41 protein-coding genes, 1 pseudogene, 1 CRISPR repeat array and 1 riboswitch (1 of these 44 cut by a window edge) are annotated in these 48357 nt (G+C 41.1%); of the genes and pseudogenes, 21 read left to right on the top strand and 21 right to left on the bottom strand.

Translation table 11 applies throughout. From position 1 onward, the window contains the following. The first annotated feature begins 75 nt into the window (after positions 1-75). Together cas1 and cas2 are read left to right on the top strand one after the other, a co-directional pair. A complete protein-coding gene (gene cas1 / locus ACEW80_RS25765) occupies positions 76-867 on the top strand; it encodes a type I-MYXAN CRISPR-associated endonuclease Cas1 (RefSeq protein ID WP_373529323.1) in 792 nt (263 codons plus the stop codon). A gap of 9 nt (positions 868-876) precedes the next feature. Then, the gene (gene cas2, locus ACEW80_RS25760) at positions 877-1170 is read left to right on the top strand and encodes a CRISPR-associated endonuclease Cas2 (protein WP_373529322.1); all 294 of its coding nucleotides are present in this window, start codon (positions 877-879) and stop codon (positions 1168-1170) included. Between the two features lie 263 nt (positions 1171-1433). Continuing rightward, positions 1434-1827: a CRISPR direct-repeat array (repeat unit 36 nt; unit sequence GTGGTTTAACCTTAGATGCCGTAAGGCGTTGAGCAC). Positions 1828-1934: 107 nt separating this feature from the next. On the opposite strand, the gene ACEW80_RS25755 is transcribed toward cas2, so the two are convergent. Further along, positions 1935-3524, bottom strand: a complete 1590-nt coding sequence (locus tag ACEW80_RS25755) for a B12-binding domain-containing radical SAM protein (protein WP_373529321.1) — start codon at positions 3522-3524, stop codon at positions 1935-1937. Positions 3525-3790: 266 nt separating this feature from the next. Between ACEW80_RS25755 and ACEW80_RS25750 the strand changes: the two genes are divergently transcribed. Then, positions 3791-4159 carry a DUF2500 domain-containing protein gene (locus tag ACEW80_RS25750; RefSeq protein WP_373529320.1) on the top strand — a complete coding sequence of 123 codons (369 nt, stop codon included), beginning with the start codon at positions 3791-3793 and terminating at the stop codon, positions 4157-4159. Positions 4160-4199: 40 nt separating this feature from the next. Here the strand turns inward: ACEW80_RS25750 and ACEW80_RS25745 are convergent, their stop codons facing one another. The 3 genes from ACEW80_RS25745 to ACEW80_RS25735 form a co-directional block, all read right to left on the bottom strand. Further along, on the bottom strand, positions 4200-5156 hold the full coding sequence (locus ACEW80_RS25745) for an NAD-dependent epimerase/dehydratase family protein (protein ID WP_373529319.1): 957 nt from the start codon (positions 5154-5156) through the stop codon (positions 4200-4202). A 133-nt stretch (positions 5157-5289) separates the two neighbouring features. Continuing rightward, entirely contained in the window at positions 5290-6351 is a 1062-nt protein-coding gene (gene hemE / locus ACEW80_RS25740) for a uroporphyrinogen decarboxylase (RefSeq protein WP_373529318.1), read from the bottom strand. Positions 6352-6959: 608 nt separating this feature from the next. Next, entirely contained in the window at positions 6960-7649 is a 690-nt protein-coding gene (locus tag ACEW80_RS25735) for a PEP-CTERM sorting domain-containing protein (RefSeq protein ID WP_373529317.1), read from the bottom strand. 453 nt (positions 7650-8102) lie between these two features. On the opposite strand from ACEW80_RS25735, the gene ACEW80_RS25730 reads away from it, so the two are divergent. Further along, entirely contained in the window at positions 8103-8855 is a 753-nt protein-coding gene (locus ACEW80_RS25730) for a hypothetical protein (protein WP_373529316.1), read from the top strand. A 109-nt stretch (positions 8856-8964) separates the two neighbouring features. Here the strand turns inward: ACEW80_RS25730 and ACEW80_RS25725 are convergent, their stop codons facing one another. Genes ACEW80_RS25725 through ACEW80_RS25715 form a run of 3 tightly spaced genes read right to left on the bottom strand, consistent with a single transcriptional unit; the run spans position 8965 to position 12216 of the window. After that, entirely contained in the window at positions 8965-10284 is a 1320-nt protein-coding gene (locus tag ACEW80_RS25725) for an ABC transporter substrate-binding protein (RefSeq protein ID WP_373529315.1), read from the bottom strand. Positions 10285-10335: 51 nt separating this feature from the next. Continuing rightward, on the bottom strand, positions 10336-11508 hold the full coding sequence (locus ACEW80_RS25720; RefSeq protein ID WP_373529314.1) for a glycosyltransferase: 1173 nt from the start codon (positions 11506-11508) through the stop codon (positions 10336-10338). A 57-nt stretch (positions 11509-11565) separates the two neighbouring features. After that, the gene (locus ACEW80_RS25715; RefSeq protein ID WP_373529313.1) at positions 11566-12216 is read right to left on the bottom strand and encodes a glycosyltransferase family 2 protein; all 651 of its coding nucleotides are present in this window, start codon (positions 12214-12216) and stop codon (positions 11566-11568) included. A 318-nt stretch (positions 12217-12534) separates the two neighbouring features. Here ACEW80_RS25715 and ACEW80_RS25710 point away from each other — a divergent pair, with 318 nt between their 5' ends. After that, positions 12535-13278, top strand: coding sequence for a class I SAM-dependent methyltransferase (locus ACEW80_RS25710; RefSeq protein ID WP_373529312.1), 744 nt, complete (start codon positions 12535-12537; stop codon positions 13276-13278). A gap of 7 nt (positions 13279-13285) precedes the next feature. Here the strand turns inward: ACEW80_RS25710 and ACEW80_RS25705 are convergent. The 5 genes and pseudogenes from ACEW80_RS25705 to ACEW80_RS25685 form a co-directional block, all read right to left on the bottom strand. After that, positions 13286-13408, bottom strand: a pseudogene (locus tag ACEW80_RS25705) (LD-carboxypeptidase); the annotation flags it as partial. A gap of 54 nt (positions 13409-13462) precedes the next feature. Beyond that, a complete protein-coding gene (locus tag ACEW80_RS25700; protein WP_373529311.1) occupies positions 13463-14266 on the bottom strand; it encodes an FkbM family methyltransferase in 804 nt (267 codons plus the stop codon). Between the two features lie 157 nt (positions 14267-14423). Next, positions 14424-15329, bottom strand: coding sequence for an LD-carboxypeptidase (locus ACEW80_RS25695; protein WP_373529310.1), 906 nt, complete (start codon positions 15327-15329; stop codon positions 14424-14426). 168 nt (positions 15330-15497) lie between these two features. Continuing rightward, positions 15498-16127, bottom strand: a complete 630-nt coding sequence (locus ACEW80_RS25690; RefSeq protein ID WP_373529309.1) for an FMN-binding negative transcriptional regulator — start codon at positions 16125-16127, stop codon at positions 15498-15500. Positions 16128-16150: 23 nt separating this feature from the next. Further along, entirely contained in the window at positions 16151-18781 is a 2631-nt protein-coding gene (locus tag ACEW80_RS25685; RefSeq protein ID WP_373529308.1) for a DNA polymerase III subunit alpha, read from the bottom strand. Positions 18782-18960: 179 nt separating this feature from the next. Here ACEW80_RS25685 and ACEW80_RS25680 point away from each other — a divergent pair, with 179 nt between their 5' ends. Further along, positions 18961-20253: a dicarboxylate/amino acid:cation symporter gene (locus ACEW80_RS25680; protein WP_373529307.1), complete on the top strand. Its 1293-nt coding sequence runs from the start codon at positions 18961-18963 to the stop codon at positions 20251-20253. 40 nt (positions 20254-20293) lie between these two features. On the opposite strand, the gene ACEW80_RS25675 is transcribed toward ACEW80_RS25680, so the two are convergent. Together ACEW80_RS25675 and ACEW80_RS25670 are read right to left on the bottom strand one after the other, a co-directional pair. Then, entirely contained in the window at positions 20294-20473 is a 180-nt protein-coding gene (locus tag ACEW80_RS25675) for a hypothetical protein (protein ID WP_373529306.1), read from the bottom strand. A gap of 460 nt (positions 20474-20933) precedes the next feature. Beyond that, the gene (locus ACEW80_RS25670) at positions 20934-25151 is read right to left on the bottom strand and encodes a beta strand repeat-containing protein (RefSeq protein ID WP_373529305.1); all 4218 of its coding nucleotides are present in this window, start codon (positions 25149-25151) and stop codon (positions 20934-20936) included. Between the two features lie 458 nt (positions 25152-25609). Here ACEW80_RS25670 and ACEW80_RS25665 point away from each other — a divergent pair, with 458 nt between their 5' ends. After that, complete coding sequence (locus ACEW80_RS25665; RefSeq protein WP_373529304.1) at positions 25610-25846, top strand: hypothetical protein; 237 nt, start codon at positions 25610-25612, stop codon at positions 25844-25846. A 37-nt stretch (positions 25847-25883) separates the two neighbouring features. Here the strand turns inward: ACEW80_RS25665 and ACEW80_RS25660 are convergent, their stop codons facing one another. Beyond that, positions 25884-26972, bottom strand: coding sequence for a TIGR03032 family protein (locus tag ACEW80_RS25660; protein WP_373529303.1), 1089 nt, complete (start codon positions 26970-26972; stop codon positions 25884-25886). 727 nt (positions 26973-27699) lie between these two features. Between ACEW80_RS25660 and ACEW80_RS25655 the strand changes: the two genes are divergently transcribed. After that, entirely contained in the window at positions 27700-29466 is a 1767-nt protein-coding gene (locus ACEW80_RS25655; protein ID WP_373529302.1) for an AIPR family protein, read from the top strand. Positions 29467-29582: 116 nt separating this feature from the next. Beyond that, positions 29583-29679: riboswitch (TPP riboswitch) on the top strand. A 6-nt stretch (positions 29680-29685) separates the two neighbouring features. After that, the gene (thiC, locus tag ACEW80_RS25650; protein WP_373529301.1) at positions 29686-31059 is read left to right on the top strand and encodes a phosphomethylpyrimidine synthase; all 1374 of its coding nucleotides are present in this window, start codon (positions 29686-29688) and stop codon (positions 31057-31059) included. Between the two features lie 152 nt (positions 31060-31211). Here thiC and ACEW80_RS25645 read toward each other — a convergent pair whose 3' ends face one another. Next, positions 31212-33200: a S8 family serine peptidase gene (locus ACEW80_RS25645; protein WP_373529300.1), complete on the bottom strand. Its 1989-nt coding sequence runs from the start codon at positions 33198-33200 to the stop codon at positions 31212-31214. 247 nt (positions 33201-33447) lie between these two features. Between ACEW80_RS25645 and ACEW80_RS25640 the strand changes: the two genes are divergently transcribed. The 9 genes from ACEW80_RS25640 (at position 33448) to ACEW80_RS25600 (ending at position 40140) form a co-directional block, all read left to right on the top strand. Continuing rightward, a complete protein-coding gene (locus ACEW80_RS25640) occupies positions 33448-33717 on the top strand; it encodes a hypothetical protein (RefSeq protein ID WP_373529299.1) in 270 nt (89 codons plus the stop codon). A 211-nt stretch (positions 33718-33928) separates the two neighbouring features. Beyond that, the gene (locus ACEW80_RS25635) at positions 33929-34513 is read left to right on the top strand and encodes a hypothetical protein (RefSeq protein WP_373529298.1); all 585 of its coding nucleotides are present in this window, start codon (positions 33929-33931) and stop codon (positions 34511-34513) included. A 71-nt stretch (positions 34514-34584) separates the two neighbouring features. Further along, a complete protein-coding gene (locus tag ACEW80_RS25630) occupies positions 34585-34989 on the top strand; it encodes a type II toxin-antitoxin system HicB family antitoxin (RefSeq protein WP_373529297.1) in 405 nt (134 codons plus the stop codon). Beyond that, positions 34986-35408, top strand: a complete 423-nt coding sequence (locus ACEW80_RS25625; protein WP_373529296.1) for a type II toxin-antitoxin system VapC family toxin — start codon at positions 34986-34988, stop codon at positions 35406-35408. The genes ACEW80_RS25630 and ACEW80_RS25625 overlap by 4 nt, the downstream gene beginning before the upstream one ends. A 104-nt stretch (positions 35409-35512) precedes the next feature. Beyond that, positions 35513-36349, top strand: a complete 837-nt coding sequence (locus ACEW80_RS25620) for an asparagine synthase-related protein (RefSeq protein WP_373529295.1) — start codon at positions 35513-35515, stop codon at positions 36347-36349. A gap of 18 nt (positions 36350-36367) precedes the next feature. Continuing rightward, positions 36368-36532, top strand: a complete 165-nt coding sequence (locus ACEW80_RS25615) for a hypothetical protein (RefSeq protein ID WP_373529294.1) — start codon at positions 36368-36370, stop codon at positions 36530-36532. A 341-nt stretch (positions 36533-36873) separates the two neighbouring features. Then, complete coding sequence (locus ACEW80_RS25610; protein WP_373529293.1) at positions 36874-37050, top strand: hypothetical protein; 177 nt, start codon at positions 36874-36876, stop codon at positions 37048-37050. Positions 37051-37485: 435 nt separating this feature from the next. Continuing rightward, positions 37486-39579, top strand: coding sequence for a methyltransferase domain-containing protein (locus tag ACEW80_RS25605; protein WP_373529292.1), 2094 nt, complete (start codon positions 37486-37488; stop codon positions 39577-39579). A 117-nt stretch (positions 39580-39696) separates the two neighbouring features. Then, complete coding sequence (locus ACEW80_RS25600; RefSeq protein ID WP_373529291.1) at positions 39697-40140, top strand: acyl-CoA thioesterase; 444 nt, start codon at positions 39697-39699, stop codon at positions 40138-40140. Positions 40141-40336: 196 nt separating this feature from the next. On the opposite strand, the gene ACEW80_RS25595 is transcribed toward ACEW80_RS25600, so the two are convergent. Further along, positions 40337-41104 carry a DsbA family protein gene (locus ACEW80_RS25595; protein ID WP_373529290.1) on the bottom strand — a complete coding sequence of 256 codons (768 nt, stop codon included), beginning with the start codon at positions 41102-41104 and terminating at the stop codon, positions 40337-40339. 260 nt (positions 41105-41364) lie between these two features. Here ACEW80_RS25595 and ACEW80_RS25590 point away from each other — a divergent pair, with 260 nt between their 5' ends. Beyond that, positions 41365-41820, top strand: a complete 456-nt coding sequence (locus tag ACEW80_RS25590; protein WP_373529289.1) for a DUF2141 domain-containing protein — start codon at positions 41365-41367, stop codon at positions 41818-41820. A gap of 2 nt (positions 41821-41822) precedes the next feature. On the opposite strand, the gene ACEW80_RS25585 is transcribed toward ACEW80_RS25590, so the two are convergent. Together ACEW80_RS25585 and ACEW80_RS25580 are read right to left on the bottom strand one after the other, a co-directional pair. Next, positions 41823-42968: a peptidoglycan-binding protein gene (locus ACEW80_RS25585; RefSeq protein WP_373529288.1), complete on the bottom strand. Its 1146-nt coding sequence runs from the start codon at positions 42966-42968 to the stop codon at positions 41823-41825. 90 nt (positions 42969-43058) lie between these two features. Further along, on the bottom strand, positions 43059-44162 hold the full coding sequence (locus tag ACEW80_RS25580) for a DMT family transporter (protein WP_373529287.1): 1104 nt from the start codon (positions 44160-44162) through the stop codon (positions 43059-43061). 287 nt (positions 44163-44449) lie between these two features. Here ACEW80_RS25580 and ACEW80_RS25575 point away from each other — a divergent pair, with 287 nt between their 5' ends. Then, entirely contained in the window at positions 44450-44956 is a 507-nt protein-coding gene (locus tag ACEW80_RS25575) for a DUF1993 family protein (protein ID WP_373529286.1), read from the top strand. A gap of 109 nt (positions 44957-45065) precedes the next feature. On the opposite strand, the gene ACEW80_RS25570 is transcribed toward ACEW80_RS25575, so the two are convergent. Both ACEW80_RS25570 and ACEW80_RS25565 read right to left on the bottom strand, forming a co-directional pair. Further along, the gene (locus tag ACEW80_RS25570; RefSeq protein WP_373529285.1) at positions 45066-45692 is read right to left on the bottom strand and encodes a tetratricopeptide repeat protein; all 627 of its coding nucleotides are present in this window, start codon (positions 45690-45692) and stop codon (positions 45066-45068) included. 566 nt (positions 45693-46258) lie between these two features. Next, on the bottom strand, positions 46259-47923 hold the full coding sequence (locus ACEW80_RS25565; RefSeq protein ID WP_373529284.1) for a Ppx/GppA phosphatase family protein: 1665 nt from the start codon (positions 47921-47923) through the stop codon (positions 46259-46261). A gap of 342 nt (positions 47924-48265) precedes the next feature. Between ACEW80_RS25565 and ACEW80_RS25560 the strand changes: the two genes are divergently transcribed. Beyond that, positions 48266-48357 carry the start of a 4-hydroxybenzoate solanesyltransferase gene (locus ACEW80_RS25560; protein WP_373529326.1) on the top strand. Its footprint extends 790 nt past the window's final position, so the window shows 92 of its 882 coding nt (coding positions 1-92); its start codon is at positions 48266-48268; its stop codon lies beyond the right edge, outside the window.

Genomic DNA, 48357 nt, shown 5'->3' with positions numbered 1-48357 from the left:
CCAATTTGCCCGGCGCTCGCCGACGAAAGTGCAAGGTTTTTGAACCTCTGGATGCTATAGTCTTGCACTTGCTTGGTGAAAAAATGCTCAAAACCCTTACCTAGACTATGTTTCACTTTTGTTCAGCAAGCCCTAACTAATCCTGATTTCTGCCTGGAATTAGCTCGTAAGTTGGTAGTTTGTCGAGGCCAGGGACAGCGTAAGTTTTTAATGCGAGGAACTAGAGGTAAAGCTAAAGCAGAAAAGTTGGAGAAAGCGATTACTAAAATGAAAGCTGTACTTAAACAAGTTCCTAAAGCCAAATCTTTAGAATCACTCTTAGGACTAGAGGGGAATTTAGCAGCGCTGTATTTTAGTGCTTTGCCCTGTTTGATTTCATCAGAAGTTTTAAAAGAACTGCACTTTGGCGGTCGAAATCGCCGCCCACCCAAAGATAGGTTCAATGCACTGCTGAGTTTTGGCTATGCACTTTTACTCAAGGATGTAATGAACAGTATTCTAGTTGTCGGTTTAGAAGCTGCTTTGGGTTTTTATCATCAACCGCGAACGCAAGCTGCACCGTTAGCACTGGATTTGCTTGAAATTTTCCGCGTGCCTTTGGTAGATATGACAGTAATGGCTTCAGTCAATCGGGGTCAGTGGGACGTTAAGGCAGATTTTGAAATTCGTGGGACGCAGGTTTGGCTAAGTGAAGCAGGTCGGCGCAAATTTGTAGAACTGTATGAAAATCGGAAACAAGAGAGTTGGAAACATCCTGTTACGGGTTATTCCCTTACCTATCGCCGTTTATTTGAGCTAGAGGTGCGACTTTTAGAAAAAGAATGGATGGGTGAGGGTGGTTTGTTTGGTCATTTGGTACTGCGGTGAGGTATTACAATGGCAGAACAGAAAAATTGTTACCTCATTTGTTACGACATTCGCAATCCTAAGCGTTGGCGCAAAGCTTATAAGTTGTTGGAGGGATATGGAGAACGGATACAATATTCAATTTTTCGCTGCGTCATGAATCAACGCGATCGCGAAAAATTACGTTGGGAGTTGGAGACGATTTTGGCAAAGGAGGATTGTATTTTATTTGTGCGTTTGAGCGATCGCTGTGTGCAGGATATACCCAAGTACAATCGACCGGGTACGTGGGAAAATACAAACAAGCCTTTTTTGATTCTCTGAAAAATGCAAGCATCTCTCTTTGTTCAGGCAGTGAAGATGGATGTAATTGCTGGAATCCTCATAAATACTACATTTGAGGAATTTTTGAGGCGTTGTAGGTGCTTGCAAAATTTGTAACCTCTCTTCTATCAAGGGTTTTGGATTATCAAGCTAGATTGGAATTGAGTCAAAATTGAACAATTTTAGTTTATTATTGGTTTTTTTGGGAGATGCTTGTAAACTTGGATTAGAGCGCTTGCTTGCTAAGGCTTTCAAGCTTCGCCGTGGTTTAACCTTAGATGCCGTAAGGCGTTGAGCACAAGCTAAATGGTACGAATACCGCGCTGACTCTACAGGTGGTTTAACCTTAGATGCCGTAAGGCGTTGAGCACTTGGATTATAATCCCCCGATTGAATACGGGTAGTGGGTGGTTTAACCTTAGATGCCGTAAGGCGTTGAGCACACTTATGAATATTCTTTAATCTCACCATAATATTGTGGTTTAACCTTAGATGCCGTAAGGCGTTGAGCACTATGACTAATAGACACTAACTAACTGCGTACTTTCTGTGGTTTAACCTTAGATGCCGTAAGGCGTTGAGCACAACGCCCAGTTTCTCTTCCTCCAAATCGAAATTTTCCTGACCAAACCTTAGATGCCGAAAGGCGTTTATCCTATGGAGTCTACTATTAAGCAGATTGAACGTCGAACTAAAATTCCTGGCGCACAGTGGAAAATTGATAATGTTCCTCAAGTCCTAGCTCATTGATTAACCTTTGCTCACTAAATAAAAGCTTTTTCTTGTACTTTTTCCTTAACTAGCACATAGGGTTTTTCTGCACCTTGTGCTAGATATTCTGCTAACTGACTTTCGATTTGATCGCGCACAATTTGGCGATACTCTAGAAAATGCTCGTTGTGAGCACAAGCAGCCAGATAATGCTCAATAACTCCTGGGTTACGCTTGAGAATGCTGAACAAATGATGCCAGAACTTCCAGCGAGTTTCTCGTTTGATTCCTTGTCGCCAAATTACAGTCAGCAGTGCTCTCACAACTATCCACTCTGGCATTTTAGCTGGGGCTTTCCAACTCGGCAAACCCATCATTAAGAAGCAGCGATAAGTACGATCCAAATACTGCACTGGGTCGTATAAAGTACAAAACGCCTCAACATATTCCCGTGCGAGTTCTTCTAGAGGACGGGTGGGGAGGAAGTTCATCAATGTTGTTTGGTTGATGTTGCCATCTTGGTTTTCCCGCAGTCGTCCTTCTTTTTTCAGACGATGCCAAAGCGCTGTATTTGGTAACGCTTGCAACATGGCAAAGGTGGTAGAGGGAATAGCTGCTGCTTCAGCAAAGCGGACAATGCGATCGCCTGCGCCTGCTTTTTCGCCATCAAACCCGATAATAAACCCAGCCATTGGGCGCAATCCCGCTTTGGTGATGGTTTCTACTGCCTCCGTCAGGGAATTGCGAGTATTTTGAAACTTCTTGGTCATTTGCAAACTATCCTCATCCGGCGTTTCGATTCCCAAAAACACCGCCGAGAAACCGCACTCAACCATCAACTCCAACATTTCTGAGTCTTCTGCCAAGTCAATTGAAGCTTCAGTGTCAAATCGGAAAGGATACTTGTGTTCTGCCATCCAGATTTTTAACTCTTTGAGCAACAATTTCACATTCCGTTTGTTGCCAATAAAGTTGTCATCCACCATGAACACACCCCGCCGCCAACCCAATTTATAGAGGTAATCTAACTCTGCTAATAATTGTGCTGGGGCTTTGGTGCGCGGTTTGCGCCCGTAGAGAACAATAATGTCGCAAAATTCGCACTGGAAGGGACAACCGCGCGAAAACTGCACCGACATCATGTCATAAGCATCCAATTCTAATAAATCAAAACGGGGTATTGGTGTGCTGGTTACATCAGGTTTTTCTGTGGCGCGGAAAGTGCCAGATGTGTCTCCCCGTTGAATTGCTTCAATAAACATGGGTAGCGTGATTTCCCCTTCATCTAGAATTAGAAAATCTGCACCAACATTTTCAACTTCGTGAGGTACAGACGTGGGGTAGGGGCCGCCGACTGCGACTAGCTTGCCACGTTTTTTTGCTTCTTGGATTTGGTCGAGTAAATCTTGTTTTTGGACAATCATCGCCGAGAGGATTACTACATCTGCCCATGCCCATTCTGCTTCTGTCGCTGGGCGAATGTTGCGATCGACCAGCTTGAATTCCCATTCTTGGGGCAGAATCGCGGCTACTGTTACTAAACCTAGAGGTGGTAATAAAACTTTGCGATCGACTAACTCCAAGATTTTTTCATAAGACCAAAAGGTTTTGGGAAATATCGGATACACTAATAAGATTCGCATGTAGTATCAATCCTCACACTTTGATTGTTATCCCACTTTAACGAAAATTAAGAGCTATTGACTTTTTATTAAAGTTGTTTTATTTTAACATTTCGGTTGGGGATAAGATAATTTATACATAAAATATCTCCGAAAAAGAATGTAGATACGCGAAATTGTACTTTGTCCCGCAGTGCTAACACGTCTCTACAAGGATTTCAGGTAACGCATAATTAATTTATGGAGATTGGTATGACTCGAATCCTTACACCTGAAAATAAGCAATCATGGAGTTTGTATTTGTTGTTTGTATAATTTTGTTTACTTTTTATATAATTTCGCAAATAATTTCGCAGGAAATTAGGGTAAATAATCTTCCAACTATAGAAAGAGAGGCAAGTGTCGTTTCTAAACGTAGAAATAGCACTACTACTATGACACCCCCTGAATTCATGACTGATGCCAATGGTAATCAGACTATGACATTTCCTCCTCAAACTCAAACGAATTACTACATAGAATTTCAATTTGAGCATGGAAATCTTGTGGAGTTTGCAGTCAGTAAAAAATTCTATGACTCTCTACATGAAGGTGATAGGGGTAAGCTTTCTTCTAAAGAAGATATACGCTTTGTGGATTTTCAAAAATTTCATTAAACTAGATGTTTTTGCCCTAATGTTAACAGTGTCTAATACCCTACTTCACACCTTTAACGCCACTAATTTTTAAAACATCACTCATAGTTGCACAATAATTTGGCAAGCCGAAACTATCGGGATTGATAAATTTTTCGTATGTAAAATGCCGATAGTTCATGCAAAACCTATCCCAAGCAGCCATCTGAATGCGGAACAGAATAATAAACAAATTAGCTAATGCTATAGATATGGGAATGCGAAAGTAAATCTTTTTGCCCAAATAAGCACAAACTTCTTCCACTGCTTGATCAGCAGTTAACTGCGCTTGACCTAAAACAAACCGCCGTGGTTGATCCTTTGTAGGAGGATGATCAATTAAATATCGTACTACAATGGCAATGTCTCGCCCGTGGATAAAGTGAAAACTGCCATCTGCTTCCAAAAAGCGAATTAAATTAATATATTTCGTAACTTCTGGAATGCCAGATGTGAGATGAGAATAGGGTTTGTTGGGATCACCGCCCAATACTAAAGTAGGAAATAGTGTGGTAATTTTGGGTGCGATCGCTAATTCTGATGTCTTATGTAAGCAGTCATATTTAGAACGGATGTAATCTGTCCCAATTTCCCCTGCTTCTTTTAATGGTTGATTGTAACGATCCAAAACGCTAGCTGTCGAAAAATAAATTACCTGCTGGCAACGGTCTGGATCTAGCAGCTTCATCAACTCTATAGTTTTAATGACATTAATATCAAATGTCTGCTCACCACCCCAAGCTGTGGCGGTGAGTACTGCTATATCAATTGTTAGTAATAAATCAGAAAATTGGCTAATGTTTTGCATATCGCCTTGCAAAACATTAATACCTGAACGTGCCTTGGTGTCAACTTGCAGTTTACTTGGGTTTCTAACTAACAGATACAGTTCGTGTTCTGTTTCCTTAATTAAGGCTTCTGTTAAATAATGACCTATACAACCACTTGCACCAGTCACTAAAATCCGTTTCTGGCTCATAGAGAATTTCTAAAAAGTAGGGAGTTAAAAGTTAAGAGTTCAGAATAAAGCTAAAAGTTCCGAATCAAAATTTGGGAATCAAAAATGAGAACCCCGAACTTGGAAAAAGACGCGATTCATCGCGTCTCTACTTTTAACCCTTAACTCCTGCAAGATTCAGTTCCTTTGCGGTTTCAAAGAAGAAAGCGACATTTTCCTCTGGAGTTTCTGGTAAGACACCGTGACCGAGATTGAGAATATGACCCCAATTACCAGCTTTGCGAACGGTATCGAGAATGCGATCGCGGATAAACTGTTTAGAGCCAAATAGCACGCCTGGGTCAAGATTTCCTTGAACTTTGACTTGCTTGCCTAATCTAGCTCGTGCATCTGCCATATCCACTGCCCAGTCTACACTGACTATATCAGCACCAGATTGTGCCATTCTTTCCAACACACCCGCACTACCGCTAACTAGCAAAATCAAAGGTGTATCGGGATGGGTTTGCTTGACTTGCTGGAAAACTTTCTGCTGATAGGGGAGAGCAAAGGTATCATAATCTTGAGGACTCAATTGACCCGCCCAAGAATCGAACATTTGCACAACTTGGGCACCAGAGTCGATTTGATACCGGGCATAGATGGCGATCGCATCTGCTAATTTAGCTAATAATTGATGCAATATCGTCGGGTCGGAAAATGCCATGTTTTTAATGATGGAGTAGGTTTTAGAACCTTTTCCTTCTACCGCATAAGCTGCTAACGTCCACGGCGCACCCACAAAGCCTAAAACTGTCGATTTATCGCCCACTTCAGAGCGTAGCGCTTGCAAAATTGTCTTAATAAATGGTAGGTCTGCTTCTGGCTCTAAAGGACGCAAACGATCAATTTGTTCTTGAGTCCGCAGAGGCGAGTCAATGATTGGCCCTTTACCTTCGGCAATGTCCATGCCAATGCCCAAACCAGGTAATGGGGTGACAATATCAGAAAATAAAATTACTCCGTCTGGCTGGAATGCTCTCCAGGGTTGCAAGGAAACTTCAATTGCTACTTCTGGAATTTCCGAGCGATCGCGAAAGGAAGGATACTTATCTCTTAAGTCTCGATATGCTTTCATATATCGTCCCGCTTGTCGCATCATCCATACAGGGGGACGATCTACCACTTCACCGCGAGCAGCCCGCAACAGATGAGGAGTTGTTGAAGAAATACCCATTTATCACTTCATCCTAAGTCACAATTTTTATGCCACTGTTTAGCTTATCATTCTGGGATTACGCTTTTTCAGCAGATTTGCAGGAAAAGGGGAGTGGTAGGGCAAACGCATCTAAAATTACTCTTGATCGCAACCAAGATTAAGAACCAACGAAAAAGTCAGCATTTCTCGTTTGGTTGAGTTTCCAAGACTCAAAAATTAAAACGTTAGAAAATACTGACATTAAAAGCACGTATTCTTAAATCTTTCGGCGATTTTGTCTATCATCAATAATTTAGGATTGCGATAGTACTATCTTCTCTTTTGATACTTTAGCAACGATTCGTACTCAGGAATTACGCAAAACTACACGCGCTCAGGGGCAATTCATGTAGACGCATACTCCTACGGAGAAGCAAGCTACGCGGAGCGGAGCGTCTCGTAGAGAAGCGGCTTCCCGCAGGGTATTGCCCCTACCTGAAAATAAGGGTTTCGGCTATTGTTTGCGTAAGTCCTGGTACTGCATGAAAAATACCATGATATCGCTGGGCTGTGACAAGTAACAGTGTGTCTCGAAGCCATGCTTCAAGACACATCTTCAAAGGTTTTCAACGCACATCCTGATAAACTTATCCTTTCAGTGTCACTTGATGTTGTAAGCGTTTGAAGAGTGAAGTCATACCACAAGCACCTATTGCTAACACACCTAACATCGCATTAGGTTCGGGAACGCTCTGGTTGGCTAGTCTATAGGCGTGGTTGTCTGTTTCAAAGGCAATACCATCTGAGCGCATCACAACTCGGTCAAATGTTTCTCCTGTTTCAGCTACAAGATTGACAAACAAGTTAGCTTGAGTGCTAGTCCAACTACCATTAGCTATTGCAGTTGGCACATCTGCACCACTAAAAGCCTTTAATAACTGATTACCTTTGTAAATGTCAATATAGTTGTAACTATCCAATGATCCTGCATAAAAACCGAAGTAATTAACAGCTTCTTTGAAGGCAATATTGACAAAACCACTGTTGCCTGCAACGTTAGTATTTGTTGGAGCAATTGTGAGAAACTTGGTAGTATCCCCCAAAGGTGAGGCGTATTGACCAGATACACTACCTTGAACAATGTTGGTAGTAATATTAGAGTAAGTAACAAATCCATTGGGATCATTTGCTGTGCCATCATCAAAGGTGACAGTTTTGGCATCAGAGTAGCTAGAAAACGGGCCACTGTTGACTTGCATAGTCACAGCACTAGCTGGATTTGCATTTATAACCACAACAGTTGTTGCCAGTAAAGCCAAGGAGAATTTTTGCAGCATTCGAGTAATAAACCTTTAAAGAGAGAAAGAGTATTAAGACTGATTTTTTTGAAACCTAGCTATGAAAAACTGGTTCCGTCACTCCAACAACCTAGAAGAAAATCACAAAGATTATTAGGTCTTTGTGTATGACTTTTTTTGGTTACAACAAGCTCGAAGATGTAAGTTAATCTTGATGCTTTGTGATCCTATTTTGGTTTTTATAACTCGCAAAAGATACAGTGTATATACTAAAATATCTTTAAAGATTAAGTGAAGGCTTTTGTGTAATTTTAGCGGATAGGACAAAAGCTAAGATGTCCGCCTTAGGGAGTGCAAGATAGGGACTGAAGAGTGAGAAATAGTGTAAAACAAGAATCAATATTTAATTGAGGATTGGGCATTGGGCATTAGTTATTCTTCCCCGGCTCTCCTATCTCCCTATTCCCTCACTCCCTACTCCCCTAAATTTCTATGCAAACTGACTCCAACAGTCCCGATCATGTCGCATCTACTGACAACGAGCCTAATCCAGGAAAATTTTTGATTCCGCGATCGCAGCGACAGAGGTTCTTTATTCAGTTTACCTTGATGACCGTTATCGGATGGGTTGTGGGTGGCGTTGTCAGTATAGCCTTAGAGAAAATTATTCTCCAAAGCCTACCACCTACTGTTGCTCTCCAGCCACAAACATGGAACATTTTAGTCAGAAGTTTTAGCAATGTTGTATTTGCAGTGATTTTCGCCACAGACCAGAGCCTTATCCTTTACCGATATTTATCGGGTTGGCAGTGGATATGTGCTACCAGTGCCGGATGGGTGATTGCCAACGGCATTTCTACAGCTTGGATTAACTACATTTCATCCATTGCCTCATCGTTAAATGAAACTTTATCTCCTGAACAAACTTTGATTTTTGGATTTCTGTCAGCGATCGCATATATAATTTCTGGTATTTGGCTGGGGCTTTGCCAGTGGCTGGTATTGAGGCGATATACAGCAGACATTTGGTGGTGGAATTTTTTACCTTCAATCTCTTTTTTATTAATTAGTATTTTGGTTTGGTTGCTTTTTCTTGTACAAAATTTAATTCCAGAAGCAAACCGTATTCCTATCTTGTATTGGAGTGGACAATTATTTACAGCACTGATTCTAGGAATTATCCCAGCAATTGGCTTGTGTACCTTGAAAAGAAATTCCTATCGCAAAACTGAAATTTCTGCATGACTATTATCGACGGATTCACTAACAATAATCGTAGCCGGGTACTGCTATAAACATTAAAATCGAGGTTTTTGCCATCGGTAGACAATGCCTACCTGACAAAAATCGATTTTCATTTGTCAGCCCAAATAAGTTCTAAACGCTCTTGTGCTGTTTTGAGGGCTTTTTCAGGAGACTCACCCAGCAATGTAGCCTCGATAGCTCGACCAAGACTGTCAGAAATCCGACTATATCCAGCAATAATCGGTTGAGAATATGCCATAGGCATTTGCTCAAAAAACACTTTTAACACTGGTTTTTCATTGATGAATTGCTGATAAGCTTTGCTTTTAGCCGATGTCAGGGTAACTGGTAAAAAACCTGTCCCTGTACTCCATTCTGTTTGGAATTCTTCACTCAAAACATACTCTAAAAATTTGAGTGCCGCTTGCTCTTTTGCTGGTGTGGTCTTCATTACAAATAAATTTCCAGTACCCGTGACTGTGGCAGGCTTCACACCTGCCGGTATGGGAAATACTTGATGATCAACCTCAGACTTCATGATTAACGTCCAAGGGCCTGTGATCTGCATCGCCACACGACCCGCAATAAAAGCGTCTTCTTCATAACCTCGTTCTGGGGTTGAAAGCAATACTGAACCATCTTTTATCAGGTCTTGCCAGAATTGTAAGGCAGCGATCGCACCTGCATTCATTAAATTTGGGCGATTATTGGTTACAATCTCTCCCCCAGCCCCAAATAGAAAAGGGAACCAACTAAATACAGTCCATCCACCTTTTCCTAAAGGCAGTAATATACCATACTGTTCAGGGCGGCGATCGCCATTGCGGTCTATAGTTAATTTTTTGGCAACTTGTCTCAATTCATCCCAAGTTTTGGGTATTTCTCTGATTCCCGCAGCTTCAAAAAGCTTAGGGCGGTAGAAAATAGCAATATTACTAGTATGCATTGGAACTGACCAAATATGACCACCTAACTGCATTTCTTCCAGGAGATTTGGTCTGATATCTGACTTTAGTGGCGATTTCTCTAACCAATCTTCTAAAGGTATAATTGCTCCTAATTCTATAAATTGACCTGTATATTCAGGGTGAAATGACAGAATATCTGGAGGTACATTAGCAACAACAGATGTTAATAACTTTGGTAATTGGGGTTCAGGCTCGAAAATAGATTCCACCTGAATATCAAGATGAGTTTGATTAAATTTATCTACTAGTTTTTCAAAAATCTCTCGATGTGCAGGCGGATTAATCGCTTGCCATAATGTCAGACGAATTACCCCGTTGTCATTTTGTTTTATTCCCTGACAACCAAATAAAAATATTAGACACAAACTAAAAACAAGTTCTAAAAGTGACAGCCGCCAAGTAAAATTGAAACACTGACGGAAAAGTTTTCTGGTTTCGGATGTTAAAAGGTTAATGTTCATGCCAAGCAGTTAGCCAGAAGGATAGGTTGTGTAGCATAAAATACGAAAAGTTTATACTGATTGAGAAACAACTTGCTGGATCAAAACTTCTAACCTATTCGCACAGCTAGACTCACTAAAGAGTCGTTCAATTTGCTTAGAGCGTTCAATTTTCTCCTGAGGCGTTTTCACGTGAGTAATAATTGCTGCTGCTAAGGCATCCACATCACTTGGTGGTACTAAAGTTCCGCATTCTAGTACTTCAGAAATTTCACGCGGGCCAACTGGACAGTCACTAGCAATGAAGGTTACTCCACTTGCTATAGCTTCTACAATCACCATACCAAATCCTTCAAAATGAGAGGCAAGTATAACTGCTCTAGACAGTGAGAAATAAGCTCTAGGATTAGGAACAGATCCGGCAAAGAGAACAATGTCACCAATAGCTAAGGAATTTGCCAGAGCTTGCATCTCGGTTTCCAAATCACCATCTCCTAGCAGAATCAGTCGGATATTTAAACTATTTTGACTAGCTTTAGCAAATGCCTTAAGTAAAGTTTTGTGGTCTTTTTGATGGTGGAATCTGGCAGCAGATACAAAGGTAATTAACTTCGGGTCATTTAACCATAATTCGGCGATAGGATTGAGAGGTAAATTATTTATATCAGGTATTGCTGGATTGTAAGATATTGTTACTCGATGGTGATTCAAGCCAAGGTTTAACCATCTTTCATAAAGAGTGTTACAAACAAAAACTAGTCCACTAGCTTGTTTCATAGCACGTAGATTGATGCAATTATCAATAGTGATATATAAGTTTTGGATCAGTGCTTTTATTGAGTCTGTTTTGGCTTTAACCTGTAATTCAGAAATGTAATCAGTGTGAATATAGCTAATGTATGGAACGGATAAACTTCCGGGGATGAATTGAGAAATATAAAAGAGTTTGGTGACAAATGCAGTGTGACAAATAATAATATCAGGTTTCTGATTAGCAATGACCTTACTTAATTGCATCGCTACCCAAATCTGTTGTATTGCTCCCCCAATATAAAATAGAGTGCCTGCCACTTTCATTACAATCACTGGTTCAGCAGCTTTAAAAGCCGTTGTCCATAGTAAATCTAAATCTGTAAGTACCACAGTAGAAACTTTATAGCCAGCTTTAACCTGATACGAAATTAGCGAATCTGCCGTTCTTGGCGCTCCACCAATGTTATTCAATACTATATGACAAATATGCATAGTTGCAGATATTATATTCTCTGGAAGCGGATAGAGAGAATGAAATTTTTTAGGTTCTTAGCGTTGTTCTAAAAAACTCTTGGTAACACTAGTTTCTGCTCTTGTATAAACATAGGTTTCCGGCTCGGTTATTTTTTGAGTTCTAAAGATTTTTTCAGCCCGCTCCCAGAGGTCTGTATCCTCTCCATAAGCAAAATGTTTGAATCCCTGCAATTCAAAAAATACCTGTCTCTTACCAAAGAATGTTGGACCTAAAACACATTCTCGTAGATTAATTGTTTGACCAGGTTTAAAATAATCTGCTACCCAAATTTCTTCTTCAGTTGCAAATCCACCTTCAATCAAGTCAATTTCTGGATTAGCTTTAATATATTTAAGACGCGACTCCAAATGATCTGATTTGTATGCATCGTCACTGTCGATAAATGTGATATATTTGCCAAAAGATGCCTGAATACCAGCATTTTTGGCGTAACATTGTTTTTTGTTTTGATGTTTTAAATATCCGATATTTGAAAATTCTTGTAAATAAGGATTAACAATTTCAAAAGTATTGTCTTGGCTGCCATCATCAACTACAATCAGTTCCCAATCCTTAAAAGTTTGATTGATAATACTTTCAATGCACCTATTTAAGTATTTTGCTCTGTTATAGGTAGGTAGGATAATTGATATTTCCGGCATTGGGTCAAACATTACACTGTTCATTATATAAATAATATAAATATAGGTAAGATTATATTGAAGCTGTCATGAGCAAAAGGCAGATTAGAGACAAATAATGATGTAAGATTTCCTTTGGATAAACAAAGATGGGCTAATTTTCGATTTCATATTGCATCAGTTTTTCAAACCAATATTTTGGACAAAAAATAAATATAGATGATTAATTTATCCCGATTCCCGTGATTTTACACCTTGACTAATACAGGTATACATTAATAAATGTAAATATTTTTTAAGTAGTAAGTTTACAAAAAGCTTGGTATCATTTTATAACACAGGCTACTCATCAGAAGATGTAAAATGGTTAAACTTTCACTCCCACCTTTTTTAAGCGATTATTCGCAAGATTCATTTCATTTAAAACAGCATCTACAAGAATTTTTGCATTTAGATTCAGAAACACTAGATGAAAAATTAGCTGCGGGTACACAGCAGTTAGCCGAGTTAGGTAACAAAGATTTTGATTGGGAGACACCAACTGCTTTTTATCGTGACAAGGTGGGAGAAGTTTATTTATTTGAGTTGGGAGCCTGGCATTTAGCAAGCCATGAAAATATTGAAAATACCTTGTTTTTGATTGTAGATCATGCCCAAGGTCGGGTGTTAGATTTTGGTGGTGGTATTGGGACTCATACAATTTGTGCTGCCCTTTGCCCTGAAGTTGAGCAAGTTATTTATTGTGATATTAATCCTGTTAATCGTGATTTTGTTCATCATCGAGTCGAACAGCTAGGGCTAAGTAAAAAAATTATTATTTGTCAGGAGATTCATCCAAAAGAAACTTTTGACACAATTATTTCCTTTGACGTTTTAGAACATTTAGCAGACCCTAGCCAACAGCTACTTCAGTTTTATCAAGCGCTAACACCTGAAGGTAAAACCATCCTAAACTGGCATTTCTTTAAAGGTTTTAATCAAGATTACCCTTTTCACATTGATGATCCTCAAGTAATAGAAACCTTCTTGAAGACAATTCAGAGTAAGTTCTTAGAAATTTTTCACCCTTACTACACTACAGCTCGTTGCTACCGTAAATGGATCTGATTTTAACTTAATGTGGATGTGCGATCGCTAATATTCCCGCATCCCCACCTACTGTTAAGGCTGCATTGGGACTATTATAATCAAAAGGCAGGTTAGAGACAATCGGAATACCTAAATCATCTAAGCGATCGCTTTAATTTCCCAGTGTAAAACTTTTTCAGGATAGCAAATAGTTGAAAAAGCTTCACAGACTGGCATGAGTATCATACCAAGGTTCTTTTATACCGAATATATCTAAGAGCATCTTCCCCACAGATATTTGATAAAAAATCCCATTAATTCCGAATAATTTGTAATTTAAAAAAATGCGTTTGTAGACTTTAATTACTTCACTCTCTGAGAGCCAAATATCTGGTGTTTCTTCTCCAAAGAGTCCACTAGCACCAAATTCAAACTCATGTGCAATATACTCGCCTTCTCGTGCTGGTGAGGGACAAACCTGTTTAAGTACTTTCGCTTGGTTGATAGCTTTAAATTTCTGATAACCAAGTTCTTTTAACAGCGCAATTTCTTCAAGTAACGCACTCCAAGAAGCCTTTGTTGATTCTATGGATATGAACTGTGGTTTGGTGTGAAACTGCCGTAATGCCTTTATGCATAATATATCAGCACCTTCAATATCTACTTTGAGATAGTAGGGAATGCCAAACTTCTCCAAAATGTTTTCAAATCTGCGTCCTTCTACAGTCATCTCAATAGAACGTGTACCAAAGCTGCTTTCGCCCTTACGCGCCCAATCTACTGAAGTCGTACCCCAAAAACTTCTGTCTAAGTTAGCGTAAAAAGTGACTGGCTCATCCTTTGGTGATACAGCAATATTTAGGAGAGTAAGTTGACCATTTTCTATGTATGAATTTAGTCGATTTTTTGTAGATTCGTAAATATCAGGATGAGCCTCAATTCCAACAACTCGAAAGCCTTTTTTTAAGTAAAACTCTGTATCTTGACCTGTATGAACACCAACATCAATTATTAAGTTTCTATTCATAAATCACGTTTTCCTTGAATAATTACTGCAAGCGTTCGATCATGTAATACTTGACACTATAGTTTTTTATATGGAAATGCCTTCAAAAGAAACTTTTGAGCCAATCATTTGTTTTGACATTTTAGAACATTTAACAGTAAGCGGATCTGATTTTAACTTAATGCCGATGCGCGATCGCTAATATCCCCGCATCTCCATCTAAAATTGCTTCTACACCCACTGGTAAGGCTGCATTAGGGCTATCGTGACCAAAAGGCAAATCAGAGACAATGGGAATATTTAAATCACCCAGGCGATCGCGCAATACTTCCTCTACACTAAAACTAGGTACAGTTGGCGGCACTTCACAGCGAGTAAAACTCCCCAACGCAATACCACAAACTTTAGCCAAAGCACCACTTAAACGCCACTGTGTCAGCATCCTGTCGATGCGATAAGGTGCTTCTGTAACATCCTCCAATGCCAGAATTACACCATCAAGATGTGGCTGTAGTGGTGTAGCTAAAAGGTGAGTAGCCACCGTGAGATTACCTGGCAACAAAGTCCCTGTAATCACACCACCGCCCCAACCGCAACCTTTGAGTGAGGCGAGAGGACGACCTTCTAGCCAGTCGAATAATCTGTCAATTGACCAATCTGGCTCATCTGCCAAAGTTGTCATTACCGAACCGTGAACGCTGCAAATTCCTGCTGTGTAAAGACTCCACAACAAGGCTGTGATATCAGAAAAACCAATCAACCACTTGGGAAGTGCTGAATTTTGTTGCCAATTCCAATCTTCTAAAATGCGGGTGCTGCCAAAACCGCCTCTGGCGCAAAGGATACCACGACAATTGGAATCTTGCCACGCTGCTGCTAGTTGCTGACGGCGGATTTCATCGTTTCCAGCAAGATAACCCCATTTGTCATCTATCTGAGGGCTGATTTCTACTCGATAACCACGCGATCGCCAAATTTCTACACTCCGCCCAAATATCTCAAATTCTCGCAAAGCACCACTAGGGGCAATTACTCGTAGTAAGTCGCCAGGTTTCAGGGGCGGTGGTAAGATTTTGGATGGCATGAAAAAAGTTAGGAGTTAAGAATAAAGACTATAACCCATAACTCCGATAAAATTTTGTTGAATTATTTTCCAAGCGATCGCTCTTTAAATACCCTTTTGCTGAAAAACATTGTACGTGTGAGTATTTTTTATAAAAGTCAAAGCTGACGTTTGACGTAACGCCCTTTACTAATACTCATTCGCTTCAAGGTTTTGTTTCATGTGGATACCAATAGCACGAGCAGCCGGATCTGAACTTTGTAACAGTGTATTTGACACATTGTGCTGATCAACTTGGCTTCGATTTTGACTGAGCTTGTACTTACCTTCCAAGCGTGTAACAGTTATTTCAAATCCCACAATGCCATTCATCATACCTTCACGAAATCCGTCAGATAAACCGTGCCAATGCGATTTGTAATCAGCTTCGTAGGTGTCTATCATCTCGTTTATCATTTGGTTCATTGATTCTGGGGAGTCATTGAGCATGATGACTTTGGGAATACCATAAGCGTGAACAGCAATATAGTTCCACGTTGGTACGCTCTCATGCTTTTCATACAAGCTAGGAGAAATGTAAGCGTGTACTCCGGTGAAGATAGCAAGTAACTCAGTGCCAAGGGCTTGCGATTGAGGATTTTGCTTTGCCAAATGACCAATTAATTTAACAGTATCCCCTTGCATTGCAATGACAAGAGGAATGTGTGAAGCACAAGGTACGCCATCTATAATCGACACCAATGTAGCGAAACTATTAGCTCTCATAAAGGCGATCAATTTATCAACATTATCTTCTTGAAAAGCGGTTGGTCTATACATGGTGATTTAATCTCACTATCAACTTATGTCAGTAAATACTCTACTCGCATCAAATCCAACTCCCGTTCAAATATTTCATCAATTGGTAACATTTGGCCATCGACAGTCATAAACTTGTGATCTTTTGTTGCCCGAATCACTGAACCATCTTCTAAACAATACTCAAATACTTCTTGTTGCCCGCGATCGTGCCACTGTGCTACGGGTTGCGTGTAAATATTCCCATTATTATCAACGCTGTATACAGTACATTCAATGCGTTTTTCGACGATTTTACCAATCGGGATGAATCCATATTCCACCGTCAATATTTCCGTGTCATAGCTTAAACAATATTCAGCAAACTTTAGCATTTGCTCAAATAATTCATCCGCAATTTTTTTCTGAACGCCATTTTTTGCTGCGCCATCTACAAATTTTTCTCGCTGCTTTTGCATCTCAGAAACTTTCTTTTTACCCATCGCTCGACGCAGCAAGTCAGCTTGTCCTAAGGTATATCCAGCCATATCCTGAGCAATTTTCATGATTTGCTCTTGATAGACCATAATTCCATAGGTTTCGTCTAATATTGGTTCTAAAATAGTGTGTTGATAATCAATCTTTTCTCGCCCGTGTTTGCGGTTAATAAACTTCGGAATTAGTCCCGCATCTAATGGCCCCGGTCGATAAAGTGCCAAAATTGAAGAAATATCTTCTATATTAGAAGGCTTCAAATCTCGCACTATCTGACGCATCCCAGAAGATTCTAATTGAAATATCCCTTCTAATTCACCTGCTTCTAAAAGTTCGTAGGTTTTTTGGACATCTTTTGGCAGAGAGCTATGTTCACCTTTAGCTAATATCTTCTGGGCTTTTCTTTCCTGGCGGGGAATTTCATCAGGATCAACCCGATATCCTCTCGTTTCTTGAATTAAATCAACAGTCTTTTGAATCAGCGTCAGGTTCCGTAAACCCAGAAAATCCATTTTCAACAAACCCATTGATTCCAGGTCTTCCATGAAATACTGGGTAATCACAGAACCGTCATTATTCTTCTGTAGCGGCACAATTTCATCCAGTGGATCGGCAGAAATCACTACACCTGCTGCATGAACTCCAAAAGTTTTGTTAGTTCCTTCAATTCGCATCGCCATATCAAGCCAATGACGAACATGGGGTTCTTTATCATATTTCTCTTTAAACTCTGGTTCTGGAGTTTCATTAGAAATCATCACCTTGAGTTTCGTTGGTTTTCCCCGCACTACAGGAATTAATTTCGCCATTTTATCGGCTTCCCCATAGGGAATATTCAATACTCTGGCGACATCTTTCAAAACTGCTTTAGAAGTTAGGCGGTTAAAAGTGATAATTTGGGCAACTCTATCTGCACCATATTTATCAGTTACATATTCAATAACTTTATCCCGTTGTTCAATACAGAAATCCGTATCAATATCAGGCATGGATTTGCGTTCGGGGTTCAAAAAACGCTCGAATAGTAGCCCATGATGTACAGGATCAATATTAGTAATCCGCATCGCATAGGCAACTAACGAACCAGCCGCCGAACCCCGACCTGGACCCACAGGAATATTATTATCTCTAGCAAATTTGATGTAGTCCCATACAACTAAAAAGTATTTGGAAAAACCCATCTGCTGAATCATTTTCAATTCGTATTCCAATCTTTCTTTATAGATGGAATCGACCTCATTGCGGGATTTACGATTTAAACGTTCTAAAAGTCCGCTCCATGCAACATCTTCAGCGTAAGTCTCAGCAGTATGACCAGAGGGAATGGGTGGTGTCGGAATCTGAGGCTCACCCATAATATGGTAAGGCTCGACTTTATCGGCAACTTCTTCAGTGGTGGCGATCGCAACTTCAATTACATCATCCGGCAAATGGTCACGAAATAGCTGCCTCATCTCCTCGCCAGATTTGAGATATTCTGTACCGCTATAACGCATCCGCTTGTCTTCAATAATTAGCTTGCCAGTTTGAATACATAACAAAGCATCATGGGCTTCAACGTCAAAACAAGAAATAAAATGAGAATCATTGGTAGCAATAAACTTAATATTTAGTTCCCGCGCAATTTTAATGATTTCAACATTCACAATCCGGTCTTCTTGGGAGCCGTGATCTTGAATTTCTAGATAATAATCATCACCAAATACATCTTTATACCACTGAGCAACTTTCCGGGCTGCATCTGGTCTACCGCTAAGAATCGCTTGGGGAACTTCTCCACCCAAGCAAGCACTAGTAACAATCAAGCCTTCATGATATTGTTTGAGTAAATCTTTATTAATACAAGGACGAGAAAAAATTCCTTTACCTTGAACACCTTGAAGGTGAGAAATTGTAGTTAATTTGACTAAATGTTTGTAACCTTGAGTATTTTTAGCTAAAACGACTTGATGATATTTCGGACGGCGTTCTTGTTTTTCAATGTCGCCGTTAATTACATACATTTCATTGCCGATAATCGGCTTAATATTTTGACTACGGCAGATTTTGATCAATTCAACCGCCCCATACATGACACCATGATCAGTAAGGGCGATCGCTTTCATTCCCAGTGCGATCGCTCGATCCACCAACTCTGGTAGCTGACTTGCTCCATCGAGCAGACTGTAGTCACTGTGAATATGTAAAGGGACAAAGGACATAAGCAATTTAAAATCCAAAATTTAATGCTAATCAGCTGATCTCTAGGGGTCTACCCAATAGCACACCCTTTCGAGCCGGATTTTGCAAAGCAACGGAATCTTAGATTAACTTGTTTGCGAAATTTTCACTTCCGAAAGTGAAGTTTTAATAGTTACAGCCGTTAACCAGTATTTAGCTAATGAGTCAAACAGAGAGTACTACTTCGCCTGAAACCAAAGCTAGCCCTTGGTGGCAGCGTATCCCTCTCACCTTGCAAATTGTCATCGCTCTGATAGCCGCAGTCAGCGTCGGAATTGCCCTTGGTGCGGGGAATCCTAATCCAAGTAATGCCGCCTTAATCAACAATTTAGCAATTCCGGCTGAGTTAGTGCTAAAGGCTCTCCGTGCCTTAGCTACACCCCTGATTTTGGTAGCGGTGCTCCATACTTTGATGACTACCAACATCCCCGGTACAGCCGGACGGCGGCTGGCAGTGCTACTTTTAACCAACACTACCGTAGCTATTTTAATAGGACTTTTTGTAGCAAATGTCCTGCGTCCGGGGACTTGGGGCAATGTAGCTACCTCAATAAATACAGAAATAGCTCCTCAAAGTCTTGACCCTTGGGGAATACTCAAAGATGCTGTACCCGAAGCTATCCTGAAGCCGTTAGTTGATAATAATGTTATCCAACTAATTGTTATTGCCCTAAGTTTTGGCATCGTCCTGCGGGGATTAAAATCGGAACAAATTGCCCAAGGGAAGAATGCGTACCAGCCGATAGAGGATGTGATCGGGATTTTATTTGAGGCGGTAGTCCACGTCCTCAACTGGGTAATTGCCTTAGTACCTTTGGCAGTATTTGGGATTGTAGCGAAAACTGTGGCTATGCAAGGGTTTGCACCATTTAAATCTTTGGGTGCATTCATTGTGGCGGTGCTGTTAGCGCTGGGATTGCAAGCCTGCTACTACCTCACCAGAGTAAAATTCGGTTCTTGGGTACATCCACTAAAGTTCTTAGCTGGTGGTTCTAATGCCTTTTTGACAGCTTTCTCAACTTCTTCCTCAGCGGCTACAATGCCCGTAACCTTTGAAGTTTTACAAACAAAAATCGGTTTAAGGGAATCTTCTGCTGCCTTGGGGGCATTAGTCGGGGCAAATTTCAATAATGATGGCACTGCCCTATATGAAGCAATGTCTGCGTTGTATATTTCCCAACTGATTGGGCAACATCTGAGTCTAGGACAGCAGTTAATTGTCATCCTTACCTCGATTTTTGCATCCGTAGGCGCGGCGAATATTCCCAATGCTGGACTGGTAACAATGACACTGGTGTTTACTTCTGTAGGCTTACCTACCCAGTACATCGCTTTGCTAGTTACTGTAGACTGGTTTCTGGATCGCTGTCGCACCGCGATTAATGTCATGGGAGATATGACTGTCAGTGCTTTACTTGACGGCAAAAAGCCACATTCTTTAGACGAAGCTTAGTTTGCCAGCTTTTAATTGAGTGCGGCAGCTTTCCAAGTATCTAATGCTGTTGAGGTCCCTTGGCATCGCATTCTTTAGCCCAGCAACGTTCTAGAAGTTGGAGACGCCAGATCAATGCAAAGCGACGAGGATTCAATACTAATTTAGTATCACTACTAAATAAAGGTTGATTCAGATATAGCCAAAGGGGAAATTTAGTTTTGGTGTGTTTTGGAGTCATAAGAACAACAAAATATTATAAAAGTTTAGTGGGAAATAGTTGGCATTCTGTCTAGGAACTGCCTGATACTGTTTTTCTAGTTAAAGGTTACACTGCGCTTTTGCAATTGTCTTGGCGGCAATTGCGGAATTTCAGTAAGTGAATTTATGTTGTTTCCGCTTTAATACTGAAATTCCACGCGCCATTTTTCTGATTCCACATCCGGTGAAAAGTCAGATCATTTCACAACATTCCTCGTACAGATACGTTGTTAAGGGCGTACACCTGTTGCAAAGATTTTTGTCAGCGATCGCATTGCCATCCAAATTTTAACTCGGTAGTTTGTTAGGAATTATGATCTTCAAAAGACTTATGATTTATATTACGAACTGTAAATTTAAAATTATTTTGATCAAAGAGCCAGTTCTACAGTAATTATCGGTTTTTTAGGGGAGCAAAATCTTACTCCCCAACTTCGATACTAGACAATGGTGAAATTAGCGGCAGTTAGCGTGGTAGTGTTGATGCCAGTCAGAGTTGCCAAAACTTCATCAGTCGCAGTGACGATGATTTTATGACCAGCGAAACTGAGTTGACTAAAGCTCAAACCACCAGACAAGCCAATCAAATCAGTGCCCTTGCAGAAGTCAGTAATAGTATCAGTACCTTGGGTTGCAGCCAAGATAAATTTATCTTTGCCATTGCCACCTGTGAGGATATCGTTACCAAAACCACCAGACAATCTATCGTTACCATTGCCACCGCAGAGAATGTCTTTGCCATTACCGCCGCAGAGGATGTCATTACCATTACCGCCACCAAGGGTATCATTACCATTGCCGCCAACAAGGGTGTCTTTGCCATTACCGCCATTGAGGTAGTCATTACCGGGAGTGCCGTTGAGGTAATCGTTGCAGTTGCCACCAAAAATGCGTAGGTATAGCCCGTCGTAGACATCGCCTACTTGCACAGTAACTTTAGCAGTATCGGTAAGTTGACCATCGCTGATGGTGTAGTTGAAGCTAGCCGCACCACTAAACCCGGTAGTTGGAGTAAACACAACGAAGTCATCTGCTGAGTTGTTGGCAGTGCCGTTATTGTTAAGTACCGCAGTGCCATTGGTTGTATTATTAACAGCGATGATGCTGAGGTCGATGCGATCAACATCTGTATCATTAGCCAGCAGAGTATTAGCTTGAATACTCACAGCAGTATTTTTGGCAGCGGTAACAGTATCATTGACTGCAACGGGTGTGTCATTAACGGGCTTAACGTTCAAGTTAAAAGTTCCAGAAATGATGCCGCCATTACCGTCATTGACAGTGTATGTAAAGCTATCAGCGCCGTTGTAATTGGCATTGGGGGTGTAAATGAAGTAGTCGTCGCTGGTGTTGCCAACAGTGCCATTGTCGTTAAAGGTGAGTGTACCGTTAGCAGGATTAGCGAAATCACTAATACTTAAGGTATCGCTCTCGGCATCTGTATATCTTCTTAAGATGGTGCTGGCAAGGATGTTAAGGGCAGTATCTTCTTGGGTACTAGCTGTATTCCCAAAACCAAAGATGACGTAGCTCTTGTCAACATCAGACTGAGTGACGCGCTCGTTAAAACGTGTCCCAATAATCAGGTCATCAAATCCGTCACTGTTAATGTCTCCAGCACCACTGACAGAGAAACCTGATCTGTCAAACGTATTAATGCCCTTGATCACAAAGCCGTTGCTGCCATCCAAAGATGAGGGATTGAAGCTAGCTCCAAAGCCGCTACTGCTGCCAAACAGTAAGTAGCTCTCTCCAACAGTGTTGACATCGTATGCCCCGATAATCACGTCATCGAAGCCATCACCGTTGAAGTCTCCGGCACTGCTAACTGAGTAGCCAAAATTGTCATCATCATTAATGCCTTTAATCACGAAGCCGTTATTGCCATTGAGATCGGAGAGATTAAAGCTAGCTGCAAAACCACTGCTGCTGCCAAACACCACGTAGCTTTCCCCAAAATTAAATGAATCGTAGCGGTAGGAAATGCTTGCCCCGATAATTAGGTCATCGAAGCCGTCACCGTTGAAATCCCCGGCACTGCTAAGGTCGATGCCTGAGTTGTCACCTCCATCAATGCCGTTGATGACAAAGCCGTTGCTGCCATTGAGATCGGAGAGATTAAGGCTAGCTGCAAAGCCACTGCTGCCGCCAAACACCACGTAGCTTTCCCCTGCATATTGCTGACCGTTGGGGTCGGCACCCCGTGCCCCGATAATCAGGTCGTCAAAGCCGTCACCGTTGATATCTCCGGCATTGCTTACTGATATGCCTGAAAAGTCACGCGCATCAATGCCGTTGATCACAAAGCCGTTACTGCCGTTGAGTGACGAGAGTTCAAAGCTAGCTCCAAAGCCACTGCTGCTGCCAAACACCACGTAGCTCTCCCCTGCAAAGTTATTGCCGTTGGGGGAGGCAATAGGTGCTCCGATAATCAGGTCGTCAAAGCCGTCACCGTTGATGTCTCCGGCATTGCTGACGGATTTGCCTGAGTTGTCACCCACCTCAACGCCGTTGATCACAAAGCCATTGCTGCCGTTGAGTGACGAGAGATTAAGACTAGCTGCAAAGCCACTGCTGCTACCAAATACCACGTAGCTCTCCCCAGCGTAGCCCTTGCCGTTGGGGGAGGCACGGTATGCCCCAATAATCAAATCGTCGAAGCCATCACCGTTGAAATCTCCGGCATCGCTGACAGGAGCGCCTGAGCGGTCACCCACCTCAATGCCGTTGATCACAAAGCCGTTGCTGCCATTGAGGTCAGAGAGATTGAAAATAGAAACAAGCCTGGGTGCATCATTCACCCCGTTGATAGTCAGGTTAACGTTAGCTGTGCTAGTAAAGCTACCATCGCTGATAGTATAGGTAAAGCTGTCGTTGCCTGTTTCACCTACAGCCAAAGTTTCAAATTGAGCGTTAGGGTCGTAGGTGAAGGTATTATCAGCATTAAAAGTGAATAAAGCACCGGAAGTTAGAGTAATAGGAGTGCCAACAATTACATTATTACCGTTGACATTTGTCAGTGTTAAAGGATTGCTATCCGGGTCGCTGTCGTTGGCTAAGACCGCAATGTTAACGGCGGCGGTATCTTCGTCGGTGGTAGCCGTGTCAGCAACCGCGACTGGAGGTTGATTAGGAGCCGTAGTCGTCGCAAAACCAAAAATGACGTAGCTCTCTCCTGCTTCGTTATTGCCGTTGGGGTCGGCACTCCTTGCCCCGATAATCAGGTCATCGAAGCCGTCGTCGTTGATGTCTCCGGCATTGCTGACGGAAAAGCCTGAGTAGTCACTTTGATCAATGCCGTTGAGCACGAAGCCGTTACTGCCATCGAGTGACGAAAGATTGAGGCTAGCTCCAAAGCCACTGCTGCTGCCAAACACCACGTAGCTCTTCCCAGCACTAAACTTGCCGTTGAGCTTGGCATCATATGCCCCGATAATCAGGTCATCAAAGCCATCGCCGTTGAAGTCTCCGGCACTGTTAAGGTCGAAGCCTGAGTTATAACGTTCATCAATGCCGTTGATCACAAAGCCGTTATTGCCATTGAGTGATGAGAGATTGAGGCTGGCTCCAAAGCTACTACTGCTGCCAAACACCACGTATCTGTCCCCTGCACTGTAATTGCCGTTGGGGAAGAGATAAAATGCACCGATAATCAGGTCATCGAAGCCGTCCCCGTTGATGTCTCCGGCACTGCTGACGGAGTAGCCGGAGCGGTCAAATGCACTAATGCCATTGATCACAAAGCCATTACTGCCATTGAGTAACGAGAGATTCAGGCTGGCTCCAAAGCCACTGCTGCTGCCAAACACTACGTAGCTCTCCCCTGCACTGCGGTTGCTGTTGGGGGAATCAGTACTTGCCCCAATAATCAGGTCATCGAAGCCGTCGCCGTTGAAGTCTCCGGCACTGCTGACGGAGTAGCCTGAGTTGTCAAATTCATCAATGCCGTTGATCACAAAGCCGTTACCGCCATTGAGTAACGAGAGATTCAGGCTGGCTCCAAAGCCACTGCTGCCAAACACTACGTAGCTCTCTCCTGCTTCGTTATTGCCGTTGGGGTTGGCATAACTTGCCCCGATAATCAGGTCATCGAAGCCATCGCCGTTGAAGTCTCCGGCACTGCTAACCGAGGAGCCTAAGCGGTCAAGAGCATCAATGCCATTGAGCACGAAGCCGTTGCCGCCATCGAGTGACGAGAGATTGAGGCTGGCTCTAAAGCCACTGCTGCTGCCAAACACCACGTAGCTCTCTCCTGCTTCGTTATTGCCGTTGGGGTCGGCACTTCTTGCCCCGATAATTAGGTCATCGAAGCCGTCGCCGTTGAAGTCTCCCGCACTGCTAACGTCGGAGCCTGAGTAGTCCCTCTCATCAATGCCGTTGATCACAAAGCCGTTACTGCCATTGAGTGAAGAGAGATTGAGGCTAGCTCCAAAGCCACTGCTACTGCCAAACACCACGTAGCTCTCTCCAGCTTCGCTGTTGCCGTTGGGGTCGGCATCTGGTGCAGCGATAATTAGGTCATCGAAGCCATCGTCGTTAATGTCTCCGGCACTGCTGACGGAATAACCTGAGTAGTCATTGTAATCAATGCCGTTGATCACAAAACCATTATCGCCGTTCAGGTTAGATAAATTAAAAACTGCTGGATTTGGTGCCATTACTGTTGATTCCTATTATCATTTTGTAATCAGCGTCATAAACATTTGGCGCTGTATAAAAGCAAAACTGAAGCCGCTTACTACCAGCCGATCGCTTGGAAACAATAAAGATTAGTTTATACAATATACTCAGATGTATAATCTCAGACTATACATCCTATCTTTGTCTAAAGATAGGCGATTTGATACATTACTAAAGATTACGTACAATTTATCTTTGTCTATCCTCAATCTTGTCTCAAGGATTTACGAGCAAGGATTGATAGTACTTTGAAAATAATTTTATGGGACAAATTATTACTCAGATTAATACTTTCACCAATATACCGTTTTTAGGTAATCTGGCGATCGCCTCCCGGTACAGAAGCGGAAGTATATAATGATGAGAGCGATGTCTACGACGGGTTACGCCTACGCCTTTTTCTCGCCAGACAGCCAAAAGAAACGATGCAACTTAGTTGCAAGTCGATGCAACTAAGGTGCGAGTCAATGCAACTAAGGTGCGAGTCAATGCAACTAAGGTGCGAGTCAATGCAACTAAGGTGCGAGTCAATGCAACTAAGGTGCGAGTCAATGCAACTAAGGTGCGAGTCAATGCAACTAAGGTGCAAGTCGATGCAACTAAGGTGCAAGAGTTATTGTCATTGGCTGTTAGTGTGCCATTAGCAGGGGTTGGTGAAGTCACTGAAGCTTAGTGTATCACTCCAGCATCTTGCTCTTGATTCCTCTGAATTATAGATTTTGCTCCGATCCCACCGTTACTACCCGCCGAATTTCGTCGCTGCGAAACCCGATCGCCATTGGACGACGTACCCCTGCTAAGGCCACCACGTCGTACAATTCTAGTACCACCCCCTCCATTCGCAAGGAATGAACAATATCGCCGCTCCTCAGGTCAATCACCAGTAATCCACAACGAGGTTCGACGTTTTTCTGTTGCAATTTATCGTCTAGGGGCAAGCCGCTGAAGGTCTTGTTATGCCTGGGTTGAGAAATTCCCACTACTGCAAAGTCACCATGAAATGCACAACCGCGCAGATATCCTGGACAGAAGGCGACTGGTTCAAACACTCCCCGCTTTAAGTCGGCAAAGCCAAACTCTCCCGCGCCTGAGTTGAGTAGCCAAAGTTTTTCTTGATGCCAGCGAGGTGAGTGGGGCATAGACAGCCCCCGCAACACAATTTCATTGCTTTCTATGTCAATGACACAGCCCCCATTTGCCCGATGCTCCCGCCAACCTTCTGCCACATCCGACTGGCTGACAGCAGTGACGTATTTGGCTTTTCCTGACTGCATTGCCAACCCATTTAGGTGACATCTATCTTCCGCCGCCAGCTTGCTGATAAAAGTTGGTTGCCACAAGGGAACAAAACTATGGGTTTCGCTGACTGTTCCCAAACAACTAAATAAAGTATTGACAAATAATAATTTTTGTGGTTTTGAATAGTTCCCTTCTGCTTTACTCAACGCGATATCATGAATATCCAAATCTCCTGTCACATAACTCACCTGGGGCAAATAGAGAGCATCATAGCCTTGGTGGTTTTGTCCGGGTTGGATAATGTTTTCAAATCGCCACAGTTGGTACAGGGAACTCATGTAAAGGCTGTTGTCATTAACATATAACCCCATGCACCGCTCAAAGCTGCGTTCAAATACGGACAATTTGCCGTTTGGTTGCAAGCCGATGAAGAACAACTTTCCCGCTTGATAGGTAGTGAAGGATAGACTAAGGTTTTGCTCATACAGCCAGGCGGTGAACTGGCGAGAAGCGTTAAGTTCTAAAGATGGTTTGTCAATAGTGCTGTCATTGGAATTCACTTGGCTTAGACTCCTTAATAACTCTAGTATTGGGTCGGTGAGAATTTTGCCACAGGGTACAAATAACCTTGACTCGATACTCCTACGTTGGGTTGTTGCTAGGCAATCCAGTAGCAACAGTTCCGTTAGTTGCTCTGAGCGATCGCACTCTAGACAGTTTGTAGTCAGTGGTTCTTTATCTCAGAAATCTACCAGAGTATTGTCGGAGTTCCTTTAAAACAATAGATAGTTTTGTAATATAAAAGTATATTGTGTATAATCTAGAACTTAAAAACCTTGGGCATCTGTCTAAAGACAGATAACCTATAGGATTATGAATAGTCCTATAGATAAAATTAAATGGGTGACATTGCAGATCAAGATGTTTATTAGGAGTAGTGAACGCCGTTTACACTTTGTGCAAGCTTTACAGCACTTCCGGCTATTATGCAATACAGTTTTTATCCCTGCCTCTCTCCTATCATCACTTTCAGCTATGAGGATGTACCTCATAGCTGCCGGAAGTGCTGTAACTCTGAGCCGAATGGCACACTTGTCAAGGTATAAGTTATGCTCCATAAGCATTACAGCAATTTATGCCATTAACCAGTAAACAACTCAGGCGATCGTTCCACAACACCTGGTAGTTAAAAGCCTTTGGTTGAAGGGTTTGAAGGGTGCGATCGCTGTTTTTAGCATATATAACTATGTTTTTGTTAAAGTATTAAATAATTTGGAGAAAATAGGTATGATTAACTCTTCTGTGAATTTACCATTGTTCTTAGAATCATATGTTGAATTTATGCAACATATTGAGAGCTTATACACGAAGCTTTCAAATCCTGCAAAAGGGGCTGAGTTTGCAAAATTTTCAAAAGATATTTTAAGTACACAGGAAAAATTTTTAGGATTAAAACCGGAGCTTAACACTAAACAAACCCATGATGAAGGAGTTGACGTTTTTTGGTTTGACTCAGAAACCAACCAACAAAAAGTTTATTGTCAATGCAAATTACATATTCGCGGCAAAGATGATTTAGATAATATAATAGGAAAGTTTTCGAGCTACGAGAAATCTCGCTTTCCAACTAACAAGGATATAAAGCAATTAAATATTTTTGATTCCTCAGAAGTTAATCAAACAGGTAATTCAGAATCTAATTTAAACGTTATTTATAGTATAGCAACCCTTTCAATTACTAAAAACATACTAGATTTGTATAAAAATTCAGGTAGACCATCGGTTAACTTTTATCAAAACTTAGCTAATTCTAATCGAATTGAAATAATTGATGGTCAATTATTATACAAACTTTTTTTAGAAGCATATAGAAAAGAATATGCAATTCCCCAAAGAGTTTTGTTTAAGGTTCATGAAAAATTTGTAAATTATCATAATGTATACATGGGAATTATAAGTGCAGGAGATTTAATAAAAATTTATAGTGAATGTGGTCAGGGAATTTTCTTTGAAAATGTTAGAGATTTTTTAGGTTTGGATGCTCGAAATTCAGCTTTAGATATTAATAATGAAATTTTTAAAACAGCCACTAATGAACCAGATAAAATGCTAGAAAGAAATAATGGAATTACGTTCAAGGCTAGTTCTCTAGAATACAAAGATGACAATTTAATTTTAGAAAATGCCGGAATTATCAATGGTTGCCAGACAACAATGTGCATTGTTGAAGCTCAACCTTCAGGAGATTGTTTTGTTCCTGTTAAAATTGTTATTGCTGATTTAGAGAATTCATCGAAAGTAGCTAAAACAGCTAATACGCAAAATAAGATTGAAAAAATTAACTTAGAATTATCTGAGTATCTTAGACCTCAACTAGTAAAAATGAGTCTTGCTGAAATTGGAGTAAAAATTAATGAACACGAAACTTTAACATCTGTCCCATCAATTGCATCGGCCATCTGCTATAGTCGTGTTTTTTATTCAGATTTGAGATATTTATTTATTGGTTTATTTAGTTATATACCTCGCAACATTTTTATATCAGATTATGCTTCTATCAAGTTTGATGATCTTGGTAATGCTTATCCGTCATTAGATGATAAAAAACATTTAGTAAGTATAATTGGTAACATTTTAACAACGGCTAATAAAGTTTTTGATAAACTTAAAGAGGAGTACCCTTCCGAAGCTAATCTTCAAGACTCTAAAGGTAAAATTGGACAAATATTTAATAGATTTTATGTGGATGAAAAAGGATATAAACCTTATCTAATCGTGTTTGCTATGTGTTGTTTGCTAAATGTTCATGACGAAAAGCAATTTAAGGAGCAAAGTGTTCAGGCATTTGTAGATAAAATTAATAATATTATTGAAAGCAGAGAATCAGATTGTGAAGAAGCATTAAAAAAATCATTTAAAGCCGTAGCTATAAGTGTTATCAGTAGATCTACAGGCAAGGACAGGGACGTTGATCAAGAAATAAGACAAAAGCTATTTACGTATTTAAAAACAACTGAATTTTCTAGTTTTTATTTAACTTATGGAGCTCTATAAAATTTGCTTTATTACAAGTCAATTTAAAGATATTGACACGAGATCACTCTTCATCACCCTCACATCAAGGAATTGTTAACCATCTTGATCGCAAACATAACCAAGGTGGTACACTACATCAATGCTAGGGGTGCCTGCATTACCAGGCTGAGATCACACCCTTAACACCTGAGTCTGGGTAATACCAGCGGAGGGAAGCTGTTTATTGAGGATTTTAATATGCGGACAGAATGGGTTACTAAGCGGCGTGGACAGGGTAATGTATCTCAAATGCACTACGCCCGTCAAGGTGTTATCACCGAAGAAATGCACTATGTCGCCCAGCGAGAAAACCTTCCTGCTGACCTGATTCGTGAGGAAGTAGCGCGGGGACGAATGATTATCCCAGCTAATATTAATCACACTAACCTTGAGCCGATGTGCATTGGCATCGCCTCTAAATGTAAGGTAAATGCTAATATCGGCGCTTCTCCCAACTCTTCTAATCTTCAGGAAGAAGTTGATAAACTACACTTGTCGGTGAAGTACGGTGCTGATACCGTGATGGATTTGTCCACAGGTGGCGGTAATTTGGATGAAATTCGCACCGCCATCATTAAGGCTTCGCCTGTTCCTATTGGTACGGTGCCAGTATACCAAGCTTTAGAAAGTGTTCACGGCACAATCGAGAATCTAACTGCTGATGACTTTCTCCACATCATCGAAAAGCACGCCCAGCAAGGAGTAGACTATCAAACTATCCATGCTGGAATTTTGATTGAGCATTTACCCTTGGTGAGAAACCGGATCACTGGTATTGTCTCTCGCGGTGGTGGCATTTTGGCGCGGTGGATGTTGCATCACCATAAACAAAACCCGCTTTACACTCACTTCCAAGATATCATCGAGATTTTCAAAAAATACGATGTCTCCTTTAGTTTGGGAGATTCCTTGCGTCCTGGATGTACCCATGATGCCTCAGATGAAGCACAATTAGCTGAGTTGAAAACCCTTGGACAGCTAACTCGCAAAGCTTGGGAAGATGATGTACAGGTGATGGTGGAAGGGCCTGGACACGTCCCAATGGATCAAATTGAGTTCAATGTCCGCAAGCAGATGGAAGAATGTTCGGAAGCACCTTTCTATGTGTTAGGGCCATTGGTGACAGATATTGCTCCCGGTTATGACCATATCACTTCAGCGATCGGGGCAGCGATGGCTGGATGGTACGGGACAGCAATGTTGTGCTATGTAACACCAAAAGAACATTTGGGTCTACCAAATGCCGAAGATGTCAGGAATGGGTTGATTGCCTACAAGATAGCAGCTCATGCGGCGGATATTGCTAGACATCGCCCAGGTGCAAGGGATAGAGACGATGAGCTTTCTAAGGCGCGTTACAACTTCGATTGGAACCGTCAGTTTGAATTATCACTCGACCCAGAAAGAGCTAAGGAATACCACGATGAAACTCTGCCAGCAGACATCTATAAAACTGCTGAGTTTTGTTCGATGTGTGGGCCTAAGTTCTGCCCAATGCAAACTAAAGTTGATGCTGATGCGCTGACAGAATTAGAGAAGTTCTTGGCGAAAGAGGCTGTGACTCAAAGCTAAGGCATAGTTTTGTACGGTGTGTTATGCCGTAGGCTAACGCACCATCCCAAATTTTCGGTGCGTTATGCAGAACCCTTGTAGAGACGCGAAATTGTACTTCGTCCCGCGACGCTAACGCGTCTCTACATTCATTATCGAAGATGTCTATTGACTTAAAACCCAATTTCAATGGTCAAGCTGCGAATCTTGCCTGTATCTACATTAGCTTTATCTGCCACTTCCAGAGTCCAGGTTCCTTGGGGACTTTTACCTTTAAAAGCAGCAAGTTTAGGACTGTTCACTTCGTCGTAGGTTGTTTTGATATTATCTGTAGCTCCGCCCTGGCGATCGTGCAGAATTATAGGAAGTACGCCTATTTGTACAGGGGGGAGAAGAGTAACTACAAGATCCCCAATATATGTATGCTCGATGTCTAGATTAATTTTGATGGACTTCACAAGACTGGTATTAGCGATCGCCAACGATAATGTTGATGTCTGCAAGTCGTTAATTGGGATATCTTGCACTGCCTTGAATATGCTAATGAGTGATATTTGGGGTGGCTTGGCCAATTCTACAGCTTTGAGAGCATTCATCCGACCATAACCATAGAAGGGGCTACGACCATTGGCATCATATTTACCTCCAGCTTGATCAATGCGATCGCTGGAGCGTTTAATGATGTCTCGCACTTCATCCCAACGCAGATTCGGGTTGCTGGCAATGATCAAGGCTACTACACCAGCTGCACCTGGACAGGAGCTGGAAGTTCCACCGAATTCGTTGGTGTAGCTGCCTCCAAAGTCACCCAGATTTAGATTACCTGAATTATAACCAACTAAACCAGAGCGATCGGTTGTCCAAATTCCAGGGGTTTGAGAACTGTTGCCATTATTGCTAGGGAAGGCGCACCAGACTGCCTGACCAAAGTCGCTGTAAGCGCTTCTTGTACCAAAGTCGTTACAAGCTGCCACAGCAATTACCTTTTGGTAGCTGGCATAGCCGTCGTTATCTACGCTTTCGTTACCATTTCCAGCCGCGAATAAAATTACACAACCTTTGCCGTTGCGTCCTTTAGTGATTGCAAAGTCTATGGCAAGTCGTGTGGAATCAGGCAGAGGCACTTTCTGGTTATGTACAGGATCGCTTGGCTCAAACCAAGTGCCATCTGCTGGCCCCCAGCTGCAAGAGATGACATCAGCACCATTTTGAGCCGCCCAAATAAAAGCATCTGCTTCATCCTGCGATCCTAGTGCCGAAGCTAAACGAATCGGCATGAGCTTTGCACCCGGTGCAACACCAGAAGCGCCAAAGTTGCCGTTTGCACAAGCTACTCCTGCACAAGCTGTCCCGTGGTTATTATCGTTTCCTGGTCTGGGATCGTTAGTTTTACGTGTGACATCACGCGGGGCAACAATCTTTCCAGATGAACGGAACTCTTCATGATCGAGGTCTACACCGTCGTCAATAATTGCAATAATCGTTCCTGTGCCATTGCTCAATTTCCAAGCTGCCTCAACGTTGGCATGGGCGTTAATTACCTTGCCATTAATTGTTGTTTGCTTGAGATGCCACTGTTGCGGTAAAACTTGACGTTTGCGGATTTCACGCACTAGTTCAGGATGGCACAGTTCAACTGATTGTTCATTCAAAAGTCTCTCGGCGATGTCAAAGACGGCTATACCAGTATTTGCAGGTGCACTGACAAAGAAAGCATTTCGTGCGTACTCAAGTTGGCGTTTAATTGTTAAGCCGTAACGTCCTAAGACCTCCTGGTAGACCGTTAACTCCTCGTCATCATCAAATTTAACAAAGAGGTTTTCAGTGTAGATTACAGGCTGTCTTGACTGGGGATCGACAAGCACACGTCCGGCAAATTGGACTTCCGGCTCTTGGCTGAGAATTTCGCGGGCGCGATCGCGCAAAGCAGCATCCTGAGTTGGAACTTTAACTTGCAAAATTTCTACGCCTGCTTGCCGAAACCGTGTTGCTAAATTGAATTGATTCAGGATGCTGCGAGCTGCGAGTGACACAGGTGCGACTTCAAATGGTCTTTCAGCAATCAAGGCGCTGCGGTTTTCGGTACGGACTACAATGTGCTCATTACTGATAGCAAGTTCATACTGTTGACCATTCTCTCCACCATAGCGAACGTGAACCATAATTTAATCTCCTGGGATATTGAAGTGAAATTATCTTGAAAATTAGGTATTAAACTGACGTTAAACCTTGTCGATTTTCAAACCTTGAGTAGTGTAGGCATTTTGCCCACAATACCAGCCTATGTGTACACACAAGTCAGATGTCTTTTCATCCCTTTCTATTACCTGCTTTAATCTTTCCTTGCAAAAGCTACGGTGTACACACAAATCTTTTAAAGTTACTGTGTAACGTCGGGTAAATTAATTTTTGCAGGTCGATGCAACAAAGGTGCAGGTCGATGCAACAAAGGTGCAGGTCAATGCAACAAAGGTGCAGGTCAATGCAACAAAGATGCAGGTCGATGCAACAAAGATGCAGGTCGATGCAACAAAGATGCAAGTCGATTCAACAAAGATGCAGGTCAAAAGACTTGTGTCTACACTGTCGCTGCTATTAGCATGGAGCAAGATGCTCTCACTACTTTTAAAAACCTATGGTTCTCAAAATAAATGTGGTTTAGTTCATGGATGCCTTTGATTTCATGTGCTATATCTGTGTTACGACACCAAAAAACAAGCTTAAACAGATTTTAATCTTAAAAGGTTTATACAAGTTTTCGATTTATCTTTCCAGAAAAGAGGGGATTGAAAGTCAGGTTGCTTTACAAATATTCACTATCGCGCCTCTAGGAAAGATTTGTATTTCATGCCACTGAAAAACGCTGTAACATCGTTACAACTTGAGAAGGATGATTTATTTTCCGGCTGAGTATTTTCTACAGATGTATTCTCTACACCTGATTGCTGAAGTGAAATTCCAAAAAGACTATTTTTCTGATTACCCTCAAGAAATCCGCATTGGCAGCGATAGCACTGCTGTATGCTACACTCGCAAGCCTGGGTACTATGCAGTACATTACAAGCAACCTAACACCGTGGCATCGGGAGCAATTTTACAACTTAACGACGGTGCGATGTCTACGACGGGCTACGCCTACGCAGTTTTTTCAGGCGAACCCAATCAATTAGAGTCGGATACACTAAGTCCGATTTACACAATAGAACCCAATAATTTGCTAGCAGTACCAACTGGACTGGTTTTCATTCGCTTTGCTGAAGGCGTTGATGTGGAGTCTCAGCGCGAGGCGATCAATCAAGCAGGTTACGAAGTAGAGCAAAGCCTTGACTATGCGCCTCAAGCCGCCTGGTTGCGTGCACAATCAGGTAATATTGTCGATGCGATCGCTGGGATTTCTCAGTTAGAAGCAATACCTAACGTTGAAAATGTCGAACTTCAAATGCTTATGGAAAGAGATTTGAAACTAGGGCGGTAAAAGGGATTGGAGATTGGGCATTGTACTGGATTTACAATAGATATAGCCACAAATAAAAAATTAGGTATTTTATGACTAGTAATTTGCTGAAAAATACAGCCAATTCCGCATCGATATTTAACTATTCAGTATTAGTTGAAGCAAAAGAAGGCGGATATCAAGCAACAGTTTGGGGTTTACCAGACTGTCAGGTATTTAGCGCAACACGAGAAGAAGCGCTGAAGATATTACACGAACTTGTGAATACTCGATTTCAAAATGTGGAAATAGTTAATCAAGAAATAGAAGCATCAAAATCAGACCATCCTTGGATGAAATTTGCAGGAAAGTATAAAGATGACCCACAATTCGATGATATGCTGGCGGATATTGAAGCATATCGACACGAACTAGATGCAGAAATGCAAGAATGTTATTACCAATTGGATGCTTTGGACGCTTTGGATACTTTGGATGCTAAGGGACAAGTCAAGTGAAACTCTGGATACTTGATACAGATACTCTTTCACTTTTTCAAAGAGCGCATCCATTAGTCAGTCAACGTGTCAATACGATACCTACAGAACAATTAGCTACAACAGTTGTTACATTTGAAGAACAGATGTATGGAAGGTTGAATCGCATTAGAAGAGCTAATTCACAAGAATCATTAGTATTTGCTTATATGCAATTACATGAAACCTTGAAGGATTTTAAAACTATCAATGTACTGAATTTTAATAAAGAATCTGCCAATTGCTACGCAGAACTGCGTCAGAAGGTTCGTATTGGTACGCAAGATTTACGAATAGCGTCAATTGCAATTTCTAATAATGGAATTTTGGTAACGCGGAATCAGCGAGATTTTTCTCGCATACCTGGGTTGCAGCTTGAAGATTGGACAGTGGGGAACTAGCGCGTAGTTTACCGCCGTAGGCATCGCACAAAATAATCATTTCAGTGCAAGACTGTTGTCAGATATCGCAATAACACTAAAAGCTGTCATTATGAATGCTCAATATGCTATTCAATATTTTCAAAAATCCTAAATCTAATATCTCATCTATCGAGGTTATCCCTACCTGGTATGTAATTTGGGGAACATTAAATAATCTGACAGAGAATGTATTGTGGCAAGATGACCAATTTGCTATTATTTCTGCACTAGCTACAGAGCAATTTGCACTCAGTCCCACAAAACAATTTGTGGTAGTTGGGGATGTATGGTTAACTAATCGCGTGGAGTTGCTGCAAACATTGGGAGTCGAGCCAAGTGGTTTTTTAGAAAACAATTGCCAATTGATTGCTCAACTTTGGGAAAAATTTGGTTCTGAATGTCTGAAATTTTTGGTGGGGATGTTTGGATTAGTGGTTTGGGATCGTCAACAACAAGTGTTGTGGCTAGGACGCGATCGCATTGGTAGCCGTACTCTTTATTACACTACCACTAGTGCAATTCGGGCGATCGCGCCAAAAATGCGAGCGCTCACACCCTATCGGTCAACAGAACTGGATTTGGTGGCGCTGCGCGATTATCTCTGTTGCGCTTTTGTACCGGGAGAACGCACACTTTGGCAACAGGTAAAAGAAGTGCGTCCGGGGACTGTTGTCGAAATGCCTTCAGAGAAAGTTTATACTTACTGGGAACTGGAAGAGGAGATTACATCAGGAGATCAACTTTTTGATCAGCGAGTAGTTGATTTAAGTATGCAAATTCCTCCAGAGTACAAACTTTCGGGAGTGGAAGAAAAAGCAGTACTCAAACAAGCTGTTGCAGATATTTTACCACAGGCGATTATTCATCGTCCTAAAAGTGGGATGATGGTACCTGTGCAGATGGGATTTCGGAAGTATTAGCAGCGAGAAGCTAGGAAATTGTTGTTAAGTAGGAAAAGTGCGATCGCGCCTTATTTAAATCAGTCATTAATACGTGACTGGCTAGAGTATCAAGGTGACGTTTGGGGTCGTTATGGTGTCAAGCTTTGGTTATTGGTTAGTTTAGAAATTTGGTTGCAGGTGAATAAGCTGTCGAGTTCCTAAATATATAGACAGCATTCCCATAATCACAACAATGACAAAGAGGCTGAATGACCTTAAAGCAAGAATTCCTATGGAAAGGATAATTCCTCCTATGATTTGTAAATTCCTCGCATTCTGTTTGCGACTTACAAGATTGAGTTTATTTGATTTGCTACTTGCATAAAAGAAATTAATAAACGCAAGATTTACTATTAGCGGTATAAAAATCGTTATTGATGTAACAAGATTAATAAATAAAAAGGGAAGTAACCAGCCAAATCGTGAAATTGACTTTGAGCTTTTTCTGAAACGATTATCTAGGAAATAAAGTAGTTGCTTGTGTGTAAAAAACAAGGTGTTATTTGCAGAAATATCAGCGATCGCCTTTGCAAAAAATGGGTGCAAATCTGATTGAACAGCTGCGGCAAGTAAAAGATTTTCGAGTCAAAGATGAGCAAAGACATCAACTGTGGATGACCGCCGTAGGCATCGCACTCACAATATTTTGCGCCAAAATGGTTATTCCTCCATTACGTTAGCCCAGAGATTTACCTTTAATGATATTGACAAACTCTTATCCTTTGTGGGGTGAAACATCCCTGCGCTTTTTAAGGGGGACTAAGGGGGATCTTTAAGGACTATTAACCTCAACCGAACGGTATTGTAGCATAAAAGACTCTCCACTGAACAATGATTGACTCTTAAGCACCTATCATGATAATTTACAACAGACCAATCAGTTTGTAATAGTTTAATGTCCAAAGAGGAAGAAACAAAAAGCAGAATTCTCCAGCAAGCAGCCGAACTATATGCTCACTGTTCTTGCTGCTTGTTTATCCCAACATGATGATGCGTTGGAATCCTCTTATTAGTAGCTTTTGAGACGCGCTTAACCTGATATAGATATATTTATTTCTCCAAAGTCATCTTTATTACCAAAGATTTCAAATCATAGCATAAGAGTAAATGAGCCAATGAAAGATAATTTAGTTGAGCATATATCTGAATCAAAATTTAATAATCTACGTGTAGATTTAGGCTCTGGGACGAATAAACCTGATGGTTTTCTTGGGGTAGACATTTGTCCGGGATTAGGTATAGATATTGTTGCCGACCTTAGTAAAAAATTTCCATTTGAAGATAACAGTGTTGATGAAATTAGAGCACATGATGTAATTGAGCATCTCCAAGATCGACTGCACACGATGAATGAGATATGGAGAATTTGTAAGGTTAATGCAAAAATTGATATTCGCGTACCATCAACAGATGGCAGAGGAGCTTTTCAAGATCCGACTCATATTAGTTTTTGGAATATCAATTCCTTTTTATACTACTGTAATGATTTTCCTGCTTACCTAGAACTTTGTCGAAGGTATGGATTTCAAGGTGAGTTTAAGGTTGTACAACTTGAAAATGAAAAAAGTTCTGGTGGAGTAATTCATGTCAAAGCAGAATTACGTGTAATAAAGCCAATATCTAATCTAAATCAAAAGCCACTTGCTGAAAATGCTGAAGCTGCCCATGAAGATCTGCCAGGAATTCAAAAACAAGTTTCTACTGAAATTAATGTAAATAATCTGAGTAAAGAAACAGAGCTTTTGTCTAAATTATTCCTGTCTTCTTCACAACGTTACTTCCGAAAAATTGGAGAATCAACTAACTACTATGAATATTTGCAAAAGTCAATTGATTACTTACACACATCTATATTCAGCAACAGTGATTCCAAATTGTGGCATGAAGTAGTTAAAAAATTTGCTCAAACTGCTGATTTCATCCCAGCATACTTTAATGAGTGCAATCTGAAAAATATCTATGTTAAACGTGCAGAGATAATAGAATATTTTCTGAAACTCAATGGATATAAAGTTGATTATAAATTTGCAGATCGACCTGTAAACAGAAAGAAAATCAGGCTTGGTATCCTAGCGTCACATTTCACACCCTCAGCGGAAACATTTGCCTCCCTTCCTGTTTATGAATATATCAGTCGAGATTTTCAAGTTATCTTGTACTCTCTGAATCAAACTGGTCATCCACTAGAGCAATATTGTCTACTTTCTGCCAACTTCTTTAAACTCTTACCACAGAAATTATTAGAACAGGTCAATACTATTCGTAATGATGACCTTGATATACTATTTATTGCTACTAATGTAACAGCAGTAACTCGTCAAATCTGCCTTTTAGCAATCCATCGATTAGCCAGAATACAAGTTACTAGCGGTGGGTCAGTTGTCACAACAGGAATGCGAAATATAGATTATTATATTTCTGGTACATTAACTGATCCATCACCAACAGCACAAGACCACTATCAAGAACAGTTAGTCAAACTAGAAGGAACTGCTCACTGTTTTAGTTACGGCACTGAAGAAAGAAAACTAACAACTCCAGTTGAGCGAAATAGTTTAGGAATTCCTGAAGATGCTATTGTTTTTATCTCCGGCGCTAACTGCTTTAAAATAGTTCCAGAACTGATTGAGATATGGGCAAAAATCATTTCTAGAGTAGCAAATTCAGTTTTAGTACTTTTACCATTTGGCCCCAATTGGTCAAATAACTATCCAAAATCAGAATTTATCAATCACTTAAACTCCACATTTTATAGGTATGGATTAGGAACTGAACGCTTAATAGTCTTAGATCCTCAACCCGTCCCAGATCGGGAGGCTATGAAAAAGTACTACAAAATTGCCGAAATATATCTAGATTCTTATCCCTTTGCAGGAACAACTTCTCTGGTAGAACCACTGCAAGTTAATCTACCAGTAATAACTAGAAAGGGAACTAGCTTTCGCTCTGCAATGGGAGCTGCAATGATTCAAGCATTGGATATTCCTGATTTAGTTGCGGATAGTGAAGAGTCTTATATACAATTAGCGATCGCACTTGGTAATGATCATAAATTACGTCAACAAAAAAGTGCCCAAATTAAGGAAAAAATGCAGGATAATCCTAGTTTTCTTGATAGTCGTTCTTACTCAGCTAAAATGGGTAACTTATTTCAACAACTCTTAAGTAAATATCTTACAGATACTCTTAGTCAAAATTTACAACTATGAAATATATTCATTCTGAATTCTGACTCCTGAATTCTGTTTATTAAAATTATCTGATGCGAATAATTTTAGTCTTTTGCGGGAATGAGAAGTGTTAAATATTAATTTATCAAAGAAATCATGCTAGTAAATAACAACTTACACAGACCATTAGAAGTAGTATTGGCAATTCCTGTAAGGACATACGACATTGACTTTGTAGGAATAGTTAGCAATATAGTATATATCAGATGGCTAGAGGATTTACGTTTAAAATTTTTAGATGAACACTTGCAACTCAATCAACAACTTGAGCAAGGATATGCACCTGTTTTAGCTGGAACTGAAATTGAATATAAACGTCCGATAAAGCTTATTGATCAAGTGATTGGACGTTTATGGGTGAGTAATTTAGGACGCTTAAAATGGACTGTGCAAGCTGAAATTTTATCTAACAATGAGTTAGCAGCGGTAGCTACTCAAAAAGGCGTTTTTATCAGTTTGCAAAATAGTCGTCCTATTCCTATTCCCAAGGAATTGCAAAATAAATATCTGGAGTGTCAACAACCAAATCAGAAAACTTAAATGATGTCTGAAAAGTGCAGGTTGGTTTGAGGAACGTAGACCCAAAGGGGCTTCCCGCAGTGGTAATCCAACATTATGCGGGATTTGTTGGGTTTCACTTCCCTACGGGACGCTGTTCGCGTTCGTTCAACCCAACCTACAAAAAATATTCTTAACCGAACCGTATTGCTTTATCAACTATTTTTTACACACTAATTTATTTAGCATCAGCTAATATCTTTTCGATGTCTGATAGCTGAACCACTCCTGAAAAAGCTGGACTATTAATTACAAAGAAAGGTGTACCAGGAACAGCCAATTTTTCAGCTAGCTGCATATCTTTCCTAATTGCGGGAGTAGCAAGAGTAAGATCGCGTTTAAATTTTGCCAAATCTAGATTCAGGTTTTTAGCAGTATCTAAATATAAAGCCTCACCCAATTTTTTTTGATTAGTAAACAAGGCATCAGAATATTCCCAAAATTTGCCCTGCTGATATGCCGACCAAGCTGCTGTCGCAGCTGGCAATGCTTCAGCATGAATTGAACTTATCGGTAAATTCTTGTAAATTAATGTCACCTTATCTGGATCTTTTGCTAACAATTGTTTTAAGGTTTTATACGCTTCAGCACAGTAGGGACATTGAAAATCTGAGAATTCTACCAGCACAATTTTTGATTTAGCTGAACCTGTAGTAGGAGACTCGCCAATCACCGCTTGAGGATTCGTTTTTAAATCCTGTAAAAATGTTTGCCGTGCTTGGTTGACTTTTTGCCCCTGTTTCTGCTGATATGCTTGAACAGATTCAAGAATTGCCTCTGGGTGTTCGCGGATAATTTGTAATACTTGCTGTTCAAGTTGCGGCTCAATGGGGCTAGCAGCTTGTGCAGGTAGTGACCAGGCGATAACCAAACATAGCAGACCTATTGTTGTGAAGGTACGCAGATATTGAAATAATTGACCTAACCAATCAAAGAATGTACTCATAAAAAAACTCTTGAGAAAGCAACATTCTATTAGTATTGCCTGAGAAGTGTAAACTGAATAAAGATTCTGTAGTACTTTGCGAACAGGTGCGAGTTGTAGATAAATCTAGAATTGTTAGAGTAGAGTACTTGGTCATTTGGATGATGGCTATATGGAAGATTTAGCGTAGGCGTAGCCCATCGTAGATATCGCACTAACCACAATTCTGGGATTATCAATAGAAAGCTGCTAATTTATATATATTACTTATTGAAAATTTTATGTTACGAAAATTGAGAATTAATATATTACTGCTAGCAGTCTTGGGAAATCTGGCATGGTCATTTAGTGCCCAGGCAAATTATAACGGCAAACTCACCGTAGAAATTGATGGATTGAAGAATAAAGAGGGGCAAGTTTGTGCGAATATATTTACTAGTAGTAAAGGATTTCCCAGCGATCGCGATCGCGTCTTACAAAAGCAGTGTGTCAAAATTAGTGACACTCCCTTGCTAATTACCTTTAAGAACTTAAAAGCAGGTAGTTACGCCGTTGCTATCATCCACGATCAAAATAATGACGGCACTCTCAATAGTAATAGACTTGGTATACCAAGCGAAGGCTTTGGGTTTTCCAGCAACCCTGAAGTTCGCACAAGTGCACCCAAATTTGGCGAAGCAGCATTTTTGGTGGCTGGACCGAACACCAATATCCAAATCCAGTTGAAATATTTTTAGACTTATTGTGGTGAATCCTTGGGTAAATCTTCTTCTTCCGGTAGATTTTGTTCCGGCAAGCCACGCATTCGATTCATCTGAGTCAAAGCATATCGTGCTGTTGCTTGAACTTCGGCATCTGGGTCATCTAGCGCATGGCGTAACATCTGACTCATTTGACCCATCATGTCATAAACGCGCGTCAGGTCACGGATTGCATTCTGCCGCACCTGTGGACTTTCATCTTGGATTGAGATTGCTAAAGCCCGGTTCATCGGTTTGAGTGTGCGGGTGCCAATTTCTGCCAAAGCTGCCAAAATTAAGCTGCTTTCTTGAGAATCGGCATCAATCATCAAGTCAACCATTGGTTGAATTGCCCGCGAATCTCCCTGCTGACCCAAATCCCAAATAGCCTTGCGCCGCTTCGTTGGTTCAGAACTGCGTAAGTCTTGAATTAATTCGTCAACGATATTGAATTTGGTAAGACGAGAAGTTTTTTCTGGTAGCAGTAATTGTGTGGACTGTGGTGGAGTAGCTGTTTGTGGAATAGTTACAGTCTCTTGTGAGGGTGGTGCAATCGAGTCTTCCTTAGCTCCACTCAAACTTTTAATCTCTGATAATTGGGACTTTTGCAATTGTTTAACCTTACGAAACCACTTCAGCAGGTAAAGAAGTGCGCCAATACATCCTAGAACTCCCATGCCAAATACTAACCACCAGATAAAACCTCTCTCACTTGGTTTGGGTTGTGCACTTGGTTTGAAAGTCCGAGCCGGAGAGGGTACTATTGGAGATATGACAAACTGATTTTTGGCCGCCAAAGCTGCTTGGAGTCTCCCCCTAGTCGCCAGACCAGTAATGCCATCTACTTTTAAACCCTTTACTTTCTGGAATTTAGCTACAGCAATCTCTGTACTGGGGCTGTACTTTCCATTTACTACGCCACTGTAGTATCCCAACTGCTTTAATTGAGTTTGTAGTCTCTGCACATCTGACCCTTGACTACCAAGGCTCAAAACAGCCGGACTAGTAGAAACTCTCGAACTAGCTTGTGCAAGTTCTAAAATTTCCGGTGCTAAGTTAGGTGTAGTTGTACTTGCCCGATTTGGGTAAAAACCCAGGCAAGAAAAACAGGTAAATATCAAGATTGAGGAACGGCGTAGCCTCATATTGCAAGTTTCAGCCTGAACGAGCTTTTGAAGTCTTCGATACCACAATAGCTTCAAGATGCCTAAATGTTAACTGTTATTTTTTATTTTTCATTTTGCCCCATCTCTCCAGTCCCCTTTAACTAGTTGTGGCAAATTTTCTAGTTCAGATTCTCTGACTGCTAGGGTTATGGGGTTCAATTTTTGAGCCGATGCTTCTAAAATTGGTTGCTGTATGTTAGCTATTTCGCCGACGGTAACTGTGTCGTTTTGCCCTGCTAAAATCTCACGTTGGTTGATGAGATAGATGCTGATTAAAGTCAGGAAAACACCTACCCACTGCAACTGACTGAGGACTTCTGAGAGGAAGAGATTGCCGAATAGTAGGGCAAAGACTGGTGTGAGAAAGGTGAGGGAACTAAGACTGGTGAGACTGCCACTAGAGGCAAAGTAGAAGAATAAACCATAGGCGATCGCACTGCCAAATACGGTAGCATAACTCAAAGCCACTAAATCAGATCCTCCCAAATTCTCCCACTGCTGAGATTCTACAACTGATGAAATTCCCCATAGTGGCAATCCACCCAAAATCATGTGCCATCCTGTAGCAGTTACTGGGTCAGCATACCTACACACAAACCGAATCAACACTGTTCCCACTGCCATTGATAGGGCTGCTAACAGCATCAACCACTCGCCGCTAGCAAACAAATCTTGCCAGTTGCCAATTGTGATATTTGCGCCTGAGTCGAGAAAATTTAAAATCCACTCATCAGGTAAGCCAATTAAACTAATGCCTATGACTCCCAAGCCTAGCCCCAACCATCCCCAAAAACCAATGTGTTCTTGGAATAGCCACAACGATAGTAAGGCAACAGCCAAAGGTTGCGAGTCAATCATCACAGACCCTAACCCCGCACTGGTTCTGACTAATCCTTCTGCCAAAAAACCTTGAAACAGCGTCCCATCTATCAGGGCAAATAAAGCAATCCACAGCCATGCAGCCCAGCCCTTGGGCTGGGGTTTACCCATGAATGCTGCTGCAATCAGAATTAACATCCCCGCTGGTATCAGACGCACTCCCGCCATGAATAGCGGTGTGGTATGGGGTATAACTCCTTTCATGGCTACCATTGCCGTCCCCCATAGGAAAAAGGGGGCGATTAACAGCAGGGGAGGGAAGGGAAATTGAGATGCACTGAGTTTCAGTTGCATAGGTTTGCTGATGCCTTTATTTAACAAGCGCAAAAATTGCTTTACCCAATTTTACCGAATTATGTAGTTTTGCGTAGCTTCTGGGAAAGATGGAAGTTACATCGCCGAGCATCAATACTGTAAAGCAGGATTACAATACAATTGGGAAATTTACATAGTCCTTGTCTTGCGTATTGTTAATATCTTTCTCGTATTTAGCCAGGTACTATGTAAAAGTTACCAGAATGCGATCGCTGCTTGTTTTGCATTTACGACCTAAAAATTGAACTTTTTCTGGAGAAATATCAATGACCATTTCAATGTATCAAGCCTCAATACCTGTGTTGATTCGCACACTAAATAACCTTGTAGCTATTCTAGAAAAAGGTGCTAAGTATGCAGAAACAAAAAAAATAGACCCTTCTGTGTTGATTAATAGTCGTCTATCCCCAGATATGTTTCCATTATCAAAACAAGTACAAATTGCCTCTGACATCGCAAACAGGGGTGCTGCACGACTAGCAGAGGTAGAAGCACCTAAGTTTGAGGACAATGAAAATACATTCCCCCAACTTATTGACCGCATTCAAAAAACTATCGCTCATTTAAATACATTTAAACCTGAGCAAATTGATGGTTCAGAGGAGAAAACAGTTACCTTACAGATGCGTGACAACACTCTATCTTTTCAAGGAATGCCATATCTCCTCTATTTTGTTTTACCAAACGTTTATTTCCATGTCACGACAGCATATGACATTCTCAGACACTGCGGTGTAGAAGTTGGCAAACAAGACTTCCTTGGTCAGCCCTAACACTAGCAATATCTGACATCACCATCAATATTTTTCGGGTTTTGGGGGAAAGGGTTTGAATTTACCTTTGCCCCTTGCCCTTTAACCTTTTCCCATCAGCACAGAACCACTACAAACTAGATAATATTTGTTTCGTAGTATTAATTTGTTCTTCAGTAAAAGCCGCTTGTTGAAGATGATTTAAAAATATACTATTTTGATATCGAATATCTAATTTAATTGCTCGGCGATAAACATTTTGAGCAAGGTTACGCGAACCACTATCCCAGTAATTAATGGCAGCAGAAACTAATGGATGAGGATTGTTTGGTTCCAGTTTAACTGCATAATTAGCCGCAGCAATTGCTATATGATAAGTTTTCAGTTGATGCAACGCTAAACTCAAATTATAATAAGCTACTTCGTTATCTGGCTTCAAAATTACTGCCAAAGTGTGAATTAATACTGCATTTATTAACTTGTCATCAACGAGGTAAACAATTCCTAAAGCATTATAAGCTGAGTATTTTAATGGCTCCTGATATATCGCTTGTGATAAATACTTTGTTGCTTCTTCTTCTCGTCCTGCTAAATGTAATGTCCAACCCAAATTAACTTTTCCCATCGTATTTTTTGGTTGAAGTTCCACTGACTTGGACATTGCAGTAATTGCTTCCTGATAGCGTCCTTGTTGACGATACAATAGCCCCAATTGTCGATACTCGCTGGCGCTATTTGCTGCTATTGCCGGAAACATGAAACAATTTGAAGCTACAAATAACGAGGTAAAAATTTTACTTTTAATTCGATACATCATATCATGTCCGCTTGATTGCTTATTAAACGCAAAGAACCCCACCCCGCCAAGGCTATGCTTTGTCTCCCCTCCCCGCTAGCGGGGAGGGGTTGGGGGTGGGGTTCTTTTATTATGGGTAATCTGGCGGACATGATATCACTTATTAATTGACAGTATTGAAAGTTCAAATAAGGATACCTAAGTTTTCCCGGCTGAGATATCCAATAGCAACATAACCTATAATTAAATAGATAGTTAACTATATTTTAATTACTAATGTTTTTTTTAAAATACTTCTTAAGGTAGTTTATAAATTCATCCTTAAGTAGGATTAAAAAGTCTTGGGGATTTTCACTTAAATTTTCACATATATGTGCGCTAGTGCGCTTGTAGCTGATCTAGTAGGTGCGTTACACTACCTTAAGCACCCTAATTTATACTTTCTAGGAGAGACTAGTGGTCTGTCAAACCTATCTTGATGGTTAGAGAAACGCGATAAATCGCCGTCTCTACAGAAAATCTATTCGTCAATTATTTCTTGACAGACTACTAGCAAGGCTATACTTTTCTAAATTCGCTACTAATTTTACTCCAAATTCTTCCTCAAATACTCCTTTTTTATAATCTAAATTCCAGAGTTCTAAAGCACAATCATCATCAGATTGAGAGCGGAAAACCATGAGATTACACTGGCGCAATTGGGGATAATACTCACATTGCACTTGAGCGATCGCCCCAATTTGTCGTCTATCTAATGCCACTGCTAATCTTAATATCGCACTTAATTGACTTACAATTTGTCGCTGCTCTTTAGTTAGTAAACTCTGATAATTTTCATGTTTCTTCTTGGGCGGCGATTTGCGATGATAACGCGCTAAATTGGCAATGATTTCAATCTCGGTTTCTGTATAACCGAGTAATTCACCATTGCGAATTAGATAGTAAGAATGCTTATGGTGAGACGAATGGCTGACATAATGACCGCAGTTGTGTAACATTGCAGCCGCCCACAATAATTGTCCCTCGTCAGATCCCCAGTGGTGTAGCGTACCTTGAGTTTGGTCAAATAAACTCTGGGCAAATGCTGCGACGCGATCGCTATATTCTAAATTGACATGGTATTTCTTAGCAAGTTTTAAAACATTGCGTTCCCGAACTGAACTTTGGTAGCGCAGTTTATCTTCAATTAAACCGTGCGTCAACATCCAGTCTACAATTACACCTTCCCGGAGGGAACGCTCACAAACTGTAACCGATTCACTACCCAAAAGGGTCATTGCTTCCTGTAATATGACTGCGCCAGCGAGGATAACTTCAGCCCGTTTATCTGGCATACCGGGAATCGCAGCCCTTTCGGAGTTACTCAGTTTCCGCAAGCGATTTACCAACTCTCGCAAGTCTTTAAGACTGAACTGGTAGCCATTGAAAGTGGAAGGAATAACACCCGACTTTTCTCTTGCATGAATCATCGCCAGGGTTTCAATAGTGCCAGACGTACCCACCAAACGGGGAGATTCCTCAAGTTGCAGGTTTGCTAGTACCTCATCCACGGAACGTTCTAACATACCGTGTGCATAGGTTTGCAAACGCCCAAACTCGGCGTTGCTAATGGGATCGGTGGTAATTAACTCGCTTGTGAGTCGAACTGCACCGATTTTGGTACTGGTGAGAATACGCGCTTGGTGACTATCGCCCAAAATTAATTCTGTGGAACCACCGCCAATATCAATAATCATCTGAGGCTGGTTGTGAAATTCCATCCCCGACAGTACACCCAAGTAGATTCGTCGCGCTTCTTCTTGACCGGAAATCAAGTCAACGCTTAAACCCAACTCTGTTTCTACTTGGTGCAAAAAATCTTTCCCATTGGGGGATTCCCTTACAGCACTGGTTGCTACAGCGATGATTGTTTCGGTGTTGAAGGTTTTGGCAACTTCTTGGAAGCGTCCTAAAGCCGCGATCGCTTTTTTAATTATCTCCGGTTTGAGTTCCCCTGTAGTCAGATTGCGATTGCCAAGTCTCACGGTTTCTTTTTCTCTGGCGATAATGCTGAAAGTTGGTAGTGTGGGGTCAATATTGACTACTACCATGTGTAGAGAATTTGTTCCCAGGTCAATGGCAGCAATAATCCGATGTTGCTTAACTGGTTGAGTTGGAATGCCCTCCCAGCTAGCCGAAAATAAATTCAGCATCAACTTTTCTCCCTCTCTTGATAAGAAATGATCGAAAACGGCGGTATGTCGAGGTAGCTGGCACTGATATTTATTGCAACATACTTACTCAAACTGAGTCCTGAGTCCATAACCCCAATGACTAGAATGGCTCTATTTCCCCCTTTTTAAGGGGGATCATTAAGGACGACTGTACACCTTAACCAAACCTTATTGGAAGGTAACTGAGCTAAGTATATTCACCCTAATGCTGATAACCCCAATAACTACTTAAGGATATTTAAAGTTGCCAATTTGGGTTATGTTTTTACAAATATCAAATAACGTTATTCTATAGATGTTTTGTACCTACTTCCTAATCCCATGCTAACAACGCCAGAACGCCCCCAAGAACCAGTTTGGCTTGTGATTATCCGGCTTTTGCGCTGGCATAAACCAGAAGGACGGTTAATTTT

The sequence above is a fragment of the Nostoc sp. genome (assembly GCF_041747015.1).
GTDB lineage: Bacteria > Cyanobacteriota > Cyanobacteriia > Cyanobacteriales > Nostocaceae > Nostoc.
The sequence above is the reverse complement of the archived record's forward strand: the minus strand, read 5'-3'. Positions and strand labels throughout refer to the sequence as shown.

What these genes read in the sequence shown, in the direction of transcription:
- cas2 (WP_373529322.1), top strand. Translation starts at nt 877, where the DNA reads ATGGCAGAACAGAAAAATTGTTACCTCATTTGTTACGACATTCGCAAT.
- ACEW80_RS25755 (WP_373529321.1), bottom strand. Translation starts at nt 3,524, where the DNA reads ATGCGAATCTTATTAGTGTATCCGATATTTCCCAAAACCTTTTGGTCT.
- ACEW80_RS25750 (WP_373529320.1), top strand. Translation starts at nt 3,791, where the DNA reads ATGGAGTTTGTATTTGTTGTTTGTATAATTTTGTTTACTTTTTATATA.
- ACEW80_RS25745 (WP_373529319.1), bottom strand. Translation starts at nt 5,156, where the DNA reads ATGAGCCAGAAACGGATTTTAGTGACTGGTGCAAGTGGTTGTATAGGT.
- hemE (WP_373529318.1), bottom strand. Translation starts at nt 6,351, where the DNA reads ATGGGTATTTCTTCAACAACTCCTCATCTGTTGCGGGCTGCTCGCGGT.
- ACEW80_RS25735 (WP_373529317.1), bottom strand. Translation starts at nt 7,649, where the DNA reads ATGCTGCAAAAATTCTCCTTGGCTTTACTGGCAACAACTGTTGTGGTT.
- ACEW80_RS25730 (WP_373529316.1), top strand. Translation starts at nt 8,103, where the DNA reads ATGCAAACTGACTCCAACAGTCCCGATCATGTCGCATCTACTGACAAC.
- ACEW80_RS25725 (WP_373529315.1), bottom strand. Translation starts at nt 10,284, where the DNA reads ATGAACATTAACCTTTTAACATCCGAAACCAGAAAACTTTTCCGTCAG.
- ACEW80_RS25720 (WP_373529314.1), bottom strand. Translation starts at nt 11,508, where the DNA reads ATGCATATTTGTCATATAGTATTGAATAACATTGGTGGAGCGCCAAGA.
- ACEW80_RS25715 (WP_373529313.1), bottom strand. Translation starts at nt 12,216, where the DNA reads ATGAACAGTGTAATGTTTGACCCAATGCCGGAAATATCAATTATCCTA.
- ACEW80_RS25710 (WP_373529312.1), top strand. Translation starts at nt 12,535, where the DNA reads ATGGTTAAACTTTCACTCCCACCTTTTTTAAGCGATTATTCGCAAGAT.
- ACEW80_RS25700 (WP_373529311.1), bottom strand. Translation starts at nt 14,266, where the DNA reads ATGAATAGAAACTTAATAATTGATGTTGGTGTTCATACAGGTCAAGAT.
- ACEW80_RS25695 (WP_373529310.1), bottom strand. Translation starts at nt 15,329, where the DNA reads ATGCCATCCAAAATCTTACCACCGCCCCTGAAACCTGGCGACTTACTA.
- ACEW80_RS25690 (WP_373529309.1), bottom strand. Translation starts at nt 16,127, where the DNA reads ATGTATAGACCAACCGCTTTTCAAGAAGATAATGTTGATAAATTGATC.
- ACEW80_RS25685 (WP_373529308.1), bottom strand. Translation starts at nt 18,781, where the DNA reads ATGTCCTTTGTCCCTTTACATATTCACAGTGACTACAGTCTGCTCGAT.
- ACEW80_RS25680 (WP_373529307.1), top strand. Translation starts at nt 18,961, where the DNA reads ATGAGTCAAACAGAGAGTACTACTTCGCCTGAAACCAAAGCTAGCCCT.
- ACEW80_RS25675 (WP_373529306.1), bottom strand. Translation starts at nt 20,473, where the DNA reads ATGACTCCAAAACACACCAAAACTAAATTTCCCCTTTGGCTATATCTG.
- ACEW80_RS25670 (WP_373529305.1), bottom strand. Translation starts at nt 25,151, where the DNA reads ATGGCACCAAATCCAGCAGTTTTTAATTTATCTAACCTGAACGGCGAT.
- ACEW80_RS25655 (WP_373529302.1), top strand. Translation starts at nt 27,700, where the DNA reads ATGATTAACTCTTCTGTGAATTTACCATTGTTCTTAGAATCATATGTT.
- thiC (WP_373529301.1), top strand. Translation starts at nt 29,686, where the DNA reads ATGCGGACAGAATGGGTTACTAAGCGGCGTGGACAGGGTAATGTATCT.
- ACEW80_RS25645 (WP_373529300.1), bottom strand. Translation starts at nt 33,200, where the DNA reads ATGGTTCACGTTCGCTATGGTGGAGAGAATGGTCAACAGTATGAACTT.
- ACEW80_RS25635 (WP_373529298.1), top strand. Translation starts at nt 33,929, where the DNA reads ATGATTTATTTTCCGGCTGAGTATTTTCTACAGATGTATTCTCTACAC.
- ACEW80_RS25630 (WP_373529297.1), top strand. Translation starts at nt 34,585, where the DNA reads ATGACTAGTAATTTGCTGAAAAATACAGCCAATTCCGCATCGATATTT.
- ACEW80_RS25620 (WP_373529295.1), top strand. Translation starts at nt 35,513, where the DNA reads ATGCTATTCAATATTTTCAAAAATCCTAAATCTAATATCTCATCTATC.
- ACEW80_RS25605 (WP_373529292.1), top strand. Translation starts at nt 37,486, where the DNA reads ATGAAAGATAATTTAGTTGAGCATATATCTGAATCAAAATTTAATAAT.
- ACEW80_RS25600 (WP_373529291.1), top strand. Translation starts at nt 39,697, where the DNA reads ATGCTAGTAAATAACAACTTACACAGACCATTAGAAGTAGTATTGGCA.
- ACEW80_RS25595 (WP_373529290.1), bottom strand. Translation starts at nt 41,104, where the DNA reads ATGAGTACATTCTTTGATTGGTTAGGTCAATTATTTCAATATCTGCGT.
- ACEW80_RS25590 (WP_373529289.1), top strand. Translation starts at nt 41,365, where the DNA reads ATGTTACGAAAATTGAGAATTAATATATTACTGCTAGCAGTCTTGGGA.
- ACEW80_RS25585 (WP_373529288.1), bottom strand. Translation starts at nt 42,968, where the DNA reads ATGAGGCTACGCCGTTCCTCAATCTTGATATTTACCTGTTTTTCTTGC.
- ACEW80_RS25580 (WP_373529287.1), bottom strand. Translation starts at nt 44,162, where the DNA reads ATGCAACTGAAACTCAGTGCATCTCAATTTCCCTTCCCTCCCCTGCTG.
- ACEW80_RS25575 (WP_373529286.1), top strand. Translation starts at nt 44,450, where the DNA reads ATGACCATTTCAATGTATCAAGCCTCAATACCTGTGTTGATTCGCACA.
- ACEW80_RS25570 (WP_373529285.1), bottom strand. Translation starts at nt 45,692, where the DNA reads ATGTTTCCGGCAATAGCAGCAAATAGCGCCAGCGAGTATCGACAATTG.
- ACEW80_RS25565 (WP_373529284.1), bottom strand. Translation starts at nt 47,923, where the DNA reads ATGCTGAATTTATTTTCGGCTAGCTGGGAGGGCATTCCAACTCAACCA.